We start from the raw sequence: 57,671 nt of genomic DNA on the forward strand, positions 1-57,671 counted from the left end.
GCCGGGCATGGCGTAGTTTTCATTGAGCAGCGTGATGTAGTAGTACACGTTGTCCTGCTTCTCCACCATGCGTTTGAGGCCATGGTGCAGGATGACGCCCACTTCGTGTGCAAAGGTCGGATCGTAGCTGATGCAGTTTGGAATCGTGCCCGCCATGATGTGGCTGTGTCCGTCTTCGTGCTGCAGGCCTTCGCCATTGAGCGTGGTGCGACCCGAAGTGCCGCCCAGCAGGAAGCCGCGCGCCTGCATGTCGCCGGCCGCCCAGGCCAGGTCACCCACGCGCTGGAAACCGAACATCGAGTAATACACATAGAACGGCACCATGATGCGGTTGTTGGTGCTGTAGCTGGTGGCGGCCGCAATCCAGCTGCTCATGCCGCCGGCCTCGTTGATGCCCTCTTGCAGGATCTGACCCTTGGTGTCTTCCTTGTAGTACATCACCTGGTCTTTGTCGACCGGGGTGTATTTCTGGCCTTCCGGGTTGTAGATTCCGATCTGGCGGAACAACCCTTCCATGCCGAAGGTACGCGCCTCGTCCACCAGGATCGGCACCACGCGGGGCCCCAGTGCCTGGTCACGCAGCAGCGTGGTCAAAAAGCGCACATAAGCCTGCGTGGTCGAGATCTCGCGGCCTTCGGCGGTCGGGTCGAGCACGGCCTTGAAGGTTTCCAGCGAGGGCACGGTGAATTGTTCGTCCGCTTTGGTGCGGCGGTGCGGCAGATAGCCGCCGAGCGCCTGGCGCCGCTCGTGCAGGTACTTCATCTCGGGCGTGTCGTCAGCCGGCTTGTAGAACGGCAGCTTGGACAGCTCGCTGTCCGGAATCGGAATGTTGAAGCGGTCGCGGAATATCTTGATGTCTTCATCGGTCAGCTTCTTGGTCTGGTGCACGGCGTTCTTGCCCTCGCCACTTTTGCCCATGCCAAAGCCTTTGACAGTCTTGATCAGCAGCACGGTGGGCTGGCCCTCATGCTTGACGGCGGCGTCGTAAGCGGCGTAGACCTTTTTCGGATCATGACCACCCCGGCGCAAGGCCCAGATTTCATCGTCGCTCATGTGCGCGACCATCTCCAGCGTCTTGGGATCACGGCCAAAGAAATGCTTGCGAACATAGGCGCCATCATTGGCCTTGAACGACTGGTAGTCACCGTCCAGCGTGTCCATCATCAGCTTGCGCAAGGCGCCGTCCTTGTCGCGCGCCAGCAGGGGATCCCACTCACTGCCCCACACCAGCTTGATGACGTTCCAGCCCGCACCGCGGAATTCGCCTTCAAGCTCCTGAATGATCTTGCCATTGCCGCGCACCGGCCCATCCAGGCGCTGCAGATTGCAGTTGATGACAAAAATGAGGTTGTCCAGCTTCTCGCGGGCCGCCAGACCGATGGCGCCGAGGGACTCCACCTCGTCCATCTCGCCGTCACCGCAAAACACCCAGACCTTGCGGTTGGCGGTGTCGGCAATGCCACGGGCGTGCAGATACTTCAAAAAGCGCGCCTGATAGATCGCCATCAAGGGGCCCAAGCCCATGGAGACGGTCGGGAATTGCCAGAACTCGGGCATCAGTTTCGGATGCGGGTAACTGGACAGGCCATTGCCACCCACTTCCTGGCGGAAATTGAGCAACTGCTCTTCCGTCAAACGCCCTTCCAGATAGGCCCGGGCATAAACGCCGGGCGACACGTGGCCCTGAATGTAGAGGCAGTCACCGCCATGGGTTTCGCTTTCGGCATGCCAGAAGTGATTGAAGCCCGCACCAAACATATGGGCGAGCGACGCAAACGAGCCGATATGCCCCCCCAGATCGCCGCCATCCACCGGGTGGTGGCGATTGGCTTTGACCACCATCGCCATCGCATTCCAGCGCATGTAGGCGCGTAAGCGCTCCTCGATTTCAATGTTGCCGGGACAACGCGCTTCCTGGTCGGGCTCAATGGTGTTGACATAACCGGTGTTGGCCGAAAACGGCATGTCGATGCTGCTCTGGCGCGCGTGCTCCAGCAACTGCTCGAGCAAGAAATGGGCGCGTTCAGGGCCTTCGCTCTGGATGACGGCGGACAACGCGTCCATCCATTCACGGGTTTCCTGACTGTCCGCATCATGGGCGGCTGAGCCGAATAAATTCTCGGGAAGTGCTGACATGCTTGTCTCCTGGGGCTTTTGGCGTAATTTAGTACGGTCTGCCTATTTTCTCACAACTATTTGAATTTTTCAAATCATGCCACTTGATTTCATTATGTGGAATTAAAAACAAGGGCTAATTCTCCTGCATTCCGACATCGAGTCAATGCGTCACCTACACTCGAGACCATGCCTTTGCCCCGTCCGATTTCACTGCCAAGTCCCATGAACCTGCCCCCGGTAGCCCGGCTGCGGCTCTGGTGGCGGCACCTGGCACCACAACGGCAGGACCGCTTCGCCGTGCTGGCGCCCCTCGCCGCCGTGCTGCTGTTTTTGGCTGCCATCGTGGCAGCATTTGGCTATTTGCGGCTGGAAGAAATTGACCGCGAACAGGAAGCTGTCAAGCGCGATCTGGAATACACCCAGCAGCGTCTTCGTCTGCGCCTGCTGGAGCGACAGGAGCAGCTCATGCGCATCGCGCGCGAGGTAGCCAACCAGGAACTCGATACCGAAGAGTTCGAGAGCCGGGCAGAAGCCATGGTCAACCAGTACCCCGAGTTGCAGGGCCTGACCTGGATCGACGGCCATCAGCGCATCGAGGCCAGTTACGGCACGGCCAGTCTGTCGGCCAGTCAGTTAAGAACTGTGGGCAGCACCCTCAAGCCGGGTGAAACCGAAAGCACCTACAGCCTGGCACGGGAACTGCAGCAACCCATTTACTCACAGAATGTGGCGTCAACAGACGCGCCTGCCATGCTGCAGTTGCACATCCCCTTGAGTGACCGCGCCCGTTTTATGGGTGTTGTGCTGGCCGAGTACTCGGTAGATGGCTTGTATCGCTATGGCGTACCCGCCGAAGTGTCGGCCCGCTATGCGATCTCATTTCATGACGCCATGGGTGGCCTGTTGGCGGGCACCAGCATTCCGGCGCGCAACCCGGCTACCCGCCTGCTGCCCTGGGACAGCCCGGTCAACGCCTACGAAGTGCCCGTGTCCCCTGTCGGCAATGGCCTCGTCATACGGGCCCAGGCTTACCGCACTTCATTGGGTGTGATCGGCAGCGGGCTGTTCTGGCTGGTCACCGCGTTGAGCGTGATGACGGCCTGGATGCTGATCGCCAACTGGCGCCATACCCGGCGTCGCCTGCAGGCCCAGCAAGCGCTGCTATCCGAAACAAGCTTCCGACGGGCCATGGAGAACTCCATGTTGACAGGCATGCGGGCGCTGGATCTGCAGGGCCGCATCACCTACGTCAACGCCGCTTTTTGCCAGATGACAGGATGGAGCGAGTCCGACCTCGTAGGCCGAACCGCGCCCTTCCCCTATTGGCCGGAGGCAGATCGTGATTCACTGGCCTCCCGACTGGAAGAAGAACTGACTGGCAAGACCCTGCCAAGCGGCATTCAGGTCCGCGTCAAACGGCGGGACGGCACCCTGTTCGACGCCCGGCTCTATGTTTCACCGCTGATTGACGCTCGTGGCGTGCAAACCGGCTGGATGACTTCGATGACGGACATTACCGAACCCAACCGGATTCGCGAACAACTGTCGGCATCGCATGAACGTTTCACCACAGTCCTGGAAGCGCTGGACGCCTCCATCTCGGTGGCGCCGCTGGGAAGCGACGAATTGTTGTTCGCCAACAAACTGTACCGCCAATGGTTCGGCACGCAGGCGGGGGGGCATCTGCAACTGGTAGCCCAGGCTGGCGTACCGGTGTCGCTCCCCAGCGATGAGTCGCTGGACGATGTCGACGCATTCGCCGGCCTGCCCACTGATTCGCTGCCCGACACCGAAGCCGAAAGTGCCGAGATCTATCTGGAAGAGTTGGGCAAATGGCTGGAGGTCCGCACCCGTTATCTCAGCTGGGTCGACGGTCGACTGGCGCAGATGGTGATTGCCACCGACATCACGGCACGCCGTCTCGCCGAAGAGCAATCTGCGGCCCAGATCGAGCGCGCCCAGACTGCCAGCCGCCTGATCACCATGGGCGAAATGGCGTCCAGCGTCGCGCATGAGCTGAACCAGCCGCTCACGGCCATCAACAATTACTGCAACGGCATGGTGTCGCGCATCAAGGCGCAACAGATCAGCGAAGAGGACTTGCTGATCGCGCTGGAGAAAACCGCCAGGCAGGCACATCGCGCCGGCCAGATCATTCAGCGTATTCGCTCTTTCGTCAAACGCAGCGAGCCCAATCGGGCACTATCGAAAATCGCGGGCATGGTGGACGAAGCGGTTGAACTGGCGGAAATTGAAATGCGTCGGCGCAATGTGCGGCTCACGCACTACACAGCGCCCCGCATGCCGGAACTGCTGGTGGATCCAATTCTGATTGAGCAGGTGCTGGTCAACCTGCTCAAGAACGCGGCCGAGTCGGTGGATTCTGCACAGCGGCCCACTGCGCAACGCAGTGTCAAATTGCGCGTGGCGCCCAAGCTGGTGGATAGCAAACCAGTGATTGAATTCATGGTCATGGACTCCGGCCGGGGGCTCGCGCCCGAGGTGATGGCACGACTGTATGAAGCTTTCCATTCCACCAAGGCCGACGGGATGGGCATCGGCCTGAGCCTATGTCGCTCCATCGTGGAATCGCACCAGGGCCGGATCAAGGCCGAGAACATCTACAATGGCACTGAGGTGACAGGCTGCTGTTTCTCGTTCTGGATCCCCGTAACGGAATCCCTGCTGCCCAAAACACAGCCCCCGCACAGACAACCAAGGACACCTGGTTAGATCCAGGTCACAGCATGAGTTTGATACCGAAAAAAGGCACGGTTTACGTAGTGGATGACGACGAAGCGGTCCGCGACTCGCTTCAATGGTTGCTGGAGGGCAAGGACTACCGCGTTCGCTGCTTTGAATCCGCCGAGTCATTTTTGAGCCGTTACGACGCCCGCGAAGTGGCCTGTCTGATTGTCGATATCCGCATGGGTGGCATGACCGGTCTTGAGCTGCAAAGCCGCCTGCTGGAGAGCCGCTCGCCACTGCCCATCGTGTTCATCACCGGTCACGGTGACGTGCCCATGGCCGTGGACACCATGAAGAAGGGCGCGATGGACTTCATCCAGAAGCCATTCAAGGAAGACCAGCTGGTGGCGCTGGTGGAACGCATGCTGGACCAGGCCAGAGACGCCTTCGCCGAGCACCAGAGCGCGGCCAGCCGCGGGGCGCTCATGGCCCGGCTGACACTGCGCGAAGCGCAGGTCCTGGAGCGCATTGTGGCGGGGCGCCTGAACAAGCAGATTGCCGACGACCTCGGCATCAGCATCAAGACGGTGGAGGCGCACCGCGCCAACATCATGGAAAAACTCAATGCCAATACGGTGGCTGACCTCCTGAAAATCGCTTTGGGACAAACCGCCAAAGCCTGACGCTATTGAATTTATAGCAATTTACGCCCGCCCGACAAGGATTAGCGGGCGTTTTTACTTATGAAACTAGAACCATGACAACTCAGAACAGCGGCCAGATCATTGATGGCGTCGCCCTCTCCGCCCGCCTGCGCGCGGACGTCGCCACACGCGTGCTGGCACTCAAGGCCCGCGGCGTGACGCCCGGGCTTGCCGTCATTCTGGTGGGTGAGGATCCGGCCAGCGCCGTCTATGTGCGCAACAAAGTCAAGGCCTGCTCGGATACCGGTGTCCGTTCGGTGTTCGAGAAGTACGAAGCCACGTTGTCGGAGCCTGAGCTCCTCGCACGTATCGCCTCGCTCAATTCGGATCCGACGATCCACGGCATTCTGGTGCAGATGCCATTGCCCCGACACATCAACCCGCACAAGGTCATCGAAGCCATTTCGACAACCAAAGACGTGGATGGCTACGCCACCTTGAGCGCTGGCGAATTGATGACGGGGCAACCCGGCTTTCGACCCTGCACGCCGTACGGCTGCATGAAGCTGATTGAAAGCACCGGCATCGATTTGCGTGGCAAACACGCGGTGGTCATTGGGCGCAGCAATACAGTGGGCAAACCCATGGCGCTACTGCTGCTGCAAGCCAATGCCACGGTCACCGTTTGCCACAGCGCCACCACCGATATCGGCCACCACACGCGGCAGGCCGACGTCGTCGTCGCCGCAGTCGGCAAGCGCAATGTCCTGACGGCCGACATGGTCAAGCCAGGCGCCGTCGTCATCGATGTTGGCATGAACCGCAACGATGAAGGGAAACTGTGCGGCGACGTTGATTTTGCAGGCGTGAAAGAGGTGGCAGGCTTCATTGCCCCGGTACCCGGTGGGGTCGGTCCGATGACAATTACGATGTTGCTGGTCAACACACTTGAAGCCGCTGAACGCGCCGCCAGATAAGACCTCATGAACAATCCCCTGCTCTCCTTCGACGATCTGCCCCTGTTTGACCAGATCCTCCCTGAACACGTCGCGCCGGCCATCGATCAGTTGCTGGCACAGGCGAATACGGCGCTGGAAACCGTCACGGCGTCTGACTTCCCGGCGCGCTGGAGCGACATCGCAAGCGTGCTGGATGTGTCAACCGAGAAATTGGGGCGAGCCTGGGGTGCGGTGAGCCATTTGAACAGCGTGGCCGATACACCCGAGCTGCGGGCGGCCTACAACGAAGCCCTGCCCAAAGTCACCGAGTTCTTCACCCGGCTGGGCGCAGACGAGCGTCTGTATGCCAAGTACAAGGCGATTGATGCCGCGACACTCAACCCGGAGCAGCGCCAGGCCCACAAGAACGCCATGCGCAACTTCGTACTCGGTGGCGCAGAACTGGCCGGAGCCGACCGTGAGCGTTTTGCGGCGATTCAGGAACGCCAGGCCGAGCTGGGCCAGAAGTTCAGCGAGAACGCGCTGGATGCTACCGATGCCTTCGCCTACTACGCCGAGGCCTCTGAACTCGACGGCGTGCCGGACGACGTGCAGCAAGCCGCCCTGGCCGCCGCAAAAGCAGAAGGCAAGGCGGGCTACAAGCTCACGCTCAAGATGCCGTGCTACCTGCCCGTCATGCAATTTGCCCGCAGCAGCGCCCTGCGCGAGAAACTCTACCGCGCCTACGTCACCCGGGCCTCCGACCAATCCGACACGGAGACCCGCAAGTTCGACAACTCGGCTCTGATCAGCGAAATGCTGGCCCTGCGGCTGGAAGAAGCCAGATTGCTGGGCTACCGCAACTTCGGCGAACTCTCGGTCGTTCCCAAAATGGCCGAATCACCGCAGCATGTCAACACCTTTTTGCGCGACCTGGCCGCCAAGGCGCGGCCCTACGCCGAGAAGGACCTGGCCGATCTGCGCGAATTTGCAGTACAGCATCTGAACCTGCCGAACCCGCAAGCGTGGGATTGGCCTTATGTCAGTGAAAAGCTCAAGGAAGCGCGCTATGCCTTCAGCGAGCAGGAAGTCAAACAGTACTTCACCGCGCCCAAGGTCCTGGCGGGGCTGTTCAGGATCGTTGAAACGCTCTTTGACGTGGTCATCAAAAAGGACAAGGCGCCGGTGTGGCACCCCAACGTCGAGTTCTACCGCATCGAGCGCGCTGGCAGCCTGGTCGGCCAGTTCTATCTGGACCCGTCCGCGCGCACCGGCAAGCGCGGCGGCGCCTGGATGGACGACGTGCGCGGGCGCTGGTTGCGCCCGGACACCCATCAGCTGCAGACACCGGTGGCCCACCTGGTGTGCAATTTTGCCGACGGTGTGAATGGCAAACCGGTGCTACTGACGCACGACGATGTCACCACCCTGTTTCATGAGTTCGGTCATGGTCTGCACCACCTGCTGTCTCAGGTCAATGAGCGCGACGTGTCCGGCATCAGCGGGGTGGAATGGGATGCGGTGGAGTTGCCCAGCCAGTTCATGGAAAACTTCTGCTGGGAATGGGACGTACTGCGGCAGATGACGGCCAATGTGGATACGGGTGAACCCCTGCCGCGCGCTTTGTTCGACAAAATGCTGGCCGCCAAGAACTTCCAGAGCGGCATGCAGACTCTGCGCCAGATCGAGTTCTCGCTGTTTGACATGCTGCTGCACACCGCCCACGATCCCGCCCTGGACCTGATGCCCCTGCTGGCCCAGGTTCGTGCCGAAGTGGCGGTGCTGCAGCCGCCGGACTGGAGCCGCACAGCGCATACTTTCAGCCACATTTTTGCCGGTGGCTATGCGGCCGGTTATTACAGCTACAAATGGGCCGAGGTATTGAGTGCCGATGCCTACGCCGCCTTTGAGGAAACAGTGGGTAAAGACGGTTTGCCAAATGTCGAAACCGGTAGAAAATACCGCCAAGCCATTCTGGAAGCGGGGGGCAGCCGCCCAGCCATTGAATCGTTCAAGGCCTTTCGGGGGCGTGAGCCCAGTCTTGATGCCTTGTTGCGGCATCAGGGCATGGCAGAACAAAAGTGAAGGGATCTATCTTGGGAATCACCAGCCATCCAACCCGCCGGATAAACCTGGCTGTCTTTGCGGCAATCAGCGCTGTGGCGCTGCTCGCAGCCAACGCTGCTCAAGCGCAGGCGGTCTACCGGATTGTCGGCCCCGACGGACGCGTTACCTTTTCCGACAAACCCCCGGTGGCGGCCGACAAAGCGACCCCCGTGAGTGCGGGTGGCAAGTCTGCCGGCGGCGGCGGTGCGGCGCTGCCGTTCGAACTGCGTCAGGTTGCCAGCAAATACCCGGTGACGCTCTACACCTCCAGCGACTGTGCGCCCTGTGGCGCTGGCCGTGCGCTGCTGAGCAGCCGTGGCGTTCCCTTTGCGGAGAAGACCGTCTCCACGGCTGAAGACACCCAGGCCCTGCAACGCCTGAGCGGCGAGAGTTCGCTCCCCTTCCTGACGATTGGCAGCCAGCAGATCAAGGGCTATTCCGATTCGGAGTGGACGCAGTTTCTGAACGCAGCCGGCTATCCCCGCACGTCCACCTTGCCTGCCAGCTATCGCAACCCGGCCGCAACGCCTCTGGTCACGGTGCAAAAAGCGGCCCCAGTGGTCAAACCTGAAGAAACGCAGACCCAGCGTGCGCCGGCACAGCCAAGCAGCCCGCCGGTGGACACGACATCCAATCCAGCGGGCATCAAGTTCTAGGACACCGGGATCAGAAGGTCAGCGTCTTGACGCCATCGGCCGTGCCCAGCAGACAGACCTGCGCCTTCTGAAAAGCAAATACCCCCACCGTCACGACACCTGGCCACTGGCTCACCTGTGACTCTAAAGCCAGCGGATCGGCAATCTTCAAGCCGGTCACATCCAGGATGATCTGGCCGTTGTCCGTCACCAGCGGCTTACCCCCGTTGAGCCGCACCTGGGCCTGCGCCCCCATCGCCGCGAATTGACGTATCACGCGCTGCGCCGCCATCGGAATGACCTCGACCGGCAAGGGATAGTTGCCCAGCATCTTGACCAGTTTCGACTCATCTGCGATGCAGACAAACTTGCGCGACTGGGCCGCCACAATCTTCTCGCGCGTCAGTGCCGCGCCCCCGCCCTTGATCATGAAGCCCTGGCCATCGATCTCATCGGCCCCGTCGATGTAGACCGACAACTCGGCCACATCGTTGGAATCGAACACCGGAATGCCAAGCGCCTGCAGGCGCTCGGTGCTGGCCACGGAACTGGACACGGCGCCCTTGATCTGGTCCTTCATGGAGGCCAGTGCATCAATGAACTTATTGACTGTGGAGCCTGTGCCCACACCGACAATCTCGCCCGGCACCACGTACTGAAGGGCGGCCTGACCCACCAGGGTTTTGAGTTCGTCTTGTGAGCGGGCTGCGCCGGACTGGGGGTTGGAGTTTGTCATCTGGGAAAATCGGGTGAGTTATAGAAAACGTCATAAAGAAACTTTGCAGGAATTATCCGATGTCTCTCGTCCCCTATGCCCTCGCCCGTCCGTTTTTATTTAGCCTCGATCCAGAGACGGCCCACGAGTTGACGCTGCATGCCCTGGCAGGCATTCAGGGCACCCCCCTGCAGCTGGCCTATTGCGCAGGCCGAATCGATGACCCGATTACGCTGGCAGGCCTGACCTTTCCCAACCGGGTGGGCCTGGCGGCCGGACTGGACAAAAACGCGAAGTGCATTGACGGTCTGGGTGCCATGGGCTTCGGCTTCGTCGAGGTGGGCACCGTCACCCCGCTGGCGCAGCCGGGCAACCCCAAACCGCGCATGTTTCGCCTGCCCAAGGCCCAGGCGCTGATCAACCGGCTGGGGTTCAACAACGAGGGGCTGGAGGCGTTCATTGCCAACGTCAAATGCTCGGCCCTGTACCGGCAACGCCAGAACGCGGCAGCCGGCAATGCGCCGCCGATGCTGCTGGGCCTGAACATTGGCAAAAATGCTGCCACCCCGATGGAGCGCGCCACCGATGACTACCTGGCCTGCCTGGATGGCGTCTACCCCTACGCCGACTACGTCACCATCAACATCTCGAGCCCCAACACCAAGAACCTGCGCGCGCTGCAAAGCGACGAAGCGCTGGACAAGCTGCTCGGCGCCATTGCGCAACGTCGCGAAGCGCTGGCCGCCCAACATGGCAAACGCACACCGATTTTTGTCAAGATCGCGCCAGACCTCGATGAAACACAGGTGGGTGTGATTGCCGCCACATTGAAGCGCCACACCATGGACGGCGTGATCGCCACCAACACCACACTCAGCCGCGACGCCGTCAAGGGACTCGCGCACGCCGAGGAGACCGGCGGCCTGTCAGGCGCTCCCGTGCTGGCCATGAGCAACCGTGTCATCACGCAACTGCGCAGCGCGCTGGGCCAGGGCTTCCCAATCATTGGCGTTGGCGGCATCCTGAGTGCTGACGATGCAGTGAGCAAGATCAGGGCCGGCGCCGATGTGGTGCAGATCTATACCGGCCTGATCTACAAGGGACCGGCGCTGGTAAAACAAGCTGCCACTCTGATCAAAAAGACCTTCTAGCCCTCGTACAGATTGCGCCAGCAGCTATCATTAAAATAGCAACTCAGACCAAGGGATGTGTCGAAAGAAGGGCCGCCACATGGTCGCCAATCGCCAGTGCACTGGTCAGGCCCGGCGACTCAATGCCAAACAGGTTGACCAGGCCCGGCACGCCATGGTCGACGGGGCCCTGGATCAGGAAGTCTCGGGCGGCCTCATCGGGACCACTGATTTTGGGGCGAATGCCGGCGTAGCCCGGAATCAGCGCACCGTCTTGAAGCGCCGGCCAGTACTTGCGCACCTCGGCATAAAACGCATCGCCCCGCGCCGGATCGACCACCAGGTCATCGGGAGAACTGACCCATTGCACGTCGGGGCCGAACTTGGCCTGACCGCCCAGATCGAGCGTGAGATGCACGCCCAGGCCGGCCGCCTGCGGCACCGGATAGATCAGATGGCTGAACGGCGCGCGGCTTGCGAGGGTGAAGTAATTCCCCTTCGCAAACCAGGCACGCGGTACATGGCGGGGGTCCAGCCCCTTGAAGCAGCCAGCCAGCGCCGGGGCCTGCAGGCCAGCGGCGTTCACCACGACCTTTGCCTGCAGGCAGGTGCCATCAGTCACTATCAAATTAATAGCTGACTGCGCATATTCTGCGTGGGCTAGAGCCGAATTCATTACAACCATTCCGCCGGCGTTCTCGGTGTCGCCCTGCAGTGCCAGCATCAGGGCATGGCTGTCGACAATGCCGGTGCTGGGCGAGTGCACCGCCGCTTCGCACGTCAGCTGGGGCTCCATGGCACGGGCTTGCGCGCCGGTCAGCATCACCAGATCGTTGACACCATTGTGGGCCGCCTTGTCCACAATGCCCTGTAACTGCGCCAGCTGCTCATGCGCCGTTGCCACAATCAGTTTGCCGCACCGCCGGTGGCCAATGCCACGCTCCGCACAATAGTCATAAAGCAGCTCCTTGCCATGAACGCACAGGCGTGCCTTTAGCGAGCCGGGGGCGTAGTAGATGCCGGCATGGATCACTTCGCTATTGCGCGAGCTTGTGCCCGTGCCAATGGCAGATGCCGCCTCCAGCACCATGACCTCGCGCCCGGCCAGCGCCAGCGCGCGTGCCACCGCCAAGCCCACCACACCGGCGCCGATGACGACGCATTCCACTTGATCCATGTGATTCAGTCCTGTTGCAAAAACTCAGACCGCGCGAGGGTCGGTCTGAAGCAGAAGCGCCACCAGCGATTGCAGACTCTTCTGCAACGCCGCAAATCCCTCGGTGATTTCCAGCGTCTCTTCATTCATGTAGAGCTTGCGGTTGATCTCCACCTGGATGCTGTGGCGGTGGCGCGCCGGGTCGCTGTGGCGGCGTACCAGCTCCACGCCTTTGTACGGGTGGTTATAGGAAACGCTGTAGCCCAGGTCTGTCAGATGCTCACAAATTTGGAGCGACAGATGACGGGAGGCCGTGGACTCATCGCGGTTCCCGATCACGAAGTCGGCATGCGCTTCACCCGGAAATTCCGTGGCATGGCTGGACGCCACAGCCGGCATCGAATGGCAATTGAGGTGAATGCTGTAGCCATGGCGCGCATGGGCCGCCTCAATCGCGGCCGCCACTGCCGCATGGTAGGGACGCCAGCAGCGATCGATGCGTTCGCGCACCTCGGCCACCGACAGCTGGCGCTCATAAATGGGAATGCCATCATCCGTCATGCGCCAGATGAGCCCCTTGCCCAGGCGCACCTTGGACAAAACCTGCGGGTCCGTCTCAACCGGATCGGGCCAGAAGGCTTCACCAAACAAGGTGGTATCGATCTCGGTGATGTTGCGGTTGGCGTCCAGGTAGCTGCGCGGGAAATGCGCCTCGATCCAGGCCACGCCAAGGTCCGGAGCAAAGTCATAGAGTTTCTCGACGTGGGTATCTTCCGCCCGGCGCAGCCTGGGCAGATCACAGGCAAAACCGAAGTCAGCCGGATAACGGGTGCCACTGTGAGGTGAATCGAGCACCAGCGGGCTTGTGCCCGGCGAAGAGCTAACCAATGAAGTCATGTGAAGGTCACCTCCAAAAAGTCCGAACCACGTACTTCAGGCGCCAGGCAGCATGGCAAGGCGAGTCACCTCGCCGCTGCGCGAAGCATCCGCCAGCCTGAACGTGGAAACCAGCTGCGCCAATCGCTGTGCCTGCTCGCGCAGGCTTTCAGCGGCGGCAGCTGACTGCTCAACCAGGGCCGCATTTTGCTGCGTCATCTGGTCGAGCTCCGTCACCGACCTATTCACCTGTGAGATGCCATCACTCTGCTCGGACGACGCAGAGGATATCTCCCCAATGATGTCGGACACGCGTTTGACCGAGCTCACGATTTCAGTCATGGTCTTGCCGGCATCGGCCACCAGCCGGGAACCGGAATCCACCTTGTCCACTGAGACGCCGATCAGGTTCTTGATTTCCTTGGCCGCATCCGCAGAGCGCCCCGCCAGACTGCGCACTTCGCTGGCCACCACGGCAAAACCCCGTCCCTGCTCCCCGGCACGGGCGGCCTCCACGGCGGCATTCAACGCCAGGATATTGGTCTGGAACGCAATGCCGTCGATGACGCCGATGATGTCGGATATTTTCCGCGCGCTGGTGTTGATCTCGTCCATGGTGGCGACCACCTGTGCCACCACCGTCCCACCCCGAAGTGCCACTTCTGTTGCCGATGCCACGAACTGGTTGGCCTGGCGCGCGGCGTCGGCGGATTGTTTGACGGTGCCCGTCAGTTGATCGGTGAAAGACGCCGCCCGCTGCAGGTTGGTCGCAGTCTGCTCGGTACGGTCGGCCAGATCCTGATTGCCGGTCGCAATTTCAGCGCTGGCAAGACGAATGGATTCGGAAGAATCGAGTACTGTCGAGATGGACTGATTGAGCTGCGTTGTCATGCTACCCAGCGCGCGCATCAAATCGCCCACTTCGTCCTGGCGCTGGCTGACCGCGTCGACGTTCAGGTTCCCGCCGGCGACCTCATTGGCGACCTCGGCAGCACGCGCCAGCTCAGCCACTATTCGGCGCTGCATCATCCACGACAACCAGACGGCGACACCAGCGGCAACAAGGCCCACCACGCCCAAGATCCAACTGATGGCACGCGAACGCTGCTGGGAGGCCTCGATCGACTTGTCGGAATCTGCCTGCACGCGCCCCACAATCAAACCCATGGTCTTGGTCGCCGCAGCGAACGTGACATCGACGGCCTGCATGGCGTTGATGCCAGTCACCGGATCACCCGCGGCTATCTCTATGGAAGAGTCGGCCTGCCCCGCATACTTGTCTATTTGCTTGTTCAAGTCTGCCACGGCGGTGCGCAGCTCGCCATCGGCGCCCGCAGGGACCATCGCGCCGACCGCCCGTTTGATCCCATCCAGCTGCTTGGCCACATCACTGCGAACGGCCTTCACTTTGAGTTCATCCAGCGAATAGATGATGGCAACCGTGCGATACACGCTGGTATGCACCTGGGCCAGCTGCTGCTGTGCAGAACCGACCGTCTTGAAGTCTTCGAGAGCAGCTTTTGAAACTGCCTGGCCCTTGCCCGCTTCCAGGTTCATCAAAACGGTATTGATCTGGCCCGACACCAGGACAACCAGCGCAGTCAACAACGGCGCGGCCAGCAATTTCATTCCCAACTTCATGTCTTCTCCAGAAGGACGATCCCCTTGATGGCAGACCGCCCGTTGTTTGGGCAGATGATAGCCACCTGCACGTGCGTTGGAGTTTAGTGTCGACCTGTGTTGCGGTGAATCAAATAGGGGACACCGGCAGCCGCCGTTTTGCGACCATAGCGCCATCCCGATGTACCATTCCCACCGCAACGCGAACCAGACCATTCGAAGGAAGCCGGCATGACAGACCTTGCAATTGAAAACATCCGGATAGATCCGGAAATTGGCGACGGCATTTTGTTCACGGTGGATATCGACACCGTGGCGCATCGCTTCTTTGTCAGTCGGGAGACGCTGGGCGAGGTGGAGCGCACCCTGCTCACCGACAACCACGACATGATTGCCTCATTTGAGCGCCAGATCGCCAAAGTCAGGCGGGCCATCTCCAACACGTTGAAGTTCGGGACAAGCCACAACATCACCTTCCTGAAAACAGCATTTTTCAGCTGAGTCGAGGTCACCAATGAATGCAGCGACTGAAATCTCAAACGTCGATACCCGCGCCATCCAGGCCATGGATTCCGCGAGCTATATGCACCCCTTTACGGACACGAAGGAACTGGCCGCCAAGGGCGCACGCGTGATTGTGAGAGGCGATGGCATTTATGTCTGGGATTCGGAAGGCAAGAAGATTCTTGACGGCATGTCGGGTCTGTGGTGCGTGAATGTCGGCTATGGCCGCAAGTCGCTGGCCGACGCGGCATACAAGCAGATGAATGTGCTGCCCTACTACAACAGCTTCTTCAATACCACCAACGTTCCCGCGGTAGAGCTGGCCAAGGCCATTGTCGGGATTGCCCCCGACGGCTTCCACCATGTCTTCTTCACGGGGTCTGGCTCCGAGGGCAATGACACCATATTCCGGATGGTGCGCCGCTTCTGGGATTTACAGGGGCAGCCGCAGAAAAAGACCTTCATCGCACGCAACAATGCCTATCACGGCTCAACTGTCTGCGGCGCGTCGCTGGGTGGCATGAAGGAGATGCATGCGCAGGGCGATTTGCCAATCCCGGGCATTGCGCATATTGAGCAGCCTTACTATTTCGAGCATGGCAAGGGCATGAGCGAAGACGAGTTCGGCCTGAAGGCAGCTCGCTGGCTTGAAGACAAGATTCTGGCCATCGGCGCCGACAAGGTGGCGGCATTCATCGGTGAGCCGGTTCAAGGTGCTGGCGGCGTCATCATTCCACCCAGCACCTACTGGCCGGAAATTCAACGCATCTGCAGGAAATACGACGTCCTGCTGGTTTCGGATGAGGTCATTTGCGGTTTCGGCCGCACCGGCCAATGGTTCGGCTGTCAGACGTTCGGCTACCAGCCAGACTTCATCACCTTCGCCAAGGGAGTGTCCTCTGGCTATATTCCCCTCGGTGGTGTTCTCGTCGGCGATCGCGTGGCGAAAGTCCTGATCGAAAAAGGCGGCGACTTCAACCACGGGTTCACTTATTCCGGGCACCCGGTGGCCTGTGCCGTCGCCCTGGAAAACATCGGCATCCTGAAGCGGGAGAACCTGGTGCCGCGGATTCACGACGACATCGGCCCCTACCTCAAAGCGAAATTCGAGGCCCTGGTTGATCACCCGCTGGTCGGCATAGCCAACGCGATCGGGCTGATGGCGGGGCTGCTACTGGTCAGGAACAAGGCGACGATGGAGCGGTTCGATGCTGACCAGCCGGTAGGTGTCGTCTGTCGCGGCCACATGTTCAACAACGGCGTGATCATGCGCCACGTGGGCGATCGCATGATCATCGCCCCGCCCTTTGTCATAACCCGCGAACAGATTGACGAAATGATGGCCCTGATTCGCCTTTGCCTGGATGCCACCCTGGAAGACGTCAAGGCTCGTGGCTGGCTGTGACCCGCTGTTTCGATGCTTTTCCCGTAACACCAACAAAAAAGGACTTACGAAAAATCGTAAGTCCTTTTTGATGACCAATAAATTGGTGGGCAGTGCAAGTTTCGAACTTGCGACCCCTGCAGTGTGAATGCAGTGCTCTACCCCTGAGCTAACCGCCCTGAATTCGGTTCAGGAAAGCCTTGGATTATGCCAGATTTTTACGCCGCTGCGCGCCACAACGTCTTATTCCCGCTGGCTTTGTCAATCTGCTTGAGAACATCGTCATGGGCGGCGATCTCCTGATCATTGGCGGCCAGGACGGGTAACTCGATGGCTCGCAGGTCGATCTGCGCAATGCTGGGGCCCGTGCTGTCAGTGGACCCCAGATCGATCAGCAAGGCGTCTTGCCCACGGGTCAGGTTGATGTACACATCGGCCAGCAGTTCGGCATCCAGCAGCGCGCCGTGCAAGGTGCGCCCCGAATTGTCAACGCCAAGCCGGTCGCACAGCGCATTCAGTGAATTGCGCTTGCCGGGGAACATTTCCTTGGCCATGACCAGGGTGTCGGTCACGCTGGCCACGAACTCCCTGAACAGGGGGCGGCCGATCAACTCCAGTTCCTTGTTCAGAAACCCGACGTCAAAGGCCGCATTGTGGATGATGACATCGGCACCCTGCAGGTACTCCAGCAGATCGTCTGCTACCGCTTCGAACTTGGGCTTGTCCTTCAAGAACTCGCTGGTGATGCCGTGCACCTTCAGTGCCTCTTCGTGGCTATCGCGCCCGGGGTTCAGGTAGAAATGCCTGTTGTTGCCGGTCAGCTTGCGGTTGAACAGCTCGACACAACCGATTTCAATGACGCGGTCGCCGTTGTCGGCCGACAGGCCAGTTGTTTCGGTATCCAGAAAAATTTGACGCATAAAGACCTTGACGGAAATATCGGTGTGCGGGGCTGGCGACTGTCAGTGGCCTTCCTTGACCTGGTTGATGGAGTATTTGGGAATCTCCACCACTACATCCTGTTGTGCGAGAACGGCCTGGCAGCTCAAGCGCGACAGCGGCTCCAGACCCCAGGCCCGGTCGAGCAGGTCTTCTTCATTTTCATCGGGTGCATTGAGCGACGAATACCCTTCGCGCACGATGACGTGGCATGTGGTGCACGCACAAACCATGTCACACGCGTGTTCGATCTTGATGTTGTTGTCCAGCAGGGCCTCGCAAATCGAGGTGCCGGCGGGCGCTGAAACCTGGGCACCCCGTGGACAGTACTCGGGATGCGGCAGTATTTTGATGATGGGCATGTGTTTTTCCAGTAGGTCTGATTCAGACCGTCTCAATGTTTTTGCCAGCCAGTGCTTTTTGAATGCCCCGGTTCATCCGCATCGCCGCGAATGCCTCGGTGCCCTTGGCAAGCGCCTGCGTGGCGGCCTCAATCAGGGCCGCATCCTCCAGCGGCCGTGCAGCCTTGACTGCTGCCACCAAGGCATCAATTTCGACGCGCTCTGCGTCAGACAGCAGGTCACCGTCCGCGGCCAGTGCGCTTTGCGTCGCCAGCAGCATGCGGTCGCCGTCGACCCGGGCCTCGACCAGCGCCCGCGCCTTCATATCGGCCTCGGCGGTGGTGAAGCTGTCCTGCAGCATCCTGGCAATCTGATCGTCGCCCAGACCGTAAGAGGGTTTCACGTCGATCCGGGCTTCGACACCACTGATCTGCTCCTTGGCACTGACATTCAACAGGCCATCGGCGTCCACCGTGAAGGTGACGCGAATGCGCGCCGCACCGGCTGCCATGGGTGGAATGCCGCGCAACTCGAACCGCGCCAGACTGCGGCAGTCCGCCACCAGATCGCGCTCGCCCTGCACCACATGCAGCGCCAGCGCGGTCTGACCATCCTTGTAGGTGGTGAAATCCTGCGCCTTGGCCGTCGGGATCGTTTCGTTGCGTGGCACGATGCGCTCCACCAGCCCACCCATGGTCTCGATGCCGAGCGACAAGGGGATCACGTCCAGCAGCAACAGATCGCCTGCCGTGTTGTTGCCGGCCAACTGGTTGGCCTGAATGGCAGCGCCCAGGGCCACGACTTCATCGGGGTTGAGGTTGGTCAGCGGCTCACGGCCGAACAGCGTGGCAACGGCTTTTTGTATTTGCGGCATGCGGGTAGAGCCGCCCACCATGACGACGCCCTTTACCTCATCCACTGCCAACTTTGCATCACGCAAGGCCTTGCGCACCGCGGCAATGGTTCGGGCGGTCAGGCCGCCAGTCAGGGACTCAAACTGTTCCGACGTGACGTCAAATGTAACCTCAGCCCCCGCCAGTATTGCGCTGAACGCTACTGATTTAATAGCGGACAAAGCCTCCTTGCAGGCACGTGCTGCCACCTTGAGCGCCGCCTTGTCCGAGGCTGTGAGGGCCTGCACCTGGCACTGCGCCAATACCCACTCGACCAGGGCATGGTCGTAGTCATCGCCACCCAGCGCGGAGTCGCCCCCCGTGGCGACCACTTCGAAAACACCTTTTGTGAGCCGCAGAATAGAGATGTCAAAGGTGCCGCCGCCGAGGTCGAAGATGGCGTAAACCCCTTCGCTGGCATTGTCCAGTCCATACGCAATGGCCGCCGCAGTGGGTTCGTTGATGAGCCTCAACACATTCAGTCCCGCCAGTTGCGCGGCGTCTTTGGTGGCCTGGCGCTGGGCGTCGTCAAAATAAGCCGGCACCGTGATCACGGCACCATAAAGGTCATCGCCAAACGTGTCTTCGGCGCGGTAGCGCAAGGTGGCCAGAATATCGGCACTCACCTCGACCGGTGATTTTTCGCCCTGCACGGTCTGCAGCCCGAGCATGCCCGGGTGATCGACAAAACGGTAGGGCAACTTGTCATGGCCGGCCACATCCGAGAGGCTGCGCCCCATGAAGCGCTTGACCGAGGCGATGGTATTTTCAGGATCCAGCGCCAACGACTCCTGGGCGTCATAGCCAATTTGACGGCCGCCACCCTCTAGGTAGCGGACAACAGACGGCAAAATGACCCGCCCCTGTGCGTCAGGCAGGCATTCGGCCACACCATGGCGCACGGCGGCCACCAGCGAATGGGTCGTGCCCAGATCAATGCCGACCGCCACGCGCCGCTGGTGCGGATTGGGAGACTGACCGGGTTCGGAAATTTGTAGAAGCGCCATGATTGTTTTTTCGGGATCGAGGCGCTATTGTCCCCGGTCTGCAGTGTCCATTTGGTCGAGGCGGGCTTCAACATCGCTGGCGAAGCGCTCGATGAACATCAGCGCCCTCACCTGTTGCACCGCGCCACTGTAGTCCCGCTGTTCGTCCAGCAATTGGCCGCATTTCGTCAAGGCATCGCGCCGGGCCGCAATGACTTGCGCACCCAACTCGTCCAGGTCGGCTGCGTTGCTTGCCTCATCAAGGGCCTCACGCCAGGCCATTTGCTGCATCAGGAACTCAACCGGCATCCCCGTGTTGTTCTCGGCATTCACCGGAGCCGCGTTCAGCTCACACAGGTAAGCAGCGCGCTTCAGAGGATCCTTGAGCCGCTGGTAGGCTTCATTGATGCGCACAGACCACTGCATGGACAAGCGCTGCGCTGCAGCACCCTGCGCGGCAAACTTGTCCGGGTGGGCCTCGCGCTGCAGATCTTTCCAGCGCGCGTCAATCGCCGCACGGTCTTGCGCAAATTGAGGTTCGAGACCAAACAGCTCGAAATCGCTGGACTGGAGATTCACACCCGAAACGACTCGCCGCAGCCGCAGCGATCACGCTCTTTGGGGTTGTTGAACTTGAAGCCTTCGTTCAGGCCTTCCCGGACAAAATCAAGCTCAGTGCCATCGAGGTAGGCAAAACTCTTCGGCTCGATCAATACCTTGACGCCATGGCCCTCAAACACCATGTCTTCAGGTTCGATTTCATCCACATATTCAAGTTTGTAGGCGAGGCCCGAACAGCCAGTGGTCTTCACACCCAGTCGCACACCTACACCCTTGCCGCGTTTGGCAAGGTAGCGGGTCACGTGCCGGGCAGCAGCTTCAGTCAGCGTAACGGCCATGTCAGTGCGTCTGTGGTGCGTTGTGCTTTTGTCGGTAGTCGTTCACCGCTGCCTTGATGGCATCTTCTGCCAGGATCGAGCAATGAATCTTGACGGGCGGCAAGGCCAGCTCTTCGGCGATCTCGCTGTTTTTCAGCGCCGCCGCCTGGTCCAGCGTCTTGCCTTTGACCCATTCCGTCACCAGGGACGACGAGGCAATGGCTGAGCCACAGCCATAGGTCTTGAAGCGCGCATCTTCAATCACGCCGGTCTCCGGGTTGACCTTGATCTGCAGCTTCATGACGTCGCCGCAGGCAGGCGCGCCCACCATACCGGTGCCTACCGAATCATCACCCTTGTCAAAGGAACCGACGTTGCGGGGGTTTTCATAGTGGTCAACGACCTTTTCGGAATATGCCATTTTGTTTCTCCTGTTTGTCAGTGAGCAGCCCACTGGATGGTGCTGATATCGATGCCTTCTTTGTACATGTCCCACAGCGGGCTCAGGTCACGCAGCTTGGCGACGTTGAGCTTGATGGTGTCAATCGCGTAATCGATTTCCGCTTCAGTGGTGTAACGGCCAATCGTCATGCGCAGGCTGCTGTGCGCCAGCTCATCGCTGCGACCCAAAGCGCGCAGCACATAGCTGGGCTCCAGGCTGGCCGATGTACAGGCCGAGCCGCTGGAGACCGCCAGCCCCTTGATGCCCATGATCAGTGACTCGCCCTCCACATAGTTGAAGCTCATGTTCAGGTTATGCGGCACGCGTTTTTCCAGGTGACCGTTGATGAACACCTGCTCGACGTCCTTGAGGCCGGCCAGCATGCGGTCGTGCAGCGCACGAATACGCACGTTTTCACCCGCCATCTCTTCCTTGGCAATGCGGTAGGCCTCGCCCATGCCCACGATCTGGTGCGTTGGCAAGGTGCCGGAGCGCATACCCCGTTCATGCCCGCCACCGTGCATCTGCGCCTCAATGCGCACACGTGGTTTGCGACGGACAAACAAGGCGCCGACCCCCTTGGGACCGTACGTCTTGTGGGACGTCAGACTCATCAGGTCGACCGGCAACTGGCTCAGGTCGATGTCAACCCGTCCTGTGGCTTGCGCCGCGTCAACGTGGAAAATGACGCCCTTTTCTCGACAGATGGTGCCGATTGCGGCAATGTCCTGAATCACGCCGATTTCATTGTTGACGAACATGACGCTGGCCAGAATGGTGTCGGGGCGAATGGCGACCTTGAAGGCCTCCAGATCGAGCAGTCCATCCGGCTGCACGTCCAGATAGGTCACCTCAAAGCCCTGGCGTTCCAACTCACGACAGGTGTCCAGCACCGCTTTGTGTTCGGTCTTGACCGTGATGATGTGGCGGCCCTTGGTTTTATAGAAACCGGCCGCGCCCTTCAACGCCAGGTTGATGGATTCGGTGGCCCCGGAAGTCCAGACAATTTCGCGTGGGTCGGCGCCAACCAGTGCGGCTACCTGCTCGCGGGCCTTTTCAACCGCAGCTTCGGCCTCCCAGCCCCAAGCGTGACTGCGCGAAGCGGGGTTGCCAAAGTGCTGACGCAACCAGGGGATCATGGCATCCACCACCCGCTCGTCGCAGGGTGTGGTGGCGCTGTAGTCCATGTAAATCGGGAAGTGAGGTGTGGAATCCATGGCTGGCTCGCTGCTGGCTAAACAAAAACAAAAATCAGATCTTGGAAAACGTGTTACCCAAGGCAAACACTGAGTTTGGCACATTGAGGCGGATGGGTTTGGACACCGGCATCGCGGATATGGCGCGCTTGACGCTGGGCTTGTCCTCGACTTGCAGGCCCTTGGCCAACTGGTCATCCACCAGCTTTTGCAGAGTCACCGAGTCCAGAAACTCCACCATGCGCACGTTGAGCGCGGTCCACAGGTCATGCGTCATGCAGCGCTCGCCTTCGCCCAGGCAGTTTTCCTTGCCGGCACAGTGGGTGGCATCAATGGGCTCGTCTACCGAGGTGATGATGTCGGCCACGGTGATTTCTGCCGGATTGCGGGCCAGGGTGTAACCACCACCTGGACCCCGGGTAGATTCAACCAACTCATGCCGACGCAACTTGCCAAACAGCTGCTCCAGGTAGGACAGGGAAATCTGCTGGCGCTGGCTGATGGCGGCCAGGGTCACCGGGCCATTGCTCTGGCGCAGTCCCAGATCGATCATCGCTGTCACCGCAAAGCGGCCTTTTGTAGTGAGACGCATGGCAAACTCCTTCAGTCGTATTTGGTTGACTATTGTGATCAAGTATAGCAATAAACCGAGTAAATTGCTCGGGTAAGTAGACTGATCAGTCACATTTACGCGGTCTTGCCATCGGATGCGATTACCAACACATTGTCGCTCCCCGATGCACCAAAGGCCTGCTCCTTCAAAATGCCCAACTGATCACGCACCCGCGCTGCCTTTTCGAACTCCAGGTTGCGCGCATGCTCCAGCATCAACTTCTCCAGACGCTTGATTTCACGCGATATGTCTTTCTCGCTCATGTCCTCCACCTGCGCCCGCTGCATGGCATCGCGTTCCAGTTTCTCTGCTTCCTTGCCCGCCTTTTCGCTGTACACCCCGTCAATCAGGTCCTTGACCTGCTTGATGATGGAGCGCGGCGTGATGCCATGGGCTTCGTTGTAAGCCACCTGCTTGACCCGCCGCCGCTCAGTCTCACCCATTGCTTTCTTCATCGATTCGGTGACTTTGTCCGCGTACAAAATCGCCCGTCCATTCAGATTGCGGGCCGCGCGGCCAATGGTCTGGATCAGGGAGCGCTCGGACCGCAAGAATCCCTCCTTGTCGGCGTCCAGAATTGCCACCAGGCTGACTTCCGGGATATCCAGGCCCTCGCGCAGCAAGTTGATGCCCACGAGCACATCGAAGGTACCCAGACGCAGGTCGCGCAAGATCTCCACGCGCTCAACGGTGTCCACATCGCTGTGCAGGTAGCGCACTTTGACGCCGTTGTCACTCAGATAGTCGGTCAACTGCTCGGCCATGCGCTTGGTGAGCGTGGTGATCAGCACCCGCTCGTGCTTTTCCACGCGGATGCGGATCTCCTGCAAGACGTCGTCTACCTGATTCGTGGCCGGGCGCACCTCCACTTCGGGGTCCACCAGCCCGGTCGGACGCACCAACTGCTCCACCACCTGGCCCGCATGGTCCTTTTCCCACTGACCTGGCGTCGCCGACACGAAGATGGCCTGACGCATCTTGGTCTCGAATTCCTCGAACTTGAGCGGCCGATTGTCCAGCGCACTCGGCAGTCGAAATCCGTATTCCACCAGCGTGGTCTTGCGCGAGCGGTCACCGTTGTACATGCCGCCGAACTGGCCAATGAGGACATGGCTTTCGTCCAGAAACATGATCGCGTCCTTGGGCAGGTAGTCGGTCAGGGTGGCGGGCGGTTCGCCGGGTGCGGCGCCGCTGAGGTGGCGGGTGTAATTCTCGATGCCTTTGCAGTGCCCTACTTCGCTGAGCATTTCCAGATCAAAGCGGGTGCGCTGCTCGAGCCGCTGGGCCTCCACCAGCTTGCCCTGGCTCACGAATTCCTTCAATCGGTCAGACAACTCCATCTTGATGGTCTCAACGGCGGCCAGCACCTTGTCACGCGGCGTGACGTAGTGACTGCTGGGGTATACCGTGAAGCGCGGAATTTTCTGGCGGATGCCACCGGTGAGCGGATCGAAAAGCTGCAGCGACTCAATCTCGTCATCAAACAGTTCGATGCGGATCGCCATCTCGCTGTGCTCGGCCGGAAACACGTCGATCGTGTCGCCGCGCACGCGGAACTTGCCACGCGAAAAATCGGCGTCGTTGCGCTGGTATTGCATGCGCACCAGTTGTGCAATCACATCGCGCTGGCCCATTTTGTCGCCTGCGCGCAAGGTCATCACCATCTGGTGGTAGGCCTCGGGCTGCCCAATGCCGTAGATGGCCGACACGGTGGCCACGATGACGACGTCACGCCGCTCCAGCACGCTTTTGGTACAGGAGAGCCGCATCTGTTCAATGTGTTCATTGATGGCCGAGTCTTTCTCGATGAACAGGTCGCGCTGCGGCACATAGGCCTCGGGCTGGTAGTAGTCGTAGTAGCTGACGAAATACTCCACCGCATTTTTCGGGAAGAACTCGCGAAACTCGCTGTACAGCTGGGCCGCCAGTGTCTTGTTGGGCGCAAACACAATGGCCGGGCGGCCCAGGCGGGCAATCACGTTGGCCATGGTGAAGGTCTTGCCTGAGCCAGTCACACCCAGCAGGGTCTGGAACACTTCGCCGTCAACCACTCCCTCGACCAGCTTGTCGATGGCTTCGGGCTGATCTCCGGCAGGCGGATAGGGTTGGTACAACTCAAACGGTGAGCCTGGAAAACTGAGGAATTTCCCCGCGGGCGGACTGGCCAACGCCCCGTCCTTGGTGCCAGCAGATTCATCCTTCTCAGATTCAGGAACAACTTCAGAAACATTTTGCATGGAAACTCGATCCCGGCCCGGTAAAATTCAGGACAACCTAAAAGAATACGCCATTTCGGCGCTTACGTGCCAGCACTCCCTGAGATCGCCTTCATTGGGAGGCGAATTGCACGAAAAGTCCGGAATGACCTCGCCCGTTAATTACTGCTAAAGGACCCCTTCATGTCTATGTTCTCCGCTGTCGAAATGGCTCCGCGCGACCCCATTCTGGGCCTGAATGAGCAATTTAACGCCGATCCCAACCCCGCCAAAGTGAACTTGGGCGTGGGTGTATATTTCGATGACAACGGCAAGCTTCCGCTGCTGGCCTGCGTACAGGCCGCCGAGAAGACCATGATGGAAAAACCCACGGCCCGCGGCTACCTCCCCATTGACGGCATCGCCGCCTATGACGCCGCCGTCAAGAGCCTTGTATTTGGGGCCGACAGCGAGCCCGTCAAGAGCGGCCGTGTGGCGACGGTGCAAGGCATCGGTGGCACCGGCGGCCTGAAGATCGGCGCCGATTTCCTGAAGAAGCTCAACCCCAATGCCAAGGTGCTGATTTCTGACCCGAGCTGGGAAAACCACCGGGCGCTGTTCACCAGTGCCGGTTTCACCGTCGAAACCTACCGCTACTATGACGCCGCCAAACGCGGTGTCGACTTTGACGGCATGCTGGCCGACCTCAACGCCGCCACGCCGGGCACCATCATCCTGCTGCATGCCTGCTGCCACAACCCCACCGGGTATGACATCACCGCGGCCCAGTGGGACCAGGTCATTGCCGCCGTCAAGGCGAAAAGCCTCGTGGCCTTCCTCGACATGGCCTACCAGGGCTTTGGCCATGGTATCCAGGAAGACGGTGCGGTGATCGGCAAGTTCGTCGCCGCCGGCCTGGACTTCTTCGTCTCCACATCCTTCTCCAAGAGCTTCAGCTTGTATGGCGAGCGCGTCGGCGCCCTGTCGGTGCTGTGCGAAAGCAAGGAAGAGGCCGACCGCGTCCTGAGTCAGCTCAAGATCGTCATTCGCACCAACTACTCCAACCCGCCGATCCACGGTGGCGCAGTGGTTGCTGCGGTTCTGAACAACCCCGAACTGCGCGCCCTGTGGGAAAAAGAACTGGGCGAGATGCGCGTGCGCATCAAGGCCATGCGCCAGAAACTGGTGGACGGACTGAAAGCTGCCGGCGTGAAGCAGGACATGAGCTTCATCACCAGCCAGATCGGCATGTTCAGCTACTCCGGCCTGACGAAAGACCAGATGGTGCGCCTGCGCAATGAGTTTGGCGTCTATGGCACCGATACCGGGCGCATGTGCGTCGCGGCTCTCAACAGCAAAAACATCGACTACGTCTGCGCCTCGATTGCCAAGGTGGTTTGATTGCCAGACAGATCCCTGCAATGAGATAGCGACCTGGCCCCTATCGAATGGGTGCAGAATTTCACCGCGGTCCAGAGACGGTACCGGTCATGTCAGTATTCGCTGAACTCCAGGAGATTTGCAGATGAAACGCTTCGCACTGGCTTTGATCAGCCTGATTGGATTCGCCGCAGGCGACGCTCTTGCCTGGAGCAATCACACTTTTGCAGCCTACCGTGCGTTTGAAAAAATGCCCGAAGTCGCCAATGCAGCACCGGTCACGGTGGAGCCCCTGGAGGCATTCCTGAAAGCGCAGGAGGCAGCTATCGAAACATTGCTGGCGGGCCAGGAAGCATGGGCACAGAGCCACCTGGAGGTCTATCCACCACGTCCTGCAACGCTGGCGTTCAAGGCCAGTGCAATGCAAACGGACGAGGCCCGGCGACTCGCTTTTCTCAAGGCGCTGCGCGTGGCGCCCAACAGCAAATTTGCCCTGTACATCCAGCCGGATCCATGGGGGCCCCGCCCCGATCACGCCACGATGCTGCCATTCGTTGCGGTCGATACGCTGCCCGAGCAGCCCAATTCCACCTACCGCTTCGTGGGCCTCAAAGCCGGGGATATGGTTTCGCCACTCAGTGTGCTGGCCTCCGCCGCCGATGAGCCAGACTATGGTCTGGACATCAATCTGTGGGCCGACAGCCCGTCGGACTGGGGCAAGACCTACGGCTTTGGTGCCCTGCCGTTTGGCAATCCGGCGTTGTACTTCTCCACCCAGGCGCCGTTTCATATGGGGTTCTACAACGAAGACCGCGTCATCTACATGGCCGCGCCCTTCATCAAGAAGACCTTCCCCCTGCTTCGCACCCACCAGTACACCAGCCTCGCCGCCCTCGCCTTTCGAACCGGCCACCCCTACTGGGGCTGGCGTTTTACCGGGCTGGCGCTTCACTATGTACAGGATCTGACACAGCCGTATCACGCCAGCCTGTCGCCCGGCAATTCATCCGTCAAGCTGATCGGCATCAACCTGCTGGCGATGGCGGGATTCCCCAGAATGAAGGACGAGATGATTGTGTTGCTGTCCAACCGCCATCTGGCGCTGGAAAAATACCAGAATCAGCTGATCTACAACGCGGCGCAATCCCGGCAGGAAACGGCGATCGAGAAGACGCTGCGCGGTGGTGACAAGGACGCCAGCTACCCAGCCTGGTCCGACTTGTACGCCCGCGACGTCGTGAGCCGCCAGTCCTATGCCCTGGGTGCCAGACTGACCGACATCCTGGTCGACACCCTGCCATCCGGGTATGTGTCGGACCCGTCGTTTGATTTCGGCGTGAAGGAATCAGGTATCGATCTGGTGGCCGAACTCAGCCAACAGGATGCGACGAAGCGGGCCAAACTGGATGGGGCCGTTGCAGAACTGCTGGGTAATTTTGGCGCCCATAGCCGCAACGTGGTTCGCGGCGTCCTGAAGGCCGGCGCAACAAAGTGATCAAGCCCAGATCACCGAACGCATCGAGATCGACGCCGCCTGAAAACTGGTATTGAAGAACTGCGGTGTCTCACTGGCATCGACTGCCCCGGCGGCATACAGCAAGGGCAGGAAATGCTCATGCGTGGGATGCGCCTGCTGAGCCACGACCCCAAGGGCCTGGAAGTCCTGCAACGCGGCCTGGTTGCCATGCTGTAGATAGTCAGCGATGGTTTTGTCGAATTCAAGAGCCCAGTCGTAGGCCTGGTTCGGCGCCGCGCTCCTCTGCATGGTCCTCAGGTTGTGCACGATATTGCCGCTGCCCACAATCAGTACGCCCCGCTCGCGCAGACCCTTGAGTTGCTCACCCACCGCGAAGTGGTCAGCGGCGGGACGGCTGTAGTCCATGCTGAGCTGAATCACCGGGATATCCGCCTGCGGGAACATCGGCTTGAGGACTGACCAGGCGCCATGGTCAAGGCCCCATTCCTGCAGATCCAGCGATAAGGGACTGGCGCCGCTCGGCTGGCGCACACACTGACTGATTTCCTGTGCGGCGGCGGGAAAGCCCGGTGCGGGGTACTGCTGATCGAAAAGCGCTTTCGGAAAGCCTCCAAAATCGTGAATCGTTTTGGGCCTGGCCATGGCAGTCAACCACCAACCGGATGTCAGCCAGTGTGCAGAAACACACAAGACCAGTTGCGGCTTTGGCCATTTCACGCCGAATTCGGCGCCCAGGGCCTGCCAGCTTTGGCGGTACTCGTTGTCTTCAATCGCGTTCATGGGGCTGCCATGCCCCAGAAACAGAACCGGCATCCGGATCGTCTTTTCCAGCGATTTGAATGAATCAAAGGCGGCAGCATCTGAAAAGTCGGTCATTGGGGCTCCAGACAGCGCCGCACACGGCACTGGTCGCAATCAAGGTTCTGCGATGCATGTTAATTCGTTTTCATTTATAACAATGCACGTGGCCCGCCCGACCCTGGCAAGCTCCTGACTTTTCGCTTGCACAAAGGCGACAGATGCGGGGGAAATTGGTGTTTCCACCCCAACACAAGCACTATCAGAACTGTTATATTGCACTGCAACATTTCCCGAAAGTGAATTCATCATGCTCTACCACCTCTACGAAACCCAGCGGTCCCTGATGGAGCCATTCACTGACCTGGCCCAATCCGCCGCAAAGGTATATGGCAATCCGCTGTCACTACTGGGGCAAAACCCGTTTGCACAGCGCATTTCAGCCGGATACGACTTGCTGCACCGTCTGGGAAAAGACTACGAAAAGCCGGAGTTTGGCCTCCGCACGATCGACGTCGATGGAGTAGGTATCGCCATCCATGAGCGCGTTGAAATCAACAAGCCATTCTGTGAATTGCGCCGTTTCAAGCGCTTCAGCGACGATCCGGCAACGCTGGAAAAACTGAAGGGGCAGCCTGCGGTCCTGATCGTGGCGCCGCTGTCTGGCCACTATGCGACGCTTTTGCGCGATACGGTCAAGACCATGCTCAAAGACCATAAGGTCTACATCACCGACTGGAAAAATGCGCGCCTGATTCCTCTGTCCGAGGGTGAATTCCATCTGGATGACTATGTGAACTACGTGCAGGAGTTCATCCGTCACCTTCAGGGCATCTACGGCAACTGCCATGTGATGAGCGTGTGCCAGCCGACGGTGCCGGTGCTGGCGGCGGTGTCCCTGATGGCGAGCCGTGGCGAAACCACACCGCTGAGCATGACCATGATGGGCGGCCCGATTGATGCCCGCAAATCGCCCACTGCGGTGAACAACCTGGCGATGAACAAGAGCTACGAATGGTTTGAGAACAACGTGATCTACCGCGTACCCACAAGTTTCGCGGGTGCCGGACGGCGTGTCTACCCCGGGTTCCTGCAGCACTCCGGCTTTGTCGCCATGAACCCCAGCAACCATGCCAAGAGCCATTACGACTACTTCAAGGATCTGATCAAGGGCGATGACGCCAGCACTGAAGCGCACCGCAAGTTCTATGACGAGTACAACGCCGTGCTGGACATGGACGCCGACTACTACCTGGAGACAATCAAGGTGGTGTTTCAGGAGTTCAGTCTGGTGAACGGGACTTGGGATGTCAAAGGGGTGGACGGCAAGATCGAACGGGTACGCCCGCAGGACATCACCACCACCGCTTTGTTCTCCGTGGAAGGTGAGCTGGACGATATCTCCGGCTCCGGCCAGACCGAGGCGGTGCACAGCATCTGCAGCGGGGTTGTGGCTACCGAGCAGAAACACCTGGAAGTGCCCGGCGCGGGACACTATGGCATCTTCAGCGGTCGACGCTGGCGCGAGGTCGTGTATCCCCATGTCAAAGCGTTCATCCTCAGTCACCAGCCGAAGGCCGCATCTGCCAAGGCCCCGGCCACTGCTCCAAAACCAGCTGCAGCCCCCGTCAAACGGGCACCGGCAGCGACGAAAACTGCAGTAAAGAAAGTCGCCCGCAAAAAGTAATGGCTGCGTTGGCTGCCGAGATCCTCGCGCTGCTGCCCCAAACGCAGTGCACCCGTTGTGGCTACCCAGACTGCGCGGCTTACGCGCAGGCCATTTCACAAGGCACGGCGGGCATAAACCAGTGTCCGCCGGGTGGCGAGCAAGGAATTGGGCGACTGGCAGCCATCACGGGCCGGCCCGTCACAGCGCTGAGCCCTGACCATGGAACAGAAAGCCCACGCACGGTCGCGTTCATCGATGAAGACTGGTGTATCGGCTGCACCCTGTGCATCAAGGCCTGCCCCACCGATGCGATCATGGGCAGCAACAAGCTGATGCACACCGTGATCGAGGCCTACTGCACCGGCTGTGAGTTGTGCATCCCGGTATGCCCGGTGGATTGCATCGAACTTGAAAATGTCACCGGTGCAGCAACCGGATGGTCTGCGTGGTCACGCCCACAGGCCGATCTGGCCCGCAGTCGCTATGAATTTCATAGCTACCGGCGCAATCGTGACGTGGGCGAGAACGATAAAATGCTTGCAGAAAAAGCGCACGTCAAGCTGGCCGACCTGTCCCATCACTCGCTGCACACCGACCCAGCCATTCTGGACAAAAAACGCGCGGTGATTGAATCGGTTTTGGCGCGGGCACGCGCCAGGCGTGACTCAGACAATGGCGCCGGATAAGCCCATCTGCATTCTCAACTGACCACCAGGTTCTTGTAGACGCCACAGCCGATGAAGAGATCATCGACCTGCTGCACAAAGGACATTTTGGTCTGCACCCGCCCAGTGGTCGGATTGGTGATGTCGTATTCCACCCAGCCAGGCTCGATGTTGGCCTGGTCGATGATGGAATCCAGCAGGCCCTCGCCATCAATACCCGGGATGTCCTGCACCCGGGTGCCCACCTTGGCCGGGTTGCCGCCGAACGCCACATAGGTGCCATTGCTGTCCAGCACGAAGACATACATGTCGCGATCGTGAAACCCTTGCGCGGGGTCGGTCACTTCCCGCAAGAAGGAATCGCGGGAGGCGCTGCGTTTACGTTGCGCCATGGCACGCTCAACGAGTTCAATGGCCTCTTCCGCAGAGCCCTGCTGCAACTTGAACATCGCAAAGGCCTCCACCATCGTGGAGGCACGTCCTTCCAGATTGGATGCTTGTGTCACCGCATGCTCGACCATTTGAGCGTTGCGCTGTGTGATTTCGTCGAGTTGGCGCACCGCCGTTGTGATCTCGGAAAGCCCGGAGCTTTGTTCTGCGCTGGAAGTCGAAATCTGCGACATGCTGGCTGCCACATCACGTATGCCTGACACGATCTGGGTGATATTGCTGCCCGCCGCCCGGATCTTCTGAACGCTGGACGCCACCTGTGCTGAGGAGGCGCCAATCAATTGCCTGATCTCCTTCGCCGACTCAGCCGAACGCTGCGCCAGCGATCGGACCTCGCTGGCGACCACGGCAAAACCACGGCCGGACTCCCCCGCCCGGGCAGCTTCCACGGCGGCATTGAGCGCCAGGATGTTGGTCTGGAAAGCCAGGCCGTCGATCACACTCACAATCTCGTCCATGCGCTTGGCGCTACTCTGGATGGCTTCAACCGACGCAATGGCCTCTGCCATGGTGGAAGCCCCCTGATCGGCCACATCCCGCACGCTGGACGCACGGGCGTTGGCCTGGGCTGCGGTTTGCGCGTTGTCCTGCACGGTGGACGACAACTCCTCCACACTGGCCGCTGTTTGCTCCAGATTGGCGGCCTGTTGCTCGGTCCGGTCTGACAACTCGCGGTTGCCCGTTGCCAGACTCTTGCCCGAATGCGCGACAAAAGCGGCGTTACTGCGCACATTGGCCACCATCGACGACACCGTCGTGCCGATCTGACTTGTCGAGGAAGCCAGGCCGGCGAGTTCATCCCGCCCATGAGCCACCAGACTCAGGCGCAAATCACCTCGCACCATCTTGTCCATGGCTTGCGTCACCTGCCCCAAATCCTGGGCAAAGCTCTGGTAAAACGCCAGCAACAAATACACCGACAGCACCACGCACAAACCGCTCAACCACGCCACCAGCGTTGCACCGGATCCCGCGGGTCCGCTCAAAAAATATTGAAGCAGCATGACGACCGGCGGCGTCATCAAAATGGCCGCCAGCAGCAGGACCTTGCCGGCAAAACGCATGTTCCGCATGAGCCACAGACCAGGGATAAGTAATTTTCCAAACATCATGAATCAGTCTCAATAATAGTTTTAATAAATAACCCTGACCTTATACAGGGGAGTGTCCAACAGAAACCTTACATATCCTTACTGCACCCCAATCACCCTTCTTTTACACAGATCCCCTATCCAAGCGCGTCATTCACCTGATCATGAAACTCGGCGAGACTGACGGCGTTACCAATCTCGCGCGGCAAGGCATCGCGCACCGAGAACACCCCCAGAATTTTGGACGCCGGCGAGACAATGGGCAGGTGTCGAAAGCCTCGCTCGATCATGATCAGCACGGCCTCGGAAACTTTCATGTCCGGCCCCACGCTGTGCGGGTTGTGCGTCATCACCTCCGACACCTGGGTGGTTTGCGGGTTGAGCGCCTTGGCCAGCACACGGGTCATCAGGTCGCGCTCAGTCAAAATGCCTTGCATGACGCTGGCGCCATCGATGATCAGGACGCTGCCACAGTTGGCTTTGGTCATGATGCAGGCGGCTTCCCACACACTGGCGTGCGGGGGCAGGCTCACCACATGTCGCTGCGACATGGATTGAAATACGGTACGTTCAGACATGATTCCCCTCCTGCTTAAATCAAAATCAGCGCAGGGACGCGTTGAGCTTCTCGAGCGCCTGGGCGCCAGGACATAACTGCGTGACCCCCAGCTGGTTGAGTGGTGTGTCGCTGGTGTTGTGGGCCAGATGCATGTCTGTAGCGAGCGAATCCAAGTAGAGCAGCCCCGTCACCACTTCGCCGCGCGCCTGATGCGCATTGATGTAACTCAGGGCAGCATAGCGATCGGTCGGATCGTAGTCCGCATGCAGCTTGCGAAGACGCAGCGTGGAGCCATCGTGCTGCTGTACCTCCACCACCTCGCCGGGTGCGTAGTCGGTGGTGATTTCGCTGCGCGGCGTGATGAAATCGATACGGCTGACCGCCTCGTTGTGTTGTCGCACATAGTCATAGCTCTTGGTGCTGCCGCCGTGGTTGTTGAAGGTCACACAGGGACTGATAACGTCAATGAACGCGGCCCCGCCATGGCCGATGGCACCTTTGATGAGAGGCACCAGTTGCGCCTTGTCACCCGAAAAACTGCGCGCCACGTAGGTAGCGCCCAGTTGCAGCGCCAGCCCGACCAGATCAATCGGGTTGTCACTGTTGATCACGCCCTTCTTGCTCTTGGAACCCCGGTCTGCCGTGGCCGAGAATTGCCCCTTGGTCAGGCCGTAAACGCCGTTGTTCTCCACGATGTACGCCATGCAGACACCGCGGCGCATGGCATTGGCAAACTGCCCCAGGCCGATGGAGGCCGAGTCGCCGTCGCCTGACACCCCCAGGTACAACAAATCACGGTTGGCGAGGTTGGCACCGGTCAGGACTGAGGGCATGCGGCCATGCACTGTGTTGAAACCGTGCGAGGCACCCAAAAAGTAGTCCGGCGTCTTGGAACTGCAGCCAATTCCCGAGAGTTTGGCGACGCGGTGCGGCTCGATATCGAGCTCCCAGCAGGCCTGGATGATCGCCGCCGAGATGGAGTCGTGTCCGCAGCCGGCACACAGGGTGGAGATGCGGCCCTCGTAATCGCGCCGCGTGTAGCCCACCTTGTTGGTGGTCAGCGTGGGGTGGTGCAGCCTGGGCTTGGCGAGGTAGGTCATGCGGCCTCCTTTTGCGCGGGAGTCAACTGGACGGACGCCGACGCCGGTTGCAGATTCGTCTCAATGAAATGAGTGATGAAGCGCGCGGTGATGGGCGTGCCGTCATAGTGCAGCACCTTGACCAGCCGCGCCGGATCGATGGCCAGTTCGTTCACCAGCAGGGAGTGCATTTGCGCATCGCGGTTCTGCTCAACAACAAACACCTTGTCATGTCCGGCGATGAAGCGGTCGACCGACTCCGGAAACGGAAACGCGCACAGGCGCATCGCATCCAGATCAATGCCCTCCTGCGTCAGCACATCCAGCGCTTCCATCATCGCCGGGCTGGTCGAGCCGAAATAGATGACACCCACGCGCGTCGGGCGTGGGGCCGGTCGCAACACGGGCTGCGGCACCAGCGCAGCCGCTGTCTTGAACTTACGCAGCAACCGCTCCATGTTGTAGATGTAGTCCGGTCCGCGCTCGGAGTAGCGTGCATAGGGGTCGCGCGTGGTACCGCGCGTGAAGAAGCTGCCTTTGGTCGGGTGCGTGCCGGGCAGCGTGCGCCACGGAATGCCGTCCCCATCGACGTCCTTGTAGCGGCCAAAATCCTTGCCGGCTTCGAGCTCTTCCGCCGTCATGACCTTGCCGCGGTCATAGTCCCGCGCATCGTCCCAGACAAAGGGCTTGCACAGGCGCTGGTTCATGCCGATGTCCAGGTCGGTCATCACGAAGATGGGCGTCTGCAGGCGGTCCGCCAGGTCCAGCGCGGCCGCGGCATGTTCAAAACATTCGTGCGGGTCTTCCGGAAACAGCAGCACATGCTTGGTGTCGCCATGCGAGGCATAGGCACAACTGAGCAAATCCGATTGCTGTGTGCGCGTGGGCATGCCGGTGGATGGGCCGCCACGCTGCACATTGATGATGGTCACCGGAATCTCGGCAAAGTAGGCCAGACCAATGAATTCGGTCATCAACGAGATGCCCGGACCCGACGTGGCCGTGAAGGCGCGCGCACCATTCCAGCCCGCGCCAACCACCATGCCGATGGAGGCCAGCTCGTCTTCGGCCTGCACGATGGCGTAGTAATGCTGGCCGGTGGCGGGGTCCACACGGTACTTGTCGCAGTACTTCTGGAACGCCTCCGGCACCGACGACGAAGGTGTGATGGGGTACCAGGCTGCGACCGTGGCGCCCCCATAGATGCAACCCAACGCGGCTGCACTGTTGCCGTCCGTGAATATCTGGTCGCCCACCTTGTCCGCGCGACGAACGCGGATGCCGAGCGGGGCCGCCAGATGCTGTTTCACATAGTCGCGCCCCAGATGCAGGGCGCGCACATTGGAGTCGAGCAACATTTCCTTGCCCTTGTACTGCTCGGCAAACAGCTTCTCGAACACCTCGGCCTCGACGTCCAGCAGCACTGACAGCGCGCCCACGTAAATGATGTTCTTGAACAACTGGCGTTGACGGGGGTCACTGTAGGCCGCGTTGCTGATTTCGGTCAAGGGTATGCCGATGACATGAACATCCGGCCGAAATTTTGACGGGGGAACAGGCCGTGTGCTGTCGTAAAACAGATAACCACCCGGCTCGATTTCCGCCACATCGGCGTCCCAGGTCTGGGGATTCATGGCCACCATCATGTCCACACCGCCGCGCCGCCCCTGGTAGCCGCTTTCACAGACCCGGGCCTCATACCAAGTGGGCATGCCCTGGATGTTGCTGGGGAAGATATTGCGCGGACTCACCGGCACACCCATGCGCAAAATCGCCTTGGCGAACAGTTCGTTGGCCGAAGCCGAACCCGAGCCGTTGACGTTGGCGAACTTGATGACGAAATCGTTGATGGCTTCGATGCGCTTCATGCGACCTCCATAAGACGTTTGCCGGCTTTTTCGTCACGGCATCGGGGTCCCGCCTGGGTGGTATTCAGCAGAAACTTCTGCATATCCCACGCCCCGGTGGGGCAACGTTCGGCGCACAAACCGCAATGCAGGCAGACGTCTTCGTCCTTCACCATCACATGTCCCGTTTTCAGCGCGCCCGACACATAGAGGTCTTGCGTGGCATGAAGCGCCGGCGCGTTCAGGCGCGTGCGCAGATCAGTCTCCTCGCCATTGGCGGTGAAGGTAATGCAGTCCATGGGGCAGATGTCCACACAGGCATCGCATTCAATGCAGGTCTCACGCGTGAAGACCGTCTGCACATCGCAATTCAGGCAGCGGCTGGCCTCCTTGAAAGCCGTCGCGGCATCGAAGCCCAGCTCCACTTCCACCCGGATGCTGGCCAGGGCCACCTCCGCCTTGGCCCATGGCACCTTGAAGCGCGTGTCGCCTGACACATCATTGTGGTAGCTCCACTCGTGAATGCCCATCTTTTGCGACATCAGGTTGGTCATCGGCGCCGGGCGCCGGGCGGGGTCTTCGCCATGCAACAGCCGGTCGATTGACACTGCCGCTTCATGCCCGTGCGCTACCGCCGTGATGATGTTCTTCGGTCCGAACGCCGCATCGCCACCAAAAAACACCCGGGGCTCGGTGGACTGAAAGGTCTCCTTGCGCAGCACCGGCAGCCCCCAGCGGTCAAACTCGATACCGCTGTCGCGCTCGATCCAGGGAAAGGCATTTTCCTGGCCGACGGCCAACAGCACCGTGTCGCATTCAAAAAACACATCTGGCGCGCCGGTTGGCACCAGACTGCGACGGCCCTCCCCGTCAAAGACGGCCTGCACCACCTCGAACTTCATGCCCACCAACTGGCCGTTGCGATGCTCGAAACTCTTCGGCACGTGAAAGTTGACGATGGGAATGCCCTCATGAACAGCGTCTTCCTTTTCCCACGGCGAGGCTTTCATCTCCTCAAAGCCACTGCGCACGATCACCTTCACATCGGTGCCGCCCAATCGTCGGGCCGAACGGCAGCAGTCCATCGCCGTATTGCCCCCGCCGAGCACGATCACTCGCTGGCCCACGCTGGTGACGTGCCCAAACGAGACCGATGCCAGCCAGTCAATGCCGATGTGAATGTGAGCCGCGGCTTCCTTGCGGCCCGGAATCTGCAGATCCCGCCCCCGGGGAGCCCCACAACCGACGAACACCGCGTCGTAGCCCTGCGCCAGCAGTGCCTTCATGGAGTCGATGCGCTGGTTGCTCCTGAAGTCCACGCCCAGATCAAGGATGTAACCGGTTTCTTCGTCAATCACCGACTCTGGCAACCGAAAGCGCGGGATTTGTGACCGGATAAAGCCGCCGGCACGCGCCTCGCCGTCAAAGACCGTCACCTCGTAGCCCAGTGGCGCCAGATCCCGCGCCACGGTGAGCGAAGAAGGTCCTGCCCCCACACAGGCCACCCGTTTGCCGTTGCGGGGTGCCAACGTCGGCATCCGGCCCTTCACGTCGTCTTTCATGTCGGCGGCCACGCGCTTGAGCCGGCAGATGGCGACCGGCTCGGGCCGAATTTGCCCCTCAGGCGCTTCGCTCCGTCCCCCCAGGGGAGCGCTCCCGGCTTGGGGCGGCCCGGCGCCGGGGCCATTGTTTTCTTCGACACGGCCGCGGCGGCAGGCGGGTTCGCAGGGCCGGTCACAGGTGCGCCCCAGAACGCCCGGGAATACGTTGGACACCCAGTTGATCATGTAGGCATCGCTGTAACGCCCCTGACCAATCAGGCGAATGTATTCAGGAACGGGCGTATGGGCCGGGCAGGCCCATTGGCAATCAACAACCTTGTGGAAATAGGCCGGATCGGCGAGGTTGGTAGGCTGCACGTCTGTCTCCTCTTCCCCTGTTGCGCCACATGACCGGCTGGGGATGGAAACAGTCTACGCCTGCAGGCCTGCCATTGGCTCTCGGGTGAATCCCGTAGTGGCGTGCCATTGACCCGGATGTTGACGCAGCGCAAACTCCGGGGATTGAAACGCCAGCTGGCGTCACGCGGCCCCTGCCGCCAGCTGGCCAAATGCAGCGACAACCTCCGCCGGGGCCTGCACCAGTTCAATCAACACCCCCTCGCCACTGACGGGGAACTCCTCATTCGACTTGGGGTGCAGAAAACAGATGTCAAACCCGGCTGCACCCTTGCGGATGCCGCCCGGGGCGAATCGCACGCCTTTGGCCGTCAACCACTCGACGGCGCGGGGCAGGTCGTCAATCCACAGGCCCACGTGATTGAGGGGCGTGGTGTGAACGGCCGGCTTCTTCTCCGGGTCCAGTGGCTGCATCAGGTCGACCTCGACCTTGAACGGACCAGCGCCCATGGTGCAGATGTCTTCATCGACGTTTTCGCGCTCACTGCGGAAGGTGCCAGTCACTTCAAGGCCCAGCATGTCGACCCAGAGTTTCTGCAGGCGGGTCTTGTCGGGGCCGCCGATGGCGATCTGCTGGATGCCCAGCACTTTGAAAGGGCGGTTCAGCGTCATGCGAACTCCACAATCACCTGGTCCACGGTGAGCGATTCGCCCTTGCCGGCGGCAATCGACTTGACCACGCCGTCAGCCGCCGCAAACAACACGTTCTCCATCTTCATGGCTTCGATCACGGCCACACGCTCACCGGCCAGCACTTTCTGGCCCGGCTGCACCGCCACCTCCACCAGCAGCCCCGGCATCGGCGACAGCACGTAGCGACTCATGTCAGGCGGCGCCTTGTAAGGCATCAGGGCGTGAAGCTCGGCCGCGCGCCTGGAGAGCACCAGCGTGTCGATCTGCGTCCCGTTGTGCGAGACCCGGATCGCCAGCGGATTCTTGCCTGCCAGGCCACCGCGCTCCACCTGTGCCGTAAACGGCGCACCATTGCAGGTACCGCTGACGCGAACTTCGCCCAGCCGGTAGTTGCTACATATTTTGTAGCTGCTGGCGCCCACTTTGACGAGGCTGGAGCCGGTTTTGCCTTCAAAGTCGGTCACGGTGACAGGCGTTGGCGTGGTGACACCTTGCTGCCCCAGCGTCACCACGACGAAGTCTTCGCCCACCTCAATCTCATGGCCTTCCATCTGGCCGCTGATGGCCGCGGCGCGATTGCGGAACTTGCGGTTGACAAAAGCAGCCAGCGCAATCAGCAGATTGGCGTCGTCATGGGGCACATCTTCGGCCCTGAAGCCCTGCGAATAGTTCTCGGCAATGAAGCCGGTGTTGAAATCCCCCGCGACAAACCTGGGGTGCGCCAGCAAGGCTGCCTGAAACGGGATGTTGCTGCTGACGCCACGGATCACAAAGCCATTGAGTGCTTCACGCATCTTGGCGATCGCATCCAGCCGGTCTTTACCGTGCACGATCAATTTGGCAATCATCGAGTCGTAAAACATCGGAATCTCGCCGCCGTCCTGCACGCCGGTATCGACCCGGACGCCGTACCACTGGCTGGTGTCCGATGCAAACATGGTCTCCTGCGGCGGCTGAAAACGCACCAGGCGGCCGGTGGATGGCAGGAAATTGCGGAACGGGTCCTCGGCGTTGATGCGGCATTCGATGGCCCAGCCCTCGCGCTTGACCTCGGCCTGCGTCAAGGGCAGCTTCTCGCCCGCAGCCACGCGGATCATCAGCTCCACCAGGTCCAGCCCCGTGATGCATTCGGTCACCGGGTGCTCCACCTGCAGACGGGTGTTCATCTCCAGGAAGTAGAAGCTCTGGTCTTTGCCGACCACGAACTCGACCGTCCCTGCGCTCTGGTACTTCACAGCTTTGGCCAGCGCCACCGCCTGTTCGCCCATGGCCTTGCGGGTGGCGTCGCTGATGAACGGCGACGGCGCTTCCTCGATCACCTTCTGGTGGCGGCGCTGGATGGAGCATTCGCGTTCGTTCAGATAGATCACATTGCCGTGGCTGTCGCCGACCAGCTGGATTTCGATATGGCGCGGTTCCTCGACAAATTTCTCGATGAACACGCGGTCATCACCAAAACTGTTGCGCGCCTCGTTGCGGCAGCTGGTGAAGCCCTCGAAGGCTTCCTTGTCGTTGAAGGCGACGCGCAGGCCCTTGCCGCCGCCACCGGCACTGGCCTTGATCATGACCGGGTAGCCGATGCCCTTGGCAATCTCGACCGCCTTTTCCGGCGTCTCGATCGCGTCGTTGACACCCGGAATGCAGTTCACGCCCGCCGCACCGGCCAGCTTCTTCGATTCGATCTTGTCGCCCATGGCGGCAATCGAGTAGTGCTTGGGGCCGATGAAGACAATGCCTTCTTCTTCCACCCGCTTCGCAAAGCCGGCGTTTTCGCTCAAGAAGCCGTAACCGGGGTGCACTGCCTGCGCGCCGGTTTGTTTGCAGGCCGCGATGATCTTGTCGGCCAGCAGATAGCTTTCGCGGCTGGGCGCCGGGCCGATATGGACGGCCTCATCGGCAAGCATCACATGGCGCGCGTCGCGGTCTGCATCAGAGTAAACCGCCACGGTCTTGATGCCCATTTTTTGGGCCGTCTTGATGACCCGGCAGGCGATCTCGCCGCGGTTGGCAATCAGAATTTTGGTAAACATATTCTTTTCTCCTCGGGCCATCAAAGGGGGATGTTGCCGTGCTTGCGCCACGGATTCTCAAGCTTCTTGTCACGCAGCATCACCAGCGAGCGGCAGATGCGCTTGCGGGTTTCATGCGGCAGGATCACGTCATCGATGAAGCCGCGAGCGCCCGCCACAAACGGGTTGGCAAATCGGGCTTTGTACTCGGCTTCCTTGGCCGCCAGCTTGACCGGGTCGCCCTTGTCTTCGCGGAAGATGATCTCCACCGCGCCCTTGGCGCCCATCACCGCAATCTCGGCATTGGGCCAGGCAAAGTTGACGTCGCCGCGCAGGTGTTTGGAGCTCATCACGTCGTAGGCGCCGCCATAGGCCTTGCGCGTGATGACGGTGATCTTCGGCACCGTGCACTCGGCGTAGGCGTAGAGCAGCTTGGCGCCATGCTTGATGATGCCGCCATACTCCTGCGACGTCCCCGGCATGAAACCGGGCACGTCCACAAAAGTGATGACTGGGATATTGAAGGCATCGCAGAAGCGCACAAAGCGCGCTGCCTTGATCGAGCTCTTGATGTCCAGGCAACCGGCCAGCACCAGCGGCTGATTCGCCACGATGCCCACGGTCTGGCCTTCCATGCGGCCAAAACCAATCAGGATGTTCTTCGCGTATTCGGGCTGCAGCTCGAAGAAGTCGCCATCGTCCACGGTTTTGACGATGAGCTCTTTGATATCGTAGGGCTTGTTGGCGTTGTCAGGCACCAAGGTGTCCAGGCTCATGTCCATGCGGTCGGCCGGGTCGCCGCTGCGGCGCACCGGCGCCTTTTCACGGTTGTTGAGCGGCAGGTAGTTGTAGAGCCGGCGCAGCATCAAAAGCGCTTCCACATCGTTCTCAAACGCCAGGTCGGCCACGCCGCTTTTGGTGGTGTGGCTGATGGCACCGCCGAGTTCTTCCGCCGTCACGTCTTCATGGGTCACGGTTTTCACCACTTCCGGACCGGTGACGAACATGTAGGAACTGTCTTTCACCATGAAGATGAAGTCGGTCATGGCCGGGCTGTAGACGGCGCCACCGGCGCAGGGGCCCATGATCATGCTGATCTGCGGCACCACGCCGCTGGCCATCACGTTGCGCTGGAAGACGTCGGCATAACCGCCGAGTGACGCCACGCCTTCCTGGATGCGCGCGCCGCCCGAATCGTTGAGACCAATCACCGGCGCGCCGACCTTCATCGCCTGGTCCATCACCTTGCAGATCTTCTCGGCATGGGCCTCGCTCAAGGCACCGCCGAACACGGTGAAATCCTGGCTGAAGACGAAAACCAGACGACCATTGATCATGCCGTAGCCGGTGACCACGCCATCACCCGGGATCTTGTTGTCCTGCATGCCGAAATCGACGCAGCGATGCTCGACAAACATGTCCCACTCTTCGAACGTGCCCTCATCGAGCAGCAGCTCCAGACGCTCACGGGCGGTGAGCTTGCCCTTTTTGTGCTGCGCGTCGATGCGTTTCTGGCCACCACCCAAACGCGCGAGTTCGCGCTTGGCTTCAAGTTGTTCAAGTATGTCGTGCATGGTTTTCTCTCTTTGCGAAGTACTGATCGTCTCGTTGATTTGTCGCTATTATTTTGATAGCTATCTACGCCCTGTTCCTGTGGGCCAGAAGCAGATTTCTTGCCGCAGTCGATGCCGCCAGGCGGCCCGCCAACACCTCTTGCGTCAGTTGCGGCAGCAACTCTTTCACCTGTGCATGCTGGCGAAACGCCTGTTTCAAACCGGCATCAATGCGCTCCCACATCCAGGTCAGCGACTGCTGCTGGCGACGTGCCGCCAGCTTGCAGTTGGCGGTCTGAAGGGTTTTGAATTCACTCACGGCAGCCCAGAAGATGTCGACGCCCTGCCCGTTCAGGGCACTGAGCAGCAGCGCCTTGGGATGCCAATTCTTTTCATCGTGGCTGCCAAACAGGCCCAGCAGCTGCATGGCAGATGTAATCTGCAATTGCGCGCGCTGCGCGGCAACGGCGTCAATGTCGGCCTTGTTGATCACCACCAGGTCCGCCAGCTCCATGACGCCCTTCTTGATCGCCTGCAGATCGTCGCCCGCGTTGGGCAGTTGCATCAGCACAAAGATGTCGGTCATGTTGGCCACAGCTGTCTCGCTCTGGCCCACGCCCACGGTTTCGACAATCACGATGTCATAGCCCGCTGCCTCGCACACCAGCATGGCTTCGCGTGTTTTCTCGGCCACGCCGCCCAGCGTGCCACTGCTGGGGCTGGGCCGGATGTAGGCCTGCTCGTGGACCGAGAGCCTTTCCATACGCGTCTTGTCACCCAGGATGGAGCCGCCTGACACAGTGGAAGATGGATCGATGGTCAGAACCGCCACGCGATGGCCCTGCTCAATCAAATAAAGGCCCAATACCTCAATGAAGGTGGATTTGCCGACACCCGGCACGCCGCTGACCCCGAGGCGAAACGAATTGCCGGTGTGGGGCAGCAACGCCGTGAGCAGTTCATCCGCTTGCGCACGGTGGTCGGCGCGGGTCGATTCGAGCAGGGTGATGGCTTTGGCGATGGCGCGGCGCTGCGCACTCCCGACCGAATTGACGATCGCGGTAACGGAAATGGGAGAAACTGGCCCTGGGGCCCAATCTCGTTGCGGGTTGTTTGTCTCCGGCGGCATGCTTTTCCTGAATTGGGATCTAACCCCAAATTCCTACTTGGCCAGCGCCTTCTTGATTTTCTCCAGCACGTCTTTCGCGCTGGCCGGAATGGGCGTACCGGGACCGTAAATGCCCTTGACGCCAGCCTCGTACAGCATCTCGTAGTCCTGGCGTGGAATCACACCACCCACGAACACGATGATATCGTCGGCGCCCTGTTTCTTCAGCTCGGCGATGATGGCCGGCACCAGCGTTTTGTGGCCCGCTGCCAGCGTGCTCACACCCACCGCATGGACGTCGTTTTCGATCGCCTGGCGGGCGCACTCTTCGGGTGTCTGGAACAGCGGCCCCATGTCCACGTCAAACCCCAGGTCAGCAAAGGCGGTGGCCACCACTTTGGCGCCACGGTCATGGCCGTCCTGCCCGAGTTTGGAAATCATCACGCGCGGGCGACGGCCTTCCTTTTCCGCAAAGGCGTTGATTTCAGTCTTGAGGGCTTCCCAGCCCTCGGCCGAGTCATAAGCTGCTGCATACACGCCGGTCACCTTTTGTGTGTCGGCGCGGTGGCGCCCGTAGATTTTTTCCAGCGCATCACTCACCTCGCCTACCGTGGCGCGCAGGCGCATGGCCTTGATGACCAGGTCCAGCAGATTGCCGGAATTCGATTCTGCTGCAGAAGTGATAGCAGCCAGCGCATATTCCACGAGGGCTGGATCACGTTTTTGCTTGATAACCTTCAGACGTTCGATCTGCCCGTCGCGCACGGCCACGTTGTCGATGTCGCGTGACTCAATCGCGTCTTCAGTCTTGAGTTTGTACTTGTTGACGCCGACGATCACATCCTTGCCGCTGTCGATGCGCGCCTGCTTTTCAGCCGCGGCCGCTTCAATCTTCAGTTTGGCCCAGCCGCTGTCGACGGCTTTGGTCATGCCGCCCATGGCTTCGACTTCTTCGATGATGGTCCACGCGGCGTCGGCCATGTCCTGCGTCAGTTTTTCCATCATGTAGGAGCCGGCCCAGGGATCGATCACATTGGTGATGTGCGTCTCTTCCTGAATGATGAGCTGGGTGTTGCGGGCGATGCGCGAACTGAACTCGGTCGGCAGCGCAATCGCTTCGTCAAAGCTGTTGGTGTGCAGTGACTGGGTGCCGCCGAACACTGCCGCCATCGCCTCGATGGTGGTGCGCACCACGTTGTTGTACGGGTCTTGCTCGGTCAGCGACCAGCCGCTGGTCTGGCAGTGGGTGCGCAGCAACAGGCTCTTGGGCGACTTGGCCTCAAAGCCTTTCATGATGCGGCACCACAGCAGGCGCGCCGCACGCATCTTGGCCACTTCCAGATAGAAGTTCATGCCAATGGCCCAGAAGAAGCTCAGGCGCCCGGCAAATTCATCCACGTCCATGCCCTTGGCAATGGCGGTCTTCACATATTCCTTGCCGTCGGCCAGCGTGAAGGCGAGTTCCAGCGCCTGGTTGGCGCCCGCTTCCTGCATGTGGTAACCGCTGATGGAAATCGAGTTGAACTTCGGCATGTTCTTTGCCGTGTATTCGATGATGTCGCCAATGATGCGCATGCTGGGCGCGGGCGGGTAGATATAGGTGTTGCGCACCATGAACTCTTTCAGAATGTCATTCTGAATCGTTCCCGAGAGCTTGTCCTGGCTCACGCCCTGTTCTTCGGCGGCCACCACGTAGCCCGCCAGCACCGGCAGCACGGCGCCGTTCATGGTCATGGAGACGCTCACCTTGTCCAGCGGAATCTCGTTGAACAGGATCTTCATGTCTTCCACACTGTCAATCGCCACGCCCGCCTTGCCGACGTCACCGGTCACGCGCGGATGGTCGCTGTCATAGCCACGGTGCGTCGCCAGATCGAACGCCACGCTCACGCCCTGGCCGCCGGCGGCCAGCGCCTTGCGGTAAAACGCGTTGGATTCTTCTGCCGTGGAAAAGCCCGCGTATTGCCGAATCGTCCAGGGCCGCACCGCGTACATGGTGGCTTGCGGGCCACGCAGGTAGGGCTCAAACCCCGGCAAGGTGTTGGCGTAAGGCAGGTTCTGGGTGTCGGCTGCGGTGTAAAGCGGCTTGACCGTGATGCCGTCGGGGGTCAGCCAGTTGAGTGCATCCACGTTGCCACCCGGTGCGGACTTGGCGGCCGCCTTGGCCCACGCCTCCAGGCTGGCGATCTGAAATTCAGGATATTTTGGGGTCATGACGGATGGCGTTTGCGATGAGTTTATCGAAATGATCTGCCCCGAGCAGGATACGGATTGCTCCAGCCCAAGCACGATTCTATGAATTACCCGTAGTTTACGTTATTTATAATTATTGATTCAAAATATTGTTTCAAGCTTACAATCCGGGCCATGGCAGCACTTTCCCTATCTCCCCGTGCACTCTATGAAGACGTGGCTGAACTTCTGCGTCAGCGCATTTTCTCGCGTGAGTTGGCGCCTGGCAGCTGGATTGACGAGTTGAAAATCGCCGAGGCCTATGGCATCAGCCGTACACCCCTGCGTGAAGCGCTCAAAGTGCTGGCCGCCGAGGGCCTGGTCACCATGAAAGTGCGGCGTGGCGCCTATGTGACCGAAGTGTCCGAGCGTGATCTAGCAGATGTGTACCACCTGCTCGGCCTGCTTGAGGCTGACGCCGCCGGCGTGGTCGCAACGGCGGCGACCGATTCCCAAATCGAAGAATTGCAGACGCTGCACCATGAACTGGAGGCTGCCGCCAAGCCAGGTCTGGAAAGCCGGGAGCGTTTTTTCGAGATCAATGAACGCTTTCACATGCGGCTGCTGGAGATTGCCAACAACCGCTGGCGCGACCAGATGGTGGCCGACCTGCGAAAAGTCATGAAGCTCAATCGCCACAACTCGCTACTGAAATCTGGCCGCATTGAGGAATCGTTGCATGAACATCGCGCCTTGATGGCTGCCATTGCCAGACGGGACGCCGCCCTCGCCATGCAGCGCATGCAGGAACACTTCAAGAACGGCCTGGAAGCGGCTATCTGAGGCTGCTTCAGAACGCGTAGAGCGGACCGGTTCCGAGCGATGAGGGCTGGCCCTCGATACCTATGAAGACACGACGTCCGTAGAAGAAGGGCAAGCCCCAGTCAAAAATCTGGGGATAGCCAATGTCGCCTGCCAAAGTTGGTAGCACTGGTTGACCGGTGGCAAAAAGTGACAAGGCGTTGTCAACCGCAAACGAAACCAGCACAGCCACTGCATTGGTGCCGACCAGAGTGGCCGACAAATCGACTCGGCTGGCTGGGGGTGGGCAATAAAAGCCGATGCTGGCGCCTTCACAGACCGGGATTGAAGCGAGATCGAAGAACAGGCCATTGGATCCAGTATCAATGAAGCTATTGCTCAACGTTTGTCCCGCCAACAGTGTGGTGACATAGCCTGAAGCGTTTGTCGTCAGAACCGCGCTGGGTACCAGCTGGTTGTTGGCCTGCGTGCCCATGCCAAAAATAAGTGACCCGCTGAGACTGGGCGCGCTGATGGTGCCTACGGCCGGCAGGTCGATCAGCACGCCGTTGTTGTCGGTAGCGAACAGCGACACCGGGTTCGCGACCTGTTTGGAAATACTTGCCGTAGTTGCGACGGCGGTCGTGCAGGTAAAGTCAGCACAGGTGTAATAGAAGCCATTGGCGGGAATCACGGCACACCCTGACCCGCAGTCTTCCTTGAAAAGACCCAGCCCGACAATGCCGTTCGCACCGAGCGTGGCCGCCGTAGTGATGGCCGTGCCGCCACTCGAACACGCCGCAGCCAAGCTGTTGAACGCCGGGTCTCCAATGATTTGAATAGGCACGCTCGCCGCCGTCTTGCCGCCCAGCACAATGTCCGCAGTTGCCACCGGACCCCAGGCGAATGAGTTGTCAACGAACTGCGCGCAGTTGAGCAATGGAAAACCAGTGCCACCGGTTACCCGACTCAGGCTCAAGGCCGGTGAGACTGCCGTTGACAGCAGCCGCAAGCCGGTGGACCCGGTATCCACCAGCACATGGTCAATGGTCTGACAGGTGATGGTGCCAGGCACGCAAATTCTCACACTGGCGTACAAACGGTTCACGTTGTAGCCTGTGTTTGCTGGTCCACTGTCCACCGTGATGGCCATTACGTTGTTCTCCAGCGGCACGCTGGACGTCGCCGAAGTGCCGCCCCCGCCACCGCATGCGGCAACCAGGGCCGCCGCCAGCCCCATCAATACGGCACGGATCAAAAAATCACTGAAGTACATCTTGAATATTGACCCCAACTGGAATCAGGGCAGGCGCATACGCGTGTCCAAAAAAGTTTCTCATACGCCCGTTGGATCTGACGACAAGACCCGCGCCTTCCATGTTTACCGGTGAGCCGCGCCGTCCCGCCATTCGCGCCTGGTCGGTTTCGAGCTTGAAGGTGCTGAAATAGTCACCGAGCAACGCACGCAGGTCCGGCAACACCGGCCCACGCCATGAAATCGCGAAAACCAGTCCGGCGGGCGTGGCATATTCCCTGACGGTCGTCCCGTTTTCAAGCTGCACCTCGTGAAGCGTGTAAAGGTTGGACTGCACAGTTGACCTGGCGGCAAGTGCTTTTGGGCCGGGCATCGGCGATGCAGATGAAGCCGCCGGGAAGATTGAAGGTGCTTTTCCAAGAGCCGCCACGCCGTCGCCGGCGCTGCCCGCCAGCACCAAGCCGAGCAGCAGCATCCGAACAGTATCGATACAAATATTCAGGTCGATCATTTGTCCTCCACCTCCGGTCGTGCCTGCTTCATCGCATCTTCAACCGACCGTTTCACATGTTTCTGCAATTGCTGGCTTTGCTGCTGTGGATTGACCACCGGCACGGACCCGTTAACGGAGGTTCCTGACGCAATACCAGCGCCCGGCAACGCTCCGACCTGCTTTTTGGCAAGCAGCCCGATGACCGCAACAACGATCAACAAACTCAAGACACCTAAAACACCCCTCATCTCACACCTCTGCCTAGTTCCGCATTGAGAGCACTGGCTTTCAGCATAACTCATCAATGCGGTAACGGGAACCAGTTGGAGGCAAATGGAAGTATGACGCAACAAAAAACCCGCCATGCCAGGAAACATGCGGGCTTTGACAGTGTTTGATACAACCTGAGACAGTGATTTGGTCTGCCCGGAGGGGATCGAACCCCCGACCCACAGCTTAGAAGGCTGTTGCTCTATCCAACTGAGCTACGGGCAGAGATCGAGAGAAAAAAAGATATGGTCGGGGCGAAAGGATTCGAACCTTCGACCCTCTGGTCCCAAACCTGTAGCATTTTCATTACAAATCAAGGACTTACGATCAATTCTGTCTAACAGTATCACGCATTCTAACTTGAAGTTTTCGAGTGAACCTAAAATAACCTTAGACGCCAAATTAGCTGAATTGAAGTCTCACATGTCAACCGCGCCAAGCAGCTAACGCAAAGCAATAAACTCGAGGGCTTCACGCGAGCCATTGCCAAGATGGGACGCCGGCGTGCGCAGGTCGACTACGCGGACCTGCCCCAGATCATCCGAAACCATCGGATGGTGACCGCGTTGAAAGAATCTTCTATTCGATTTGAGCTTTTGAATCTGGATGGGTCGAGCGAAAGATAAACGCCTCGGACAGCAACGTAAGCCTGGTCATGTTGGTCATCGGACTCCTGCTGGCGTTATGGTGCATCGTGCACAGTCTGGGAGCCTTGCTGCTGGCGAGATCTCATGCCTTCGGCCGGGCACTGACAAAGCCGCCACGATCGTCAACGCATGATTTTAAGGAACCGAGAATGAAAATCGCCCGTCACATCGCCCTGATCCTTGGCCTGCTGGGGGTGCTCGTCTGTTCGTGGATTGCACCCATGGATGCGCCGGCCATGACGCAGGTTGATGCTGGCCTCAAGAGGGCGCTGGTCAGCTTTGCTTCCGCACGGGCCCTCAATGGCTTCTTGTCGGTAGTCCAAGCGGCACAGGTGGACATCCAACCGGCAGGCCTTGGGGTCACCCTGTCACCTGGGCAATTGCTGGCTCCGGTGAATGAGCTGGTGAAGCACTTCGCCGACTTGATGCTGCTGGCATGCGTTGCGTTCGGAATTCAAAAGGTCTTGATCAGCATCAGCGGATATTGGTTGATCTCCGTTGCTCTGACTGTGGTGGCGCTGGCGTGGGTGGCGTCCCATCTGCGACAGAGCCAAGCGCCCAGATGGTTGTCGAGGGCGCTTGTGCTGATGTTGATGTTGCGCTTCGCCATACCGGTGGCCATGCTAGGAACTGACGCGCTTTCGCAGAAATTCCTGGCGGCAGACTACACGGCGGCCCAGAGCGCCATCGATACAACGACTGCAGAGGCCGGAAAAGTGAAAGCCCCGGAACCACCTGCGAGCGACGACAAGTCGTGGCTACCCAAAATGCCCAGCTGGGTCCCAAGCATGTCGGAGGTGAAGGATCGGTATACCAAGATGAAACAGGCCGTGGAGCATTCAACGGAGCACATGATCAAGCTGATGGTGGTCTTCCTGCTGCAGACCTTGCTGCTGCCCCTGCTGATGATATGGGCCTTGTTTGGGATAGCGAAGGTCAGTGTTGAGCGGCCGAGTTTGTCGCACCGTCAGGAGCACTAACCAATGTCCGCCAATCAGGAGAATGATTTCCGGTGCGCCGCGCGTGCCAGACGCCGGCATACACTCGCACCGAGTCTGAATCGCCGTCTTCCCCTGTCACCAGGTCACGCGATCGTCAGCATCAAAATGGGGTGCCGGTCGCGCTGCCATTTCCCAGGCCGGCTCGGTTTGTGCCCCGTCATCGATATGCGCGTCACAGTCCGTCCACCACGGTGGCCCGTGTGCGGAGACGAATCAGTGCCAGCGTCGGGCTTGGAGCGACCTGATCAAAAAGATCTACAGCCGGCTACAGTCTTCAAACGACATTCACAATTGCTGGAAGCCGACCGTCAAAATTGAACGTCAGCAATGGAGCGCAGCGTACTTCGGGTGTGCAGCGTTTGCGGGTACTGGCCACCGGCTGCCTCTTGGAAGTTCGATTACAGGGTTTGAATTGCCCGTCAAGCATCCAGGCTGATGGCGCCGATGTCGTCCTGGCCAGTTTTTGCTCGCTGTGCCGATCACGGACTGACCAGGGCATTCATTGGAGAATCACTCGTCAAAATGAATTCGGCACAACCGGACAAAGTTTCATTGACGGCGACAGCTCTGGGGCAGCCAGTCGGAGGCGTGAAATCGCCGTCATGATCGCACAGCCTCCCGATACCTTGATCAACCGCTCAATTCATAATCACCCACCAGTTGCCGGACTTTTGCTGACGCTGCTTGAGGGCGTCTCGCCCCTTAATTGATTTGTCAGACTATGAAAAAAACCACAACCGTCGCCACAATGCACTTCCCTTATCGATTCGACAGACGTTGGAGCGTGTTGTTCTGGGCACTTGGCGTCAGTAAGAACGACGGCGTGTCGATCTACGACAACGGCGATCTTGTCGCGACCTTTGGACGATTCAAAGTGAAAACGACAAGAGATAACGTTAGCCGCACACTTGTGACCGGTCCGCACAGTTGGTACACCGCCGTTGGACTGCGTCTGAGCTTGACTGACGACAGCATCACCTTTGGCACCAATCATAAAAAGGGGCTGAGCATTGAGTTCGTCGGAAAAGTGCCACGTGTCATCGGATTCAGAAGGCATTCGACGCTATGGGTGAGCGTCGCCGATCCAGAAGGACTTGCCACCGCTATAGGGAAGTAGCCAGGGCTGTCACTGCTTGTCCGAAGTGGCGAGTTCGATGCAAGCGCTTCAAAGTAGTGATGCCGGTGCGGGCGTGGAGCAGGCCCCCGCCCAAAATGCGCTGTCCACGAGAGTGATTTTCAGTACCATGGGTACGTCACACACATGGCGCACCGCGGCGCGTCAGACGCGTCAGCTTAATCTGTCACGAGTTGCGCGCCGATTTACCTCGTAGTCGGGTTACGCTCTCCCGCCTGGGAAAAAATTCCCATATTTCGGAGATCAAACTATCGCTTTCAATGTCGGCTATGGGGCTGGCAGTTCCGATATCTGTAGGTCGGCAATGACAGTCTGTTGAAGTCAGTGGCCAGGGAAATCGGCATTTCTTAACTCGGTGACTCCAAGAGACCCATTGCGGGCATTCAGACTTTCCTGGCGACAGGCCGGTCCCGACCCGTAGTTGACGGTCGCGGCCACAAAGACCGGACATTCATGGCGGCCAAGGAGCCGAGATGCCTAAGACGGTCGAACGCGAAACGCTGTACATTCGATCCATGACGCAAGGGGGGAGTGCAGCGCGCCATGGGCCGCACAAACAGATGCAGCGGCGGTTCTTCTCTTGCGTCGCCTAGGGACCTGAGGGCCTGTGATGTTTGTCTGGGGATAGCGGAGGCAGAGACGGCTGCACGTCAGTGCGTATGAAGCCCTCACTCAACAACCTGCAGCGAGGTAGCAGATGAGAAGTCGAACTCTGAAGACAGTTTTGTTCGTTGTTGGCGTACTCGGCAGTCATGCCCCGAATGCTCAAACAATGGCCGTCGTCAATATCCCGCCCTCTCCGCAGTTCAGAATCGACTCCGGTGCTAATTTCTGTGCTGACACGCGTGGCGGTGCAATACTAGGCCCAATACTGAGCACTCCGTTCGGAGACTCGTGTGACTCTCTCGCGGCCATACGACAATCTACTCTATACCCGCCACCCATACTCCCAGCGAAGTCTCGTCTTGAGGTATTCGTCGACTTGGGAAACTTCACATACCGTCTTCAGAGCCAAGTCAACGCTCTGATCGCAGATAACGCAAAACTTAGGGAAGAGAATGCCGCTTTGAACCGCGACAATCTCGAATGGCGAAAGCTGGTGCTTGACGAGACGCTAAGCAGGTTGGATGCCATGCCACAGAGGTTCGCGTCTCAAGACAGCGTCATCGAAGTCTTGATTCCCAGAATCGCTGAGGCCCTTGCGCGCGATGCGTCTTTCACAAATCGCGTCCGCAAGGCGACGCCGTAGCTTGGGGCCTTGGCTTCGACGGCGCAGTTGTGGGCGGAGAGGCACGCCCAAATCGAGGCGCTTATGTGGGGCCGTCGAATTCGACAATGTTTTCTCCGGCAAGTCCGGATACGAGGAGCCATATGGCCCACCATCACTTCGTACCCGCGGTCTGGTGCCTGCTTGCGGCGGGTTCCGCGATGGGTCAACCCAAGGAGCAAACCCTGGACCCGGCAGTTGCGATGGCGCTCGCCAAATTTGGCACCACCGTCGCCATCGGCTCCGCGAAGCTGATCACGCAGGGACAGAACCCTCAATCACCGGCCGACGCACTAGCTCTCGGCGCCGACCTGTCGTCGATGACATCGCGGTACCAAACTACCGTCAATAAAGCGGCATTTGCAAGCAGCACGATGCAGGCTGGTGGTGAGCTGGTCATCACATCGCTGCAAGTCGGCGCGACCTTGACAGGCGTTGGCGCCTTCCCGGCGGCCGCGGTAGCGTCAGTGGCACGGTACGGCAATGACAAGTTCGCGTCCTATCTCGCAAAGGAAGGGAAAGATCGGGCCATGGGCATGTTGAGCTCGGGGCTTCAAAAGATGAGCAAAGCCCAGCGCGACAAGTTCGATGAGAAGATCAACAACAGAGATTACGAAGGGGCCGCTGTCCTGTTCGACGCACGAACCGGCAAGCTCGCAAAGATGGCAAGCGTGTTGAAGGATGATCGCGACGCAGCTGCGAACGTTCACTCATATGTAATAGAGTCGCTCAAACAAGGCGTCTCGTCAGTTTTAATTGACCAGGGTCGTACACACGCGCAAGTACAAGACATTGAGCTATCCCTTGCAAAGCAGATGAAGATAACGACGGCTTTCAGCAAAGACGTAGGCAAGAAGCTGAAGGAACTCGGGGACAAGTCTGAAGAACTTCAATCGAGCATTGCAGGCATGTCAATCGACATCGCCGATCTGAGGAGCGATACCAACAAGAACGCTTACCAAATCGGCGTTATCCAGGAGATCCTTTTCGACCAGCAGTCGCCACAGACCAAGCTAGCTCTCCTGGAGAACGATGCCAAACCCGGGCTTACCGCTGAGCAACGCGATAGGCTGAAGAAGGTTCTGACAGTTCAAGTCAAGCAGCAGCAGATCCTCGCGAAGGCCGGCGAGGTCGTTAATGTCGTCAGCGACATAAGCACAATCATGACTAACTTCGGGATCGCCGATCAGCGCGTTGGCGACCTCGTCAAGTACGGCTCAATTGCCACGACAGCTTTAAGCCAAGCGTTCTCAGGCAATTATCTTGGTGCGATTGCTGCGGTGTCCGGCTTGTTTGGTGGCGCGAAGCAGGATCCAGTCGAGGCGAACTTTCAGAAGGTCTTCGCTCAGCTTGCACAAGTCCAGAAACGACTAGACAAGATACTCGAACTTCAAGTTAAGACTTTGGAAGCAATTGGGCAGCTGTCGAGCCAGCTGGCTGAAGTGGAGCGACGGTTTAATATACGGCTTGACAGCATCGACTTCGATCTCAAGGTCATTTCGGACATTGACAAGGTTCTCTTATGGCGACCATACGAATCATGCGGCCATATGTGGGACGCCGTCGCGAATGACATGCAAGAAGCGCAGCCGCTTTATGGGTTTAGGTCGGACACGCTCACTTTCTCCTCAGTGACCGGGCTTAAACGCTTCCTCAGTGCGCGACACGGGTCTGCCTTCACGTGCGCCGCTCAGCTTAGCTACATGTACAGCCAATTGAAAAACTCTGCCATATTCGGAGACCCTATAAAGCTGACTTACGCCGTTACCCAACCACTTGGCGGAAGCGGAACAGGGTATTACTCCAATAACGATCTTCGGATCTTCCTGGACCAAACCTACATCCCAGCCTACAAACTTCTTTTGGCATCCTGGATTCAGCGGGCTATGCAGCATCCAGCATGGGGCCCATTTTCCGGTTCGTTTGGAATTCTTGCCTCGCCAGCGTCGACTTCGACCGAACTCTTGGCACGAGTTCGGAAACTTGATTCGCTCGGTTCGACACTCAGCGCGTGCGGGTCTGCAAGCCTGCTCAGCGATCGAGGGAAGGACATGTTGTGTACCGACCCGCCAAACCACGATCGCGAAGGGATGGCGCATCAACGTGTCTCTACCCTACTTGCAGAGCCCGTAGTGCGCGATCAAATGTCTTGGCTGGTTCGCTACACAGCCCTGGCCGCGCCCGCCTACAACTTTGCACCTGGAGGCGGGTCCGGAGGCCTGCCGATGACATATGACCAAATGTTGGCTGCGAATCCGCCCACGCCCTACGGCAAGGAACTTCTCTATGGCGGGTTGATGATGACCGACGTCGCTGTTGCACAGCAGGCCCTCACCTACGGGGATCTCACTGCCTACTTCATCTATGAGCAGTTGTGGGACCCCGTCGCCAAGGCGCTGAAGCAGCCCGCGCAGCCAACGCCCGCGCAGGCTGCGGCGGCTAAGCTGCTGAGCAACCCCGACAACCCGTGGCTCCGCAGAAACGTCGCAATGATCGTCTTGGAGAAGTCGGAGAAGAAGTGCGCTGTACCTCGGGCTGCCCCATCTGCTTCCGCATCTGTTGCGTCACCAGCTCCATGCAAGGCGAGCGACCTCACATATCGGACTGGCGTCCTCGGGCCGTTCTATGAATTGGCAGATCCAGCGGTGCTGGCACCAGCCGTTTCTGTCCCGCTGGCGGCCACACAGCCGATCGCGTCAGCGCAAACACTGCGGGCCTTGACTCCGGAGTATAGGAAGGGCGCGACGGAATGGCTTCTAACGATGTTTGATATCTCCCCTGACGTAACTCTGACGGAGGTCGACGATCACAACGGAAGGCCAACTCCGAGGCGGGTTTCCATGAAGCTCGGCGACTTTGATTTGCAGTTGCCGACGGAGAAGGACTGGGCAAGCAAGACTCTCGACTACCCGCAGGCCATGTTCGACCGTGTCGCCGAACGCAACCTCTTGGCCGAACGCTGGAGTGAGTACGCGATGTTTGATAAATGGGACGCGAATGCCACAGTACGGCTCCTGCAGGTCATGGCTGCAGATAATTGACTCATCGAGGACTGTTGATCGGCACTTTCGTGTCTAAGCGGCAGTATTGATAGACGAGCAGTTGGTCCCCTGCAAGGACAAACTGAACGCTGTGGCGGACTCACGGAGTTGCTGTGCGCGTTGAGTGGCAGCTTTGCGGTTCGTGCACGAGTGTCGCTTGATGGCCGGGACTTGCCCACCACATGGATTCCCCGAATACCCGGTATCGCTGCGCTGCCGACAGACAGCGCCGAAAACTGATCGTCGCACTTGAATGACCGGTGTCGATTTTTGGGGTCGGGAAAATGATGAATTGGACCCGCGACGGTAATGACCGGTTACGAGAAACCAACGCAATCCCGGGCTTCGTCGCGACCGACCGCTTGCGCTGCGCACCCGAAGTACTCCGCGCTCCATTGCTGACGTTCAATTTTGACGGTCGGCTTCCGGCAAATGTGAAAGTCTCTTGAAGACCCATTGCCGACTTTCAGGTTTTCGCCATGACGGGCATGTCCCGACCCACTGCCGCCGGTCGGCCCTTTAGGTGTTCAACGGCCGGTATCTGAGTGGAGCAGTCGCCCGGCACGTCCCGGCACGGACAGTAGATCGGCCATTCCAGTCGTTCAGAATCCTCAAAATTAGCCGCGCAACCACTAGAAAAGACGAAACCGTGGTCTGTCCCCTGTTGTGCTTCGTAGATTAGGTATATTATGAATCGGTTAAACAGACATTTGTGCTGCAAAGGAACGACTATGAAGATAGTGCCTGCCGTGCTGTGCGGAGCTTTGTTAGCTTTGCCGAATTTTGCTAGAGCCAGCGTAATTGATTTTGAAGACCTTAATTTTGATCATGCCACCGATTTCCCGAGTGTTCCAGATGGCTATCGGGGGTTCAGTTGGAACGGAGTCAGAGTGCTAGATCCTGCAGCCTATGCCGGCGGTGTTTACTTCGCAGTTCTTGGCGGTGGGATAGTTTCTGGGACAAACGTTGCAACGAACCCACCACTTGGAATGACGATATCGTCGGGATCACCGTTTGATTTCGTCGGGGCCTATCTGACTTCCGGCGAGATTTTTGACGTGGTTATCGAAGTACTCGGCTCTAAAGAAGGGATCCCCCTTTATTCGCAGTCGTATTTATTGCCCGTTGGTCCAGCAGGTTACTACTCCTTTGGCTTTGCAGGAGTTGATTCGTTGTTTTTTAGTGCCGGATTTGGTGGAGGCGCCATACTGGGAAGGTTTGCCATGGACGACTTCACTTTCGTCAAACCTGTCCCGGAACCTGAAACCTACGCCCTCGTCCTAGCTGGACTTGGAATCCTCGCATCTGTAACGAGGCGCAAGAACAAGGCTTTAACCGCCTGACCCGAGACTCCGGCGGTGACAATAGAAAGCTGACGCCTAGGTCCACTTCCATTGTCGCGTCACCGACGGCGCGTTTATCGCGGGTGATGACGGACAGATCCGCTTCGCAGAGGCAACGCTCACCCCGCCATCTTAGAGCTAAAGGTGCCCCTGTCGAATTTCTGAGTGATCGTTTTGGATAGTGCGGGAACAAATGGGACACCATAACCCCGTTTTGGTGAAACGCTACTGGACTGTCGCAGGACTGTCGCGTATATCGCCTTGACGTCTGCTAAGGCCGAATTGTGTGAATTGGCTTTACGGCAGGTCTCGGAGCGCAGCAGCCGTTCCAACGACCGCATTCAGGTTGGGGCGAACTTCCGCTTCTGGTCCAGACCTGACCGCCACCTGAGCTCAACGAGCACCCGCTTACGCTGCACTGCGGTCCTAGCGACTGTCGAAGTCATCGCCCGCTAGCTGACATTCGTGCAGCAGACTAAAGTTGCAGTCAATGTCCGCTATGTGGATGGCCCATCTTCATAGTGGTCGTCGCGTGACGACCAGTTGCAGCCGGTGGGCCAAGGGAAAAGCAGTCACTCAACGTTTGAAATCAGCGACCGCCGAAGGCTGTCCTCTGGAATGATGGGTTGCGCTGCTTTCAGCAGCGACTTGATGACCTGGAGAGTGTGTGAAAACTCAACAGAACAGTTTTTGCGGGGGCCACTCACCCCTTGCCCAGATCGCGATCGCGAGTTTTGGCCCGATCTGATTCGTCGTTTTTCATCGCCGTAGCTTTCACAGTCTGACAATTCGCTTTTTCAAACAATCTCCATGGAAAGCCGACGTGATGCGCCCACAGACGGTGATGCACAGCCGGTGGGCGCCGCATGCACATGATGCGAGGAAGCTGGGGGCAGTGATCTAGGTCGCCTGGACAGAACTCGATAGAGAGCGGCGCAGCCTGCAACTCCCGACGAACCAAGTAAAAACCGGA

General features: G+C 59.4%; 46 protein-coding genes and 2 tRNA genes. 18 read left to right on the top strand and 30 right to left on the bottom strand.

Annotation, left to right across the window (positions count from 1 at the left end; genetic code table 11):
- The coding region (gene aceE, locus Q7T10_RS18005) for a pyruvate dehydrogenase (acetyl-transferring), homodimeric type (protein ID WP_304750883.1) at positions 1 to 2,136 on the bottom strand (2,136 nt) is incomplete at its 3' end.
- 168 nt (positions 2,137 to 2,304) lie between these two features.
- Here aceE and Q7T10_RS18010 point away from each other — a divergent pair.
- The 5 genes from Q7T10_RS18010 to Q7T10_RS18030 all read left to right on the top strand — a co-directional run bounded on the left by Q7T10_RS18010 (position 2,305) and on the right by Q7T10_RS18030 (position 9,150).
- A complete protein-coding gene (locus Q7T10_RS18010) occupies positions 2,305 to 4,851 on the top strand; it encodes a PAS domain S-box protein (protein WP_370653793.1) in 2,547 nt (848 codons plus the stop codon).
- A gap of 14 nt (positions 4,852 to 4,865) precedes the next feature.
- The gene (locus tag Q7T10_RS18015; protein ID WP_304750887.1) at positions 4,866 to 5,489 is read left to right on the top strand and encodes a response regulator transcription factor; all 624 of its coding nucleotides are present in this window, start codon (positions 4,866 to 4,868) and stop codon (positions 5,487 to 5,489) included.
- A gap of 74 nt (positions 5,490 to 5,563) precedes the next feature.
- Entirely contained in the window at positions 5,564 to 6,427 is an 864-nt protein-coding gene (gene folD, locus Q7T10_RS18020) for a bifunctional methylenetetrahydrofolate dehydrogenase/methenyltetrahydrofolate cyclohydrolase FolD (protein WP_304750889.1), read from the top strand.
- A gap of 6 nt (positions 6,428 to 6,433) precedes the next feature.
- Positions 6,434 to 8,473, top strand: coding sequence for a M3 family metallopeptidase (locus Q7T10_RS18025; RefSeq protein ID WP_304750891.1), 2,040 nt, complete (start codon positions 6,434 to 6,436; stop codon positions 8,471 to 8,473).
- A gap of 11 nt (positions 8,474 to 8,484) precedes the next feature.
- Entirely contained in the window at positions 8,485 to 9,150 is a 666-nt protein-coding gene (locus Q7T10_RS18030; protein WP_370653794.1) for a glutaredoxin family protein, read from the top strand.
- 10 nt (positions 9,151 to 9,160) lie between these two features.
- Here Q7T10_RS18030 and rpiA read toward each other — a convergent pair whose 3' ends face one another.
- Positions 9,161 to 9,865, bottom strand: a complete 705-nt coding sequence (gene rpiA / locus Q7T10_RS18035; RefSeq protein WP_304750893.1) for a ribose-5-phosphate isomerase RpiA — start codon at positions 9,863 to 9,865, stop codon at positions 9,161 to 9,163.
- Positions 9,866 to 9,924: 59 nt separating this feature from the next.
- Here rpiA and Q7T10_RS18040 point away from each other — a divergent pair, with 59 nt between their 5' ends.
- Entirely contained in the window at positions 9,925 to 10,995 is a 1,071-nt protein-coding gene (locus Q7T10_RS18040; protein ID WP_304750895.1) for a quinone-dependent dihydroorotate dehydrogenase, read from the top strand.
- Between the two features lie 43 nt (positions 10,996 to 11,038).
- On the opposite strand, the gene Q7T10_RS18045 is transcribed toward Q7T10_RS18040, so the two are convergent.
- Genes Q7T10_RS18045 through Q7T10_RS18055 form a run of 3 tightly spaced genes read right to left on the bottom strand, consistent with a single transcriptional unit; the run spans position 11,039 to position 14,647 of the window.
- On the bottom strand, positions 11,039 to 12,151 hold the full coding sequence (locus tag Q7T10_RS18045; protein WP_304750897.1) for an NAD(P)/FAD-dependent oxidoreductase: 1,113 nt from the start codon (positions 12,149 to 12,151) through the stop codon (positions 11,039 to 11,041).
- 24 nt (positions 12,152 to 12,175) lie between these two features.
- Entirely contained in the window at positions 12,176 to 13,027 is an 852-nt protein-coding gene (locus tag Q7T10_RS18050; RefSeq protein ID WP_304750899.1) for an N-formylglutamate amidohydrolase, read from the bottom strand.
- Positions 13,028 to 13,063: 36 nt separating this feature from the next.
- Complete coding sequence (locus Q7T10_RS18055) at positions 13,064 to 14,647, bottom strand: methyl-accepting chemotaxis protein (RefSeq protein WP_304750901.1); 1,584 nt, start codon at positions 14,645 to 14,647, stop codon at positions 13,064 to 13,066.
- Positions 14,648 to 14,857: 210 nt separating this feature from the next.
- On the opposite strand from Q7T10_RS18055, the gene Q7T10_RS18060 reads away from it, so the two are divergent.
- Entirely contained in the window at positions 14,858 to 15,127 is a 270-nt protein-coding gene (locus Q7T10_RS18060) for a hypothetical protein (protein WP_304750902.1), read from the top strand.
- A gap of 13 nt (positions 15,128 to 15,140) precedes the next feature.
- Positions 15,141 to 16,535 (top strand): aspartate aminotransferase family protein, encoded by a 1,395-nt coding sequence (locus tag Q7T10_RS18065; RefSeq protein WP_304750904.1) that lies wholly within the window; start codon positions 15,141 to 15,143, stop codon positions 16,533 to 16,535.
- Between the two features lie 83 nt (positions 16,536 to 16,618).
- Here Q7T10_RS18065 and Q7T10_RS18070 read toward each other — a convergent pair.
- From Q7T10_RS18070 to uvrB, 10 genes are all read right to left on the bottom strand, one after another.
- A tRNA-Val gene (locus tag Q7T10_RS18070) sits at positions 16,619 to 16,693 on the bottom strand.
- A 39-nt stretch (positions 16,694 to 16,732) separates the two neighbouring features.
- Positions 16,733 to 17,434 (bottom strand): DNA polymerase III subunit epsilon, encoded by a 702-nt coding sequence (gene dnaQ / locus Q7T10_RS18075; protein WP_304750906.1) that lies wholly within the window; start codon positions 17,432 to 17,434, stop codon positions 16,733 to 16,735.
- Positions 17,435 to 17,476: 42 nt separating this feature from the next.
- Entirely contained in the window at positions 17,477 to 17,815 is a 339-nt protein-coding gene (fdx, locus tag Q7T10_RS18080; RefSeq protein ID WP_304750908.1) for an ISC system 2Fe-2S type ferredoxin, read from the bottom strand.
- Between the two features lie 22 nt (positions 17,816 to 17,837).
- Positions 17,838 to 19,694 carry a Fe-S protein assembly chaperone HscA gene (gene hscA / locus Q7T10_RS18085; RefSeq protein ID WP_304750910.1) on the bottom strand — a complete coding sequence of 619 codons (1,857 nt, stop codon included), beginning with the start codon at positions 19,692 to 19,694 and terminating at the stop codon, positions 17,838 to 17,840.
- Positions 19,695 to 19,718: 24 nt separating this feature from the next.
- The gene (gene hscB / locus Q7T10_RS18090) at positions 19,719 to 20,252 is read right to left on the bottom strand and encodes a Fe-S protein assembly co-chaperone HscB (protein WP_304750912.1); all 534 of its coding nucleotides are present in this window, start codon (positions 20,250 to 20,252) and stop codon (positions 19,719 to 19,721) included.
- The gene (gene iscA, locus Q7T10_RS18095) at positions 20,249 to 20,572 is read right to left on the bottom strand and encodes an iron-sulfur cluster assembly protein IscA (RefSeq protein WP_304750914.1); all 324 of its coding nucleotides are present in this window, start codon (positions 20,570 to 20,572) and stop codon (positions 20,249 to 20,251) included. Before iscA ends, hscB begins: the two co-directional genes overlap by 4 nt.
- A 1-nt stretch (position 20,573) precedes the next feature.
- Complete coding sequence (gene iscU / locus Q7T10_RS18100) at positions 20,574 to 20,972, bottom strand: Fe-S cluster assembly scaffold IscU (RefSeq protein WP_304750916.1); 399 nt, start codon at positions 20,970 to 20,972, stop codon at positions 20,574 to 20,576.
- A 17-nt stretch (positions 20,973 to 20,989) separates the two neighbouring features.
- Entirely contained in the window at positions 20,990 to 22,210 is a 1,221-nt protein-coding gene (locus Q7T10_RS18105) for an IscS subfamily cysteine desulfurase (protein ID WP_304750918.1), read from the bottom strand.
- A 34-nt stretch (positions 22,211 to 22,244) separates the two neighbouring features.
- Complete coding sequence (locus Q7T10_RS18110; protein ID WP_304750920.1) at positions 22,245 to 22,781, bottom strand: Fe-S cluster assembly transcription factor; 537 nt, start codon at positions 22,779 to 22,781, stop codon at positions 22,245 to 22,247.
- A gap of 95 nt (positions 22,782 to 22,876) precedes the next feature.
- On the bottom strand, positions 22,877 to 25,039 hold the full coding sequence (gene uvrB / locus Q7T10_RS18115) for an excinuclease ABC subunit UvrB (RefSeq protein WP_304750922.1): 2,163 nt from the start codon (positions 25,037 to 25,039) through the stop codon (positions 22,877 to 22,879).
- Positions 25,040 to 25,201: 162 nt separating this feature from the next.
- Between uvrB and Q7T10_RS18120 the strand changes: the two genes are divergently transcribed.
- Together Q7T10_RS18120 and Q7T10_RS18125 are read left to right on the top strand one after the other, a co-directional pair.
- The gene (locus tag Q7T10_RS18120; protein WP_304750924.1) at positions 25,202 to 26,398 is read left to right on the top strand and encodes an amino acid aminotransferase; all 1,197 of its coding nucleotides are present in this window, start codon (positions 25,202 to 25,204) and stop codon (positions 26,396 to 26,398) included.
- Positions 26,399 to 26,522: 124 nt separating this feature from the next.
- Entirely contained in the window at positions 26,523 to 27,872 is a 1,350-nt protein-coding gene (locus Q7T10_RS18125; protein WP_304750926.1) for a hypothetical protein, read from the top strand.
- Here Q7T10_RS18125 and ygiD read toward each other — a convergent pair whose 3' ends face one another.
- Complete coding sequence (ygiD, locus tag Q7T10_RS18130) at positions 27,873 to 28,730, bottom strand: 4,5-DOPA dioxygenase extradiol (protein WP_304750928.1); 858 nt, start codon at positions 28,728 to 28,730, stop codon at positions 27,873 to 27,875.
- 232 nt (positions 28,731 to 28,962) lie between these two features.
- Here ygiD and Q7T10_RS18135 point away from each other — a divergent pair, with 232 nt between their 5' ends.
- Together Q7T10_RS18135 and rsxB are read left to right on the top strand one after the other, a co-directional pair.
- Complete coding sequence (locus Q7T10_RS18135; RefSeq protein ID WP_304750930.1) at positions 28,963 to 30,339, top strand: polyhydroxyalkanoate depolymerase; 1,377 nt, start codon at positions 28,963 to 28,965, stop codon at positions 30,337 to 30,339.
- The gene (rsxB, locus tag Q7T10_RS18140) at positions 30,339 to 31,007 is read left to right on the top strand and encodes an electron transport complex subunit RsxB (protein WP_304750932.1); all 669 of its coding nucleotides are present in this window, start codon (positions 30,339 to 30,341) and stop codon (positions 31,005 to 31,007) included. The genes Q7T10_RS18135 and rsxB overlap by 1 nt, the downstream gene beginning before the upstream one ends.
- 14 nt (positions 31,008 to 31,021) lie before the next feature.
- Here the strand turns inward: rsxB and Q7T10_RS18145 are convergent, their stop codons facing one another.
- From Q7T10_RS18145 to scpA, 10 genes are all read right to left on the bottom strand, one after another.
- Positions 31,022 to 32,509: a methyl-accepting chemotaxis protein gene (locus Q7T10_RS18145; protein ID WP_304750934.1), complete on the bottom strand. Its 1,488-nt coding sequence runs from the start codon at positions 32,507 to 32,509 to the stop codon at positions 31,022 to 31,024.
- 155 nt (positions 32,510 to 32,664) lie between these two features.
- On the bottom strand, positions 32,665 to 33,105 hold the full coding sequence (locus Q7T10_RS18150) for a cyclic nucleotide-binding/CBS domain-containing protein (RefSeq protein WP_304750936.1): 441 nt from the start codon (positions 33,103 to 33,105) through the stop codon (positions 32,665 to 32,667).
- A 25-nt stretch (positions 33,106 to 33,130) separates the two neighbouring features.
- Positions 33,131 to 34,186 (bottom strand): 2-oxoacid:ferredoxin oxidoreductase subunit beta, encoded by a 1,056-nt coding sequence (locus Q7T10_RS18155; RefSeq protein ID WP_304750937.1) that lies wholly within the window; start codon positions 34,184 to 34,186, stop codon positions 33,131 to 33,133.
- A complete protein-coding gene (locus Q7T10_RS18160; protein WP_304750938.1) occupies positions 34,183 to 36,033 on the bottom strand; it encodes a 2-oxoacid:acceptor oxidoreductase subunit alpha in 1,851 nt (616 codons plus the stop codon). Before Q7T10_RS18160 ends, Q7T10_RS18155 begins: the two co-directional genes overlap by 4 nt.
- Positions 36,030 to 37,931 carry an FAD-dependent oxidoreductase gene (locus Q7T10_RS18165; RefSeq protein ID WP_304750939.1) on the bottom strand — a complete coding sequence of 634 codons (1,902 nt, stop codon included), beginning with the start codon at positions 37,929 to 37,931 and terminating at the stop codon, positions 36,030 to 36,032. Before Q7T10_RS18165 ends, Q7T10_RS18160 begins: the two co-directional genes overlap by 4 nt.
- Positions 37,932 to 38,093: 162 nt before the next feature.
- Entirely contained in the window at positions 38,094 to 38,582 is a 489-nt protein-coding gene (locus Q7T10_RS18170) for a VOC family protein (RefSeq protein WP_304750940.1), read from the bottom strand.
- A complete protein-coding gene (locus tag Q7T10_RS18175; protein WP_304750941.1) occupies positions 38,579 to 40,633 on the bottom strand; it encodes an acetyl/propionyl/methylcrotonyl-CoA carboxylase subunit alpha in 2,055 nt (684 codons plus the stop codon). The genes Q7T10_RS18170 and Q7T10_RS18175 overlap by 4 nt, the downstream gene beginning before the upstream one ends.
- Positions 40,634 to 40,653: 20 nt before the next feature.
- A complete protein-coding gene (locus Q7T10_RS18180) occupies positions 40,654 to 42,186 on the bottom strand; it encodes an acyl-CoA carboxylase subunit beta (RefSeq protein ID WP_304750943.1) in 1,533 nt (510 codons plus the stop codon).
- 64 nt (positions 42,187 to 42,250) lie between these two features.
- Positions 42,251 to 43,294, bottom strand: a complete 1,044-nt coding sequence (meaB, locus tag Q7T10_RS18185; protein ID WP_304750944.1) for a methylmalonyl Co-A mutase-associated GTPase MeaB — start codon at positions 43,292 to 43,294, stop codon at positions 42,251 to 42,253.
- A gap of 33 nt (positions 43,295 to 43,327) precedes the next feature.
- Positions 43,328 to 45,487, bottom strand: a complete 2,160-nt coding sequence (scpA, locus tag Q7T10_RS18190) for a methylmalonyl-CoA mutase (protein WP_304750946.1) — start codon at positions 45,485 to 45,487, stop codon at positions 43,328 to 43,330.
- A 153-nt stretch (positions 45,488 to 45,640) separates the two neighbouring features.
- Between scpA and Q7T10_RS18195 the strand changes: the two genes are divergently transcribed.
- Positions 45,641 to 46,288 (top strand): GntR family transcriptional regulator, encoded by a 648-nt coding sequence (locus Q7T10_RS18195; RefSeq protein WP_304750947.1) that lies wholly within the window; start codon positions 45,641 to 45,643, stop codon positions 46,286 to 46,288.
- A 7-nt stretch (positions 46,289 to 46,295) separates the two neighbouring features.
- Here the strand turns inward: Q7T10_RS18195 and Q7T10_RS18200 are convergent, their stop codons facing one another.
- The 4 genes from Q7T10_RS18200 to Q7T10_RS18215 all read right to left on the bottom strand — a co-directional run bounded on the left by Q7T10_RS18200 (position 46,296) and on the right by Q7T10_RS18215 (position 48,489).
- Positions 46,296 to 47,522: a DUF3443 domain-containing protein gene (locus tag Q7T10_RS18200; protein WP_304750949.1), complete on the bottom strand. Its 1,227-nt coding sequence runs from the start codon at positions 47,520 to 47,522 to the stop codon at positions 46,296 to 46,298.
- Positions 47,509 to 48,012 carry a DUF2844 domain-containing protein gene (locus tag Q7T10_RS18205; RefSeq protein WP_304750951.1) on the bottom strand — a complete coding sequence of 168 codons (504 nt, stop codon included), beginning with the start codon at positions 48,010 to 48,012 and terminating at the stop codon, positions 47,509 to 47,511. Before Q7T10_RS18205 ends, Q7T10_RS18200 begins: the two co-directional genes overlap by 14 nt.
- On the bottom strand, positions 48,009 to 48,221 hold the full coding sequence (locus Q7T10_RS18210) for a hypothetical protein (RefSeq protein WP_304750953.1): 213 nt from the start codon (positions 48,219 to 48,221) through the stop codon (positions 48,009 to 48,011). The genes Q7T10_RS18205 and Q7T10_RS18210 overlap by 4 nt, the downstream gene beginning before the upstream one ends.
- 191 nt (positions 48,222 to 48,412) lie before the next feature.
- Positions 48,413 to 48,489, bottom strand: a tRNA-Arg gene (locus Q7T10_RS18215).
- 571 nt (positions 48,490 to 49,060) lie between these two features.
- Between Q7T10_RS18215 and Q7T10_RS18220 the strand changes: the two genes are divergently transcribed.
- The 5 genes from Q7T10_RS18220 (at position 49,061) to Q7T10_RS18240 (ending at position 56,698) form a co-directional block, all read left to right on the top strand.
- The gene (locus tag Q7T10_RS18220; RefSeq protein WP_304750955.1) at positions 49,061 to 49,891 is read left to right on the top strand and encodes a hypothetical protein; all 831 of its coding nucleotides are present in this window, start codon (positions 49,061 to 49,063) and stop codon (positions 49,889 to 49,891) included.
- A 335-nt stretch (positions 49,892 to 50,226) separates the two neighbouring features.
- A complete protein-coding gene (locus Q7T10_RS18225; RefSeq protein ID WP_304750957.1) occupies positions 50,227 to 50,622 on the top strand; it encodes a hypothetical protein in 396 nt (131 codons plus the stop codon).
- An 11-nt stretch (positions 50,623 to 50,633) separates the two neighbouring features.
- Positions 50,634 to 51,029 (top strand): hypothetical protein, encoded by a 396-nt coding sequence (locus tag Q7T10_RS18230; RefSeq protein ID WP_304750959.1) that lies wholly within the window; start codon positions 50,634 to 50,636, stop codon positions 51,027 to 51,029.
- 1,446 nt (positions 51,030 to 52,475) lie between these two features.
- Entirely contained in the window at positions 52,476 to 55,355 is a 2,880-nt protein-coding gene (locus Q7T10_RS18235; RefSeq protein ID WP_304750961.1) for a hypothetical protein, read from the top strand.
- A gap of 731 nt (positions 55,356 to 56,086) precedes the next feature.
- On the top strand, positions 56,087 to 56,698 hold the full coding sequence (locus Q7T10_RS18240) for a PEP-CTERM sorting domain-containing protein (RefSeq protein ID WP_304750962.1): 612 nt from the start codon (positions 56,087 to 56,089) through the stop codon (positions 56,696 to 56,698).
- Positions 56,699 to 57,671: the final 973 nt, after the last annotated feature.

The organism is Rhodoferax sp. (assembly GCF_030646845.1).
Taxonomy (GTDB): Bacteria; Pseudomonadota; Gammaproteobacteria; order Burkholderiales; family Burkholderiaceae_C; genus Rhodoferax.

What these genes read in the sequence shown, in the direction of transcription:
- Q7T10_RS18010 (WP_370653793.1), top strand. Translation starts at nt 2,305, where the DNA reads ATGCCTTTGCCCCGTCCGATTTCACTGCCAAGTCCCATGAACCTGCCC.
- Q7T10_RS18015 (WP_304750887.1), top strand. Translation starts at nt 4,866, where the DNA reads ATGAGTTTGATACCGAAAAAAGGCACGGTTTACGTAGTGGATGACGAC.
- folD (WP_304750889.1), top strand. Translation starts at nt 5,564, where the DNA reads ATGACAACTCAGAACAGCGGCCAGATCATTGATGGCGTCGCCCTCTCC.
- Q7T10_RS18025 (WP_304750891.1), top strand. Translation starts at nt 6,434, where the DNA reads ATGAACAATCCCCTGCTCTCCTTCGACGATCTGCCCCTGTTTGACCAG.
- rpiA (WP_304750893.1), bottom strand. Translation starts at nt 9,865, where the DNA reads ATGACAAACTCCAACCCCCAGTCCGGCGCAGCCCGCTCACAAGACGAA.
- Q7T10_RS18040 (WP_304750895.1), top strand. Translation starts at nt 9,925, where the DNA reads ATGTCTCTCGTCCCCTATGCCCTCGCCCGTCCGTTTTTATTTAGCCTC.
- Q7T10_RS18045 (WP_304750897.1), bottom strand. Translation starts at nt 12,151, where the DNA reads ATGGATCAAGTGGAATGCGTCGTCATCGGCGCCGGTGTGGTGGGCTTG.
- Q7T10_RS18050 (WP_304750899.1), bottom strand. Translation starts at nt 13,027, where the DNA reads ATGACTTCATTGGTTAGCTCTTCGCCGGGCACAAGCCCGCTGGTGCTC.
- Q7T10_RS18055 (WP_304750901.1), bottom strand. Translation starts at nt 14,647, where the DNA reads ATGAAGTTGGGAATGAAATTGCTGGCCGCGCCGTTGTTGACTGCGCTG.
- Q7T10_RS18060 (WP_304750902.1), top strand. Translation starts at nt 14,858, where the DNA reads ATGACAGACCTTGCAATTGAAAACATCCGGATAGATCCGGAAATTGGC.
- Q7T10_RS18065 (WP_304750904.1), top strand. Translation starts at nt 15,141, where the DNA reads ATGAATGCAGCGACTGAAATCTCAAACGTCGATACCCGCGCCATCCAG.
- dnaQ (WP_304750906.1), bottom strand. Translation starts at nt 17,434, where the DNA reads ATGCGTCAAATTTTTCTGGATACCGAAACAACTGGCCTGTCGGCCGAC.
- fdx (WP_304750908.1), bottom strand. Translation starts at nt 17,815, where the DNA reads ATGCCCATCATCAAAATACTGCCGCATCCCGAGTACTGTCCACGGGGT.
- hscA (WP_304750910.1), bottom strand. Translation starts at nt 19,694, where the DNA reads ATGGCGCTTCTACAAATTTCCGAACCCGGTCAGTCTCCCAATCCGCAC.
- iscA (WP_304750914.1), bottom strand. Translation starts at nt 20,572, where the DNA reads ATGGCCGTTACGCTGACTGAAGCTGCTGCCCGGCACGTGACCCGCTAC.
- iscU (WP_304750916.1), bottom strand. Translation starts at nt 20,972, where the DNA reads ATGGCATATTCCGAAAAGGTCGTTGACCACTATGAAAACCCCCGCAAC.
- Q7T10_RS18105 (WP_304750918.1), bottom strand. Translation starts at nt 22,210, where the DNA reads ATGGATTCCACACCTCACTTCCCGATTTACATGGACTACAGCGCCACC.
- Q7T10_RS18110 (WP_304750920.1), bottom strand. Translation starts at nt 22,781, where the DNA reads ATGCGTCTCACTACAAAAGGCCGCTTTGCGGTGACAGCGATGATCGAT.
- uvrB (WP_304750922.1), bottom strand. Translation starts at nt 25,039, where the DNA reads ATGCAAAATGTTTCTGAAGTTGTTCCTGAATCTGAGAAGGATGAATCT.
- Q7T10_RS18120 (WP_304750924.1), top strand. Translation starts at nt 25,202, where the DNA reads ATGTCTATGTTCTCCGCTGTCGAAATGGCTCCGCGCGACCCCATTCTG.
- Q7T10_RS18125 (WP_304750926.1), top strand. Translation starts at nt 26,523, where the DNA reads ATGAAACGCTTCGCACTGGCTTTGATCAGCCTGATTGGATTCGCCGCA.
- ygiD (WP_304750928.1), bottom strand. Translation starts at nt 28,730, where the DNA reads ATGACCGACTTTTCAGATGCTGCCGCCTTTGATTCATTCAAATCGCTG.
- Q7T10_RS18135 (WP_304750930.1), top strand. Translation starts at nt 28,963, where the DNA reads ATGCTCTACCACCTCTACGAAACCCAGCGGTCCCTGATGGAGCCATTC.
- rsxB (WP_304750932.1), top strand. Translation starts at nt 30,339, where the DNA reads ATGGCTGCGTTGGCTGCCGAGATCCTCGCGCTGCTGCCCCAAACGCAG.
- Q7T10_RS18145 (WP_304750934.1), bottom strand. Translation starts at nt 32,509, where the DNA reads ATGCGGAACATGCGTTTTGCCGGCAAGGTCCTGCTGCTGGCGGCCATT.
- Q7T10_RS18150 (WP_304750936.1), bottom strand. Translation starts at nt 33,105, where the DNA reads ATGTCTGAACGTACCGTATTTCAATCCATGTCGCAGCGACATGTGGTG.
- Q7T10_RS18155 (WP_304750937.1), bottom strand. Translation starts at nt 34,186, where the DNA reads ATGACCTACCTCGCCAAGCCCAGGCTGCACCACCCCACGCTGACCACC.
- Q7T10_RS18160 (WP_304750938.1), bottom strand. Translation starts at nt 36,033, where the DNA reads ATGAAGCGCATCGAAGCCATCAACGATTTCGTCATCAAGTTCGCCAAC.
- Q7T10_RS18170 (WP_304750940.1), bottom strand. Translation starts at nt 38,582, where the DNA reads ATGACGCTGAACCGCCCTTTCAAAGTGCTGGGCATCCAGCAGATCGCC.
- Q7T10_RS18175 (WP_304750941.1), bottom strand. Translation starts at nt 40,633, where the DNA reads ATGTTTACCAAAATTCTGATTGCCAACCGCGGCGAGATCGCCTGCCGG.
- Q7T10_RS18180 (WP_304750943.1), bottom strand. Translation starts at nt 42,186, where the DNA reads ATGCACGACATACTTGAACAACTTGAAGCCAAGCGCGAACTCGCGCGT.
- meaB (WP_304750944.1), bottom strand. Translation starts at nt 43,294, where the DNA reads ATGCCGCCGGAGACAAACAACCCGCAACGAGATTGGGCCCCAGGGCCA.
- scpA (WP_304750946.1), bottom strand. Translation starts at nt 45,487, where the DNA reads ATGACCCCAAAATATCCTGAATTTCAGATCGCCAGCCTGGAGGCGTGG.
- Q7T10_RS18195 (WP_304750947.1), top strand. Translation starts at nt 45,641, where the DNA reads ATGGCAGCACTTTCCCTATCTCCCCGTGCACTCTATGAAGACGTGGCT.
- Q7T10_RS18200 (WP_304750949.1), bottom strand. Translation starts at nt 47,522, where the DNA reads ATGTACTTCAGTGATTTTTTGATCCGTGCCGTATTGATGGGGCTGGCG.
- Q7T10_RS18205 (WP_304750951.1), bottom strand. Translation starts at nt 48,012, where the DNA reads ATGATCGACCTGAATATTTGTATCGATACTGTTCGGATGCTGCTGCTC.
- Q7T10_RS18220 (WP_304750955.1), top strand. Translation starts at nt 49,061, where the DNA reads ATGAAAATCGCCCGTCACATCGCCCTGATCCTTGGCCTGCTGGGGGTG.
- Q7T10_RS18230 (WP_304750959.1), top strand. Translation starts at nt 50,634, where the DNA reads ATGAAAAAAACCACAACCGTCGCCACAATGCACTTCCCTTATCGATTC.
- Q7T10_RS18235 (WP_304750961.1), top strand. Translation starts at nt 52,476, where the DNA reads ATGGGTCAACCCAAGGAGCAAACCCTGGACCCGGCAGTTGCGATGGCG.
- Q7T10_RS18240 (WP_304750962.1), top strand. Translation starts at nt 56,087, where the DNA reads ATGAAGATAGTGCCTGCCGTGCTGTGCGGAGCTTTGTTAGCTTTGCCG.